At 48.1% G+C, this 57,671-nt stretch carries 52 protein-coding genes and 1 pseudogene; 19 read left to right on the top strand and 34 right to left on the bottom strand.

The genetic code is table 11. The features are described from left to right. Nucleotides 1-81: 81 nt before the first annotated feature. The 10 genes from Q4488_RS10640 to cobB form a co-directional block, all read right to left on the bottom strand. Nucleotides 82-828 carry a VacJ family lipoprotein gene (locus Q4488_RS10640; protein WP_303580445.1) on the bottom strand — a complete coding sequence of 249 codons (747 nt, stop codon included), beginning with the start codon at nt 826-828 and terminating at the stop codon, nt 82-84. Between the two features lie 207 nt (nt 829-1,035). Continuing rightward, nucleotides 1,036-2,010, bottom strand: a complete 975-nt coding sequence (locus Q4488_RS10635) for a porin (protein WP_303580444.1) — start codon at nt 2,008-2,010, stop codon at nt 1,036-1,038. 696 nt (nt 2,011-2,706) lie between these two features. Then, nucleotides 2,707-6,627: an ATP-dependent RNA helicase HrpA gene (gene hrpA / locus Q4488_RS10630; protein ID WP_303580443.1), complete on the bottom strand. Its 3,921-nt coding sequence runs from the start codon at nt 6,625-6,627 to the stop codon at nt 2,707-2,709. A gap of 32 nt (nt 6,628-6,659) precedes the next feature. Further along, complete coding sequence (locus Q4488_RS10625) at nt 6,660-7,454, bottom strand: class II glutamine amidotransferase (protein ID WP_303580442.1); 795 nt, start codon at nt 7,452-7,454, stop codon at nt 6,660-6,662. 3 nt (nt 7,455-7,457) lie between these two features. Beyond that, entirely contained in the window at nt 7,458-7,919 is a 462-nt protein-coding gene (locus Q4488_RS10620; protein WP_303580441.1) for a polymer-forming cytoskeletal protein, read from the bottom strand. Then, complete coding sequence (locus Q4488_RS10615; RefSeq protein WP_303580469.1) at nt 7,859-8,716, bottom strand: M23 family metallopeptidase; 858 nt, start codon at nt 8,714-8,716, stop codon at nt 7,859-7,861. The genes Q4488_RS10620 and Q4488_RS10615 overlap by 61 nt, the downstream gene beginning before the upstream one ends. Before the next feature lie 219 nt (nt 8,717-8,935). Then, the gene (locus tag Q4488_RS10610; protein WP_303580440.1) at nt 8,936-9,685 is read right to left on the bottom strand and encodes a TIGR00266 family protein; all 750 of its coding nucleotides are present in this window, start codon (nt 9,683-9,685) and stop codon (nt 8,936-8,938) included. 21 nt (nt 9,686-9,706) lie between these two features. Further along, nucleotides 9,707-10,648 carry an AEC family transporter gene (locus tag Q4488_RS10605; RefSeq protein WP_303580439.1) on the bottom strand — a complete coding sequence of 314 codons (942 nt, stop codon included), beginning with the start codon at nt 10,646-10,648 and terminating at the stop codon, nt 9,707-9,709. A 347-nt stretch (nt 10,649-10,995) separates the two neighbouring features. Continuing rightward, nucleotides 10,996-12,381 (bottom strand): nucleotide 5'-monophosphate nucleosidase PpnN, encoded by a 1,386-nt coding sequence (gene ppnN, locus Q4488_RS10600; protein WP_303580438.1) that lies wholly within the window; start codon nt 12,379-12,381, stop codon nt 10,996-10,998. A 180-nt stretch (nt 12,382-12,561) separates the two neighbouring features. Beyond that, nucleotides 12,562-13,281, bottom strand: coding sequence for a Sir2 family NAD+-dependent deacetylase (gene cobB, locus Q4488_RS10595; RefSeq protein ID WP_303580437.1), 720 nt, complete (start codon nt 13,279-13,281; stop codon nt 12,562-12,564). Between the two features lie 134 nt (nt 13,282-13,415). Here cobB and Q4488_RS10590 point away from each other — a divergent pair, with 134 nt between their 5' ends. The 3 genes from Q4488_RS10590 to Q4488_RS10580 all read left to right on the top strand — a co-directional run bounded on the left by Q4488_RS10590 (nt 13,416) and on the right by Q4488_RS10580 (nt 17,684). Then, the gene (locus Q4488_RS10590; protein WP_303580436.1) at nt 13,416-14,801 is read left to right on the top strand and encodes a PhoH family protein; all 1,386 of its coding nucleotides are present in this window, start codon (nt 13,416-13,418) and stop codon (nt 14,799-14,801) included. Between the two features lie 260 nt (nt 14,802-15,061). After that, nucleotides 15,062-15,331: a membrane protein insertion efficiency factor YidD gene (gene yidD / locus Q4488_RS10585; RefSeq protein WP_303580468.1), complete on the top strand. Its 270-nt coding sequence runs from the start codon at nt 15,062-15,064 to the stop codon at nt 15,329-15,331. A gap of 151 nt (nt 15,332-15,482) precedes the next feature. Next, nucleotides 15,483-17,684 carry a sodium:solute symporter family protein gene (locus Q4488_RS10580; RefSeq protein WP_303580435.1) on the top strand — a complete coding sequence of 734 codons (2,202 nt, stop codon included), beginning with the start codon at nt 15,483-15,485 and terminating at the stop codon, nt 17,682-17,684. Between the two features lie 261 nt (nt 17,685-17,945). Here Q4488_RS10580 and Q4488_RS10575 read toward each other — a convergent pair whose 3' ends face one another. Beyond that, a complete protein-coding gene (locus Q4488_RS10575) occupies nt 17,946-18,755 on the bottom strand; it encodes a mechanosensitive ion channel family protein (RefSeq protein WP_303580434.1) in 810 nt (269 codons plus the stop codon). Between the two features lie 313 nt (nt 18,756-19,068). On the opposite strand from Q4488_RS10575, the gene Q4488_RS10570 reads away from it, so the two are divergent. Next, entirely contained in the window at nt 19,069-20,814 is a 1,746-nt protein-coding gene (locus Q4488_RS10570) for a DEAD/DEAH box helicase (protein ID WP_303580467.1), read from the top strand. Between the two features lie 25 nt (nt 20,815-20,839). Here the strand turns inward: Q4488_RS10570 and Q4488_RS10565 are convergent, their stop codons facing one another. Continuing rightward, the gene (locus Q4488_RS10565) at nt 20,840-21,055 is read right to left on the bottom strand and encodes a type II toxin-antitoxin system prevent-host-death family antitoxin (protein ID WP_303580433.1); all 216 of its coding nucleotides are present in this window, start codon (nt 21,053-21,055) and stop codon (nt 20,840-20,842) included. A 92-nt stretch (nt 21,056-21,147) separates the two neighbouring features. On the opposite strand from Q4488_RS10565, the gene Q4488_RS10560 reads away from it, so the two are divergent. Beyond that, nucleotides 21,148-21,351 carry a type II toxin-antitoxin system YoeB family toxin gene (locus Q4488_RS10560; RefSeq protein ID WP_303580432.1) on the top strand — a complete coding sequence of 68 codons (204 nt, stop codon included), beginning with the start codon at nt 21,148-21,150 and terminating at the stop codon, nt 21,349-21,351. A gap of 394 nt (nt 21,352-21,745) precedes the next feature. On the opposite strand, the gene Q4488_RS10555 is transcribed toward Q4488_RS10560, so the two are convergent. The 12 genes from Q4488_RS10555 to Q4488_RS10500 form a co-directional block, all read right to left on the bottom strand. Then, the gene (locus tag Q4488_RS10555; RefSeq protein WP_303580431.1) at nt 21,746-22,147 is read right to left on the bottom strand and encodes an SMI1/KNR4 family protein; all 402 of its coding nucleotides are present in this window, start codon (nt 22,145-22,147) and stop codon (nt 21,746-21,748) included. A 53-nt stretch (nt 22,148-22,200) separates the two neighbouring features. Next, the gene (locus Q4488_RS10550) at nt 22,201-22,674 is read right to left on the bottom strand and encodes a peroxiredoxin (RefSeq protein WP_303580430.1); all 474 of its coding nucleotides are present in this window, start codon (nt 22,672-22,674) and stop codon (nt 22,201-22,203) included. A 258-nt stretch (nt 22,675-22,932) separates the two neighbouring features. Then, the gene (locus Q4488_RS10545) at nt 22,933-23,169 is read right to left on the bottom strand and encodes a hypothetical protein (protein WP_303580429.1); all 237 of its coding nucleotides are present in this window, start codon (nt 23,167-23,169) and stop codon (nt 22,933-22,935) included. A gap of 650 nt (nt 23,170-23,819) precedes the next feature. After that, nucleotides 23,820-24,866: a hydrogenase expression/formation protein HypE gene (hypE, locus tag Q4488_RS10540; RefSeq protein WP_303580428.1), complete on the bottom strand. Its 1,047-nt coding sequence runs from the start codon at nt 24,864-24,866 to the stop codon at nt 23,820-23,822. A gap of 117 nt (nt 24,867-24,983) precedes the next feature. Continuing rightward, nucleotides 24,984-26,129, bottom strand: a complete 1,146-nt coding sequence (gene hypD, locus Q4488_RS10535; protein WP_303580427.1) for a hydrogenase formation protein HypD — start codon at nt 26,127-26,129, stop codon at nt 24,984-24,986. An 8-nt stretch (nt 26,130-26,137) separates the two neighbouring features. Beyond that, nucleotides 26,138-26,380, bottom strand: coding sequence for a HypC/HybG/HupF family hydrogenase formation chaperone (locus Q4488_RS10530; protein ID WP_303580426.1), 243 nt, complete (start codon nt 26,378-26,380; stop codon nt 26,138-26,140). Next, on the bottom strand, nt 26,371-28,686 hold the full coding sequence (hypF, locus tag Q4488_RS10525) for a carbamoyltransferase HypF (protein WP_303580466.1): 2,316 nt from the start codon (nt 28,684-28,686) through the stop codon (nt 26,371-26,373). The genes Q4488_RS10530 and hypF overlap by 10 nt, the downstream gene beginning before the upstream one ends. A 428-nt stretch (nt 28,687-29,114) precedes the next feature. Beyond that, on the bottom strand, nt 29,115-29,441 hold the full coding sequence (locus Q4488_RS10520; protein ID WP_303580425.1) for an AzlD domain-containing protein: 327 nt from the start codon (nt 29,439-29,441) through the stop codon (nt 29,115-29,117). Further along, entirely contained in the window at nt 29,434-30,189 is a 756-nt protein-coding gene (locus tag Q4488_RS10515) for an AzlC family ABC transporter permease (RefSeq protein ID WP_303580424.1), read from the bottom strand. Before Q4488_RS10515 ends, Q4488_RS10520 begins: the two co-directional genes overlap by 8 nt. Continuing rightward, nucleotides 30,186-31,151: a bifunctional helix-turn-helix transcriptional regulator/GNAT family N-acetyltransferase gene (locus Q4488_RS10510; protein ID WP_303580423.1), complete on the bottom strand. Its 966-nt coding sequence runs from the start codon at nt 31,149-31,151 to the stop codon at nt 30,186-30,188. The genes Q4488_RS10515 and Q4488_RS10510 overlap by 4 nt, the downstream gene beginning before the upstream one ends. Nucleotides 31,152-31,322: 171 nt before the next feature. Continuing rightward, on the bottom strand, nt 31,323-31,445 hold the full coding sequence (locus Q4488_RS10505) for a hypothetical protein (protein ID WP_303580422.1): 123 nt from the start codon (nt 31,443-31,445) through the stop codon (nt 31,323-31,325). A gap of 453 nt (nt 31,446-31,898) precedes the next feature. Continuing rightward, nucleotides 31,899-32,135 (bottom strand): hypothetical protein, encoded by a 237-nt coding sequence (locus Q4488_RS10500; RefSeq protein ID WP_303580421.1) that lies wholly within the window; start codon nt 32,133-32,135, stop codon nt 31,899-31,901. Between the two features lie 78 nt (nt 32,136-32,213). Between Q4488_RS10500 and Q4488_RS10495 the strand changes: the two genes are divergently transcribed. Further along, nucleotides 32,214-33,188 (top strand): ChaN family lipoprotein, encoded by a 975-nt coding sequence (locus Q4488_RS10495; protein WP_303580420.1) that lies wholly within the window; start codon nt 32,214-32,216, stop codon nt 33,186-33,188. 3 nt (nt 33,189-33,191) lie between these two features. Here Q4488_RS10495 and Q4488_RS10490 read toward each other — a convergent pair whose 3' ends face one another. After that, the gene (locus tag Q4488_RS10490) at nt 33,192-33,473 is read right to left on the bottom strand and encodes a peptidylprolyl isomerase (protein WP_303580419.1); all 282 of its coding nucleotides are present in this window, start codon (nt 33,471-33,473) and stop codon (nt 33,192-33,194) included. A 131-nt stretch (nt 33,474-33,604) separates the two neighbouring features. Here Q4488_RS10490 and Q4488_RS10485 point away from each other — a divergent pair, with 131 nt between their 5' ends. Beyond that, nucleotides 33,605-34,507, top strand: coding sequence for a LysR family transcriptional regulator (locus Q4488_RS10485; RefSeq protein WP_303580418.1), 903 nt, complete (start codon nt 33,605-33,607; stop codon nt 34,505-34,507). A 136-nt stretch (nt 34,508-34,643) separates the two neighbouring features. Continuing rightward, nucleotides 34,644-35,240, top strand: a complete 597-nt coding sequence (locus Q4488_RS10480; RefSeq protein WP_303580417.1) for a LysE family translocator — start codon at nt 34,644-34,646, stop codon at nt 35,238-35,240. Between the two features lie 13 nt (nt 35,241-35,253). Here Q4488_RS10480 and Q4488_RS10475 read toward each other — a convergent pair whose 3' ends face one another. Further along, nucleotides 35,254-37,365: a NosR/NirI family protein gene (locus tag Q4488_RS10475; protein ID WP_303580416.1), complete on the bottom strand. Its 2,112-nt coding sequence runs from the start codon at nt 37,363-37,365 to the stop codon at nt 35,254-35,256. Nucleotides 37,366-37,467: 102 nt separating this feature from the next. Beyond that, complete coding sequence (locus Q4488_RS10470) at nt 37,468-38,382, bottom strand: LysR family transcriptional regulator (RefSeq protein ID WP_303580415.1); 915 nt, start codon at nt 38,380-38,382, stop codon at nt 37,468-37,470. Nucleotides 38,383-38,482: 100 nt separating this feature from the next. Here Q4488_RS10470 and Q4488_RS10465 point away from each other — a divergent pair, with 100 nt between their 5' ends. Genes Q4488_RS10465 through Q4488_RS10455 form a run of 3 tightly spaced genes read left to right on the top strand, consistent with a single transcriptional unit; the run spans nt 38,483 to nt 40,242 of the window. Next, nucleotides 38,483-39,058: a flavodoxin family protein gene (locus Q4488_RS10465; RefSeq protein ID WP_303580414.1), complete on the top strand. Its 576-nt coding sequence runs from the start codon at nt 38,483-38,485 to the stop codon at nt 39,056-39,058. 54 nt (nt 39,059-39,112) lie between these two features. Beyond that, a complete protein-coding gene (locus Q4488_RS10460; protein ID WP_303580413.1) occupies nt 39,113-39,679 on the top strand; it encodes a cytochrome b in 567 nt (188 codons plus the stop codon). Then, nucleotides 39,676-40,242 carry a YceI family protein gene (locus Q4488_RS10455; RefSeq protein WP_303580412.1) on the top strand — a complete coding sequence of 189 codons (567 nt, stop codon included), beginning with the start codon at nt 39,676-39,678 and terminating at the stop codon, nt 40,240-40,242. The genes Q4488_RS10460 and Q4488_RS10455 overlap by 4 nt, the downstream gene beginning before the upstream one ends. 63 nt (nt 40,243-40,305) lie before the next feature. On the opposite strand, the gene Q4488_RS10450 is transcribed toward Q4488_RS10455, so the two are convergent. Continuing rightward, nucleotides 40,306-40,701, bottom strand: coding sequence for an acyl-CoA thioesterase (locus tag Q4488_RS10450; RefSeq protein WP_303580411.1), 396 nt, complete (start codon nt 40,699-40,701; stop codon nt 40,306-40,308). A 19-nt stretch (nt 40,702-40,720) separates the two neighbouring features. Next, nucleotides 40,721-41,278, bottom strand: a complete 558-nt coding sequence (locus Q4488_RS10445) for a TIGR00730 family Rossman fold protein (RefSeq protein ID WP_303580410.1) — start codon at nt 41,276-41,278, stop codon at nt 40,721-40,723. Nucleotides 41,279-41,517: 239 nt separating this feature from the next. On the opposite strand from Q4488_RS10445, the gene Q4488_RS10440 reads away from it, so the two are divergent. Further along, a complete protein-coding gene (locus tag Q4488_RS10440; RefSeq protein WP_303580409.1) occupies nt 41,518-42,075 on the top strand; it encodes a DUF2058 domain-containing protein in 558 nt (185 codons plus the stop codon). A 624-nt stretch (nt 42,076-42,699) separates the two neighbouring features. After that, the gene (locus tag Q4488_RS10435; protein ID WP_126158165.1) at nt 42,700-42,906 is read left to right on the top strand and encodes a cold-shock protein; all 207 of its coding nucleotides are present in this window, start codon (nt 42,700-42,702) and stop codon (nt 42,904-42,906) included. 109 nt (nt 42,907-43,015) lie between these two features. On the opposite strand, the gene Q4488_RS10430 is transcribed toward Q4488_RS10435, so the two are convergent. Further along, nucleotides 43,016-43,630, bottom strand: a complete 615-nt coding sequence (locus Q4488_RS10430) for a DUF938 domain-containing protein (protein WP_303580408.1) — start codon at nt 43,628-43,630, stop codon at nt 43,016-43,018. A gap of 456 nt (nt 43,631-44,086) precedes the next feature. On the opposite strand from Q4488_RS10430, the gene Q4488_RS10425 reads away from it, so the two are divergent. Beyond that, nucleotides 44,087-44,302 (top strand): hypothetical protein, encoded by a 216-nt coding sequence (locus tag Q4488_RS10425; protein ID WP_303580407.1) that lies wholly within the window; start codon nt 44,087-44,089, stop codon nt 44,300-44,302. Nucleotides 44,303-45,390: 1,088 nt separating this feature from the next. Here Q4488_RS10425 and Q4488_RS10420 read toward each other — a convergent pair. Then, nucleotides 45,391-46,647: a multidrug effflux MFS transporter gene (locus tag Q4488_RS10420; RefSeq protein WP_303580406.1), complete on the bottom strand. Its 1,257-nt coding sequence runs from the start codon at nt 46,645-46,647 to the stop codon at nt 45,391-45,393. A gap of 492 nt (nt 46,648-47,139) precedes the next feature. Here Q4488_RS10420 and Q4488_RS10415 point away from each other — a divergent pair. From Q4488_RS10415 to Q4488_RS10400, 4 genes and pseudogenes are all read left to right on the top strand, one after another. Then, nucleotides 47,140-47,645: pseudogene (locus tag Q4488_RS10415) on the top strand (lactoylglutathione lyase family protein). Between the two features lie 106 nt (nt 47,646-47,751). Then, entirely contained in the window at nt 47,752-48,129 is a 378-nt protein-coding gene (gloA, locus tag Q4488_RS10410; protein ID WP_303580405.1) for a lactoylglutathione lyase, read from the top strand. An 11-nt stretch (nt 48,130-48,140) separates the two neighbouring features. Then, nucleotides 48,141-49,238 (top strand): alkene reductase, encoded by a 1,098-nt coding sequence (locus Q4488_RS10405; protein ID WP_303580404.1) that lies wholly within the window; start codon nt 48,141-48,143, stop codon nt 49,236-49,238. Between the two features lie 412 nt (nt 49,239-49,650). Then, nucleotides 49,651-50,847, top strand: coding sequence for a multidrug effflux MFS transporter (locus Q4488_RS10400; protein WP_303580403.1), 1,197 nt, complete (start codon nt 49,651-49,653; stop codon nt 50,845-50,847). 14 nt (nt 50,848-50,861) lie between these two features. Here Q4488_RS10400 and Q4488_RS10395 read toward each other — a convergent pair whose 3' ends face one another. After that, complete coding sequence (locus Q4488_RS10395) at nt 50,862-52,646, bottom strand: alpha/beta fold hydrolase (RefSeq protein ID WP_303580402.1); 1,785 nt, start codon at nt 52,644-52,646, stop codon at nt 50,862-50,864. A gap of 414 nt (nt 52,647-53,060) precedes the next feature. After that, nucleotides 53,061-54,572, bottom strand: coding sequence for an acetyl-CoA hydrolase/transferase family protein (locus tag Q4488_RS10390; protein WP_303580401.1), 1,512 nt, complete (start codon nt 54,570-54,572; stop codon nt 53,061-53,063). A 648-nt stretch (nt 54,573-55,220) separates the two neighbouring features. Here Q4488_RS10390 and Q4488_RS10385 point away from each other — a divergent pair. After that, complete coding sequence (locus Q4488_RS10385) at nt 55,221-56,030, top strand: SHOCT domain-containing protein (RefSeq protein ID WP_303580400.1); 810 nt, start codon at nt 55,221-55,223, stop codon at nt 56,028-56,030. 168 nt (nt 56,031-56,198) lie between these two features. On the opposite strand, the gene Q4488_RS10380 is transcribed toward Q4488_RS10385, so the two are convergent. Continuing rightward, nucleotides 56,199-56,990: a CLCA_X family protein gene (locus Q4488_RS10380; protein ID WP_303580399.1), complete on the bottom strand. Its 792-nt coding sequence runs from the start codon at nt 56,988-56,990 to the stop codon at nt 56,199-56,201. Between the last annotated feature and the right edge of the window lie 681 nt (nt 56,991-57,671).

Below are 57,671 nucleotides of genomic sequence, written 5' to 3'. Positions count from 1 at the left end.
CACCCAAGGGGCATGTGCACACCCTCTACAGTAGGAGCCTGCCTCTAGCGGCGATATAGACAAACATCGAGGTTGGTTTAATTAGAATTGATCATCATCGAAGCTGACAATCTGACCATCATTCACCAAGAACTCTCGACGTTGCAGGTAAGCATCACGCATGGCGGTATAACGATCGCCACTGAGCAGCTGCTCGGCGCCTAATAGCTTCATCCGCGTGTCGATAACCCGTAGCGTATATAGCTGATTCCGGGTCGGAATCGGGTCGATCTCGCCAACAGGATCAAGCATCGAATCGGGTATTAGGCCGATACCGTCACGCACATTTGAAGGCCCTAGAAACGGCAACACCAAATAAGGGCCGGTTTTTACCCCCCAATAACCTAGCGTCTGACCAAAGTCTTCATTATGCTCGGGCAAGCCCATCGGCGTTGCGACATCGATTAAGCCGACCAACCCCACCGTGGTATTAAAAACCACTCGACCTAAATCCTGCCCCGCAGCCTCACCCTTCAACTGCAACAGGTTATTCACTAGGCTGCCAACATCACCCAAATTACTGAAAAAATTGCCGATACCGGCTTCGAGTATATTGGGGGTAATCGCTTTATAGCCCCGAGCAACAGGTTTCAGCGCATAACGATCGAGGGCATCATTAAAGCCGAACATCGAACGGTTAAACCCCTCCCACGGATCAACGTCGGCATTAACATCATACTCGTCAAACGATGACTGAGATTCCACCGTTGACTGCGCAACAGCCGGCAATGACAGCGATAATAGCAGCGTGAAAGAAGCGGTAAACAAGTGACGTGTAACAACTGACATGGGCAGCATCCCTAACTGAAAGCGGTATATAAGCGCTATTGTGCATCAGGCCCCGTAAAAATGCGAACAGGAAATAACCCCCTTTAAATATGGGGATGATTTCCTCTACGCTATACAGTCGTCATAGACAACAGCAATAGACAAAAATCAGATAAACAAAAAGGGCCCCGAAGGGACCCTTTTCTTAAGCTTTATCTCGTTAAAAGATTAGAAGCTTACGTTATAACCGATAGCGAAGGTGTCTGTAGCTTCTCCAGCTGTTTCAGCATCGCTACTAGCTTCGATGTAGTTAGCAAATACGAATGCTTGCTTACCCAGCTTCTGCTGAACTTCAGCGATATAGCGCTTGCCTTGATCAGCACCAGCAACATCATCACGGAAATCAGTGTAAGAACCCAGCAGTGTAGTGTTACCCATAGTGTAAGAACCCGCCAGAACAACGATTGAGTCATCACCGGTACGGTTAACTTCGTCGTCTTCAACAGACAAACCTACGTAAACATCACCAGCACTGTAGCTTAGGCCCAAAGAGTTGATGTTTTCATCAACAGTACCTTTGTACTGCAATGTAGACAGAGCTACAGCGAAGTTGCCCATGTTGTATTGAGCAGCAAGGTGAGTCGCATCAACGTTATCGTCAGTATCCTGAGCATCAACACCATTACTGTTACGTGCTACGATTGCAGCCGCTGCTTGGAAACCACCAAAAGATGGAGTCACGTATGCAGCAGTGTTACCCTGACGTGCGCCAGTGCCATAGTTGTGAGTTGTTTCAGTGTTAGCAGCCGCCATGATATCGGTTTTAGCAACGGTCCACAGGTAAGCTGGGATCCACTGACGACCAACGGTTACAGTACCGAAATCACCGGTAGCACCAACATAAGCCAAACGACCTTTAGATTTTACAGCATCAGAATCATTTACATCTACATAAGTAGAATCTAAAGAACCGGTTTCAGTGCTAACGTAAGTTTCGAAGTGTGCGATGGCAGTCACACCAGAGTACAGTTCAGAAGTTGCCTTGATACCGATACGTGACGTGTTATCGCCGATATGCAGATCTGCACCATCAGCATCAGTAGCTTGAACACGCAAAGAGCCGTACAGAGTAGCATCAGCTTGAGCAACCATTGGAGCCGTCAGAGCACCGGCAACAGCCAGAGCGATCAGAGACTTTTTCATTAACATTTCCCCTTCAATATTTAACGTACTAGTAGTTAAACTTTTTGTCGAAACTTTAAGTTCAGCTTTTATAGTCAAACCTTTAAGTCGAACCTTTATTGTCAAACCTTTATTGTCAAACCTTTAAGTCGAACTTTTTAGCCTAACTTTAAGTCAAACTTTATAATTTCTTATCGCCTTGCGTCATCAACTACGCGCGGCTAACAAGAAAAATACTATAATTGAGAATTATTTCAATCAATTAAAGAAATAATTTCTGACATTATATGCGCTACAAAACTAATTTTACAGGTTAACCCGTCAATCAGCTATTAATATCGGCATTGATCAACGGAAGCACTGGCTTAATTCAACGAGATACTTAACGAGCGTTACTCACTCAGTTTGTCTCTTTTAATCAAGCCAGCGGTTAGGTTTATCTACTGTAGACTCCGCAATGGCGACAGCCAACAAAGCATAAATAAACTATCAGACCGACTCAACAGCACCACTTAAAAATAAATTGCACGTATTACAGCATAGCAATGCGGTATTCGCAATACTTTAGACCGAGTATTTTCGCAAGTATTTAAGGCATTTAGCTGCTTTTATTCAGTGATAACGACCTCTGATACCGATCCACTCGGCAGCCGTTATTAAAGCCCGCACTGCTAGACCATCAGCGAAGGTTGTCTCGCCCGTTTATGACTTAAAACGTTATCCCAGTTGTTGCCACAGCTGCTTTAAGCGCTTTTCAGACACCGTGGTGCGTGTGCCTAACTGCTGCGCAAATAATGAGATACGATACTCTTCGAGCATCCAACGATAATGTTCAAGCGCTTCATTATAACGTTTATGCTGACGATCGAGATCGGCTTGCGCATGATACTGCCGCGTAAATTGTTGTAGCTGCTCACTCAGCAACCGTTGTCGCGGTAGTTCGCGTTGATATTTTTCTAACCGCTGCACAATACCTTTGAGAAAACGCGGATAGGCTTGTAACTGCTCAGTCGGCACCGAAATCTGAAAATCTTTACACACCAAGGCATCCAACTGTTGACGCATATCATTCAGAATCGTGATCGCTTGCAAGTTAACCGACCCCGACAGCTGTTTTTGAATCGCATGAAACTGTGTGGCGATATCCGCTAGGCGTTCGGCTTGCTGCTCCGCCTGCTGACAAAACTCGCTACGATAACGATTGAGGCAATCATCAAACGCTTGCTGTGTGCGAATATCGTCAGTCTCCGTTAAAAACGTTGCCATCACCGCACTGAGTAAACACTGTTCGTGTAGCTGATGACGCGGCTGTACCTTGGCCAGCAAGATGGCACTTTGTTGAAACTTAGGTAAACGATTTTTCACAAACCGAACTTGCTCGCCTAATTGTAACAGTAGCAGACGCGCCAACCCCAAGCGCGTTTGATGGGCAGCCATGGCGCTATCATCAAATACTTTGAGTTCGACACTCTGCCCAGCATCCTGCAAACCGGGATACACCTCAAGTTCCAGCCCGCCGGCCTGCTTTAGGGTAATCGCTTTCGGTAGATCACCAAAATCCCACGTCGTGATACCCTTGCGACCCCAGCTTTCCGATGGTGCTTGAGTCAGCGCCTGTCGTGCCTGCGCGCCAAAATTCTGCTGTAAACGTTGCAGATCACGCCCCTCGGTGACCACTTTACCCTGTTCATTTTTTAGCCGAATATTCACTCGATAATGATCATCCAGCGTCACGGCATCGAAATCGTCTTGAGTGATTCTAACGCCGGTCATGCGTTTCAGATGTAACGCTAACGCTTCATTTAACGAGCCTTCGGCAAACACGGCCGCCTCGATAAAGGCATCGACATAATCGGGAATCGGCACAAAGTTTTTACGCAGTGCTTTTGGCAGCCCCTTCAATAACGCCACACACTTCTCTTTGAGCATCCCCGGCACCAGCCATTCTAGCCGTTCCGGCGCAAGCTGATTGAGTAACACCAGCGGTGCTTGCAACGTAACCCCATCATCCTTGGCACCGGGTTCGAAATGATAACTGAGCTTTAACTTCGCTCCGTTGAGCAGTAACTGTTCGGGATAACTCGTGCGCGTCACATGATCGGCGGAACGTTGCAGAATATCCTCTTCCTGCATAAAGAGTATGTTAGGGTGCTGCTGTTCGACCGTGTTACGCCAGCGTTCAAAGCCCGCGCCATTAACCACAGCCTCACCCTTATGCTGTTGTAAGCGCTGTGTATAAAACTCATCGAGGCTGTCTTCGTCCACCAGCAGATCGCGACGCCGCGTTTTCGCCTCAAGCCCTTCGATAGAGGTAAGTAAGTTGCGATTATGGCTAAAGAATTTTCCTTGCGTACTAAACTGCCCTTCAACCAAGGCGCTACGAATAAAGATCTTCTGACTCACCTCGGGATCGATTCGACCATAATGGACGCTACGCCCCGGCACAATAATCAGGCCATAGAGCGTCACTTGCTCTTGCGCCACCACTTGTGCTTTTTTCTTCTCCCAGTGGGGTTCTAAATAGCTACGTTTAACGAGATGGCCCGCGAGGGATTCAGCCCAGAGTGGATCAATTCGCGCGACCATGCGCGCATATAAGCGACTGGTTTCGACCAGTTCGGCAGCCATCACCCATTTAGGCGCTTTTTTATACAGCATCGAGCCGGGAAAAATAGTGAAGCGACGGTTACGTGCCCCAAGATACTCTTTATTTTCCTGCTTAAAGCCCATATTACCCAGCAAGCCGGTCAACAAGGATTGATGCAAGGCATCATAACCAGCCGGTTGAGCGTTCTCTTTATAATCGAGGTTGCGACAAATGAGATGCAATTGTCGATGCACATCGCGCCACTCACGCATGCGCATATAGGAGAGAAACTGTTTCTGACAATACTTTCTCAGTTGATTCTGACTGAGCGCTTGACGCTGCTCTTCATACAGCTTCCATAGATTGATGAGGGTAACGAAATCGGAGTCTTCATCGGCATATTCGCGATGCTTCTGATCCGCCGCCTGCTGCTTTTCCATCGGTCGTTCGCGGGGATCTTGCACACTCAGCGCACTGGCGATGACAATCATCTCACTGAGACAGTTATTCTTGGCCGCAGCTAATAACATTCGACCGATCTTAGGGTCGACCGGCAAGCGACTCAGTTGTCGCCCTAGCGGTGTCAGCTGACGCTTATCATTAACCGCACCCAGCTCTTGTAACAGATTGAAGCCGTCATTAATGTAACGGGAATCCGGTGGATCGATAAACGGAAACTGATCAATCGCGCCGAGCCGCAGGTTAAGCATCTGTAAAATAACGGCGGCAAGGTTAGTACGGCGGATTTCAGCATCGGTAAACTCAGGCCGAGCGTTAAAATCATCTTCGCCATAGAGACGAATACAGATCCCTTCGGCTACCCGACCGCAGCGTCCCTTACGTTGATTAGCACTGGCTTGCGATACCGGCTCTACCGGTAACCGCTGTACCTTAGAGCGATAGCTATAACGACTGATACGTGCCAAGCCTGGATCAATCACATAGCGAATACCCGGCACGGTGAGTGAGGTTTCGGCGACATTGGTCGATAACACAATACGTCGCCCTGCCCCACGCACCGATGAGAATATTTTATTCTGCTCGGCGACACTTAAGCGGGCATACAGCGGCATCACTTCGATATGCCTTAGACGCCCTTGCAGAGTTGCTTTACGCAGATACTCAGCGGCTTCGCGGATCTCTCGCTCACCACTGAGAAACACTAAGATATCCCCCGCACCAGTGATGCCTTTTTGACGTTCGAGCTGTATCAGCTCTTCCGTAGCACAGACAATCCCCTCGGGAATACTTTTTTCACTGTTATCATCCATCTCTTCGAGGGGACGATAATGTAGTTCAACCGGAAAGGTACGGCCTGACACTTCGATAACCGGCGCATCATTAAAGTGTTTCGAGAAACGCTCGAGGTCGATCGTCGCCGAGGTAATGATGACTTTAAGGTCGGGACGCTTCGGCAGAATACGGTGCAGATAGCCCAACAGAAAATCAATATTCAGGCTGCGCTCATGTGCCTCGTCGATGATCAACACTTCGTAACGTTCGAGATAACGATCGTTTTGCGTCTCGGCCAACAGAATGCCATCGGTCATCAGCTTAATCAGGGTATTATCCGCGACCTGTTCGGTGAAACGCACCTGATAACCCACCGTACTGCCTAACGCCGTGTGCAACTCTTCGGCGATACGGTTAGCCACGGTTCTGGCGGCCAAACGACGTGGCTGTGTATGACCGATGAGGCCGACACGACCTAAACCTAACTCTAAACAGATTTTAGGAATCTGCGTGGTTTTCCCCGAGCCGGTTTCACCTGCAATCACCACCACTTGATGGTCGGCAATCGCTTTAGCGATCTCTTCACGACGTCCACTCACCGGGAGATCAGGGTAGCTGATCGTTGGCTGATATTCACGTAGGGCAACACGCTGTTCAGAGCGCTGTACTGCGTTCTCAACTTCATCCTGCATTCGATCAGAGGGTTTATGTTCTTTGAGTCGTTTTTGCAGTAGCTGAATTTTTTTCCGAAGCGCAAAGCGATCGGCAATCAAACAGTTATCTAAGCGCGTATAGAGTTGCTTTATGGTAGCAGTCACAATGGGATTTTCAGTTTACAAAAGGTTTAAATTCAGGCGTGTCCAAAGCAACGGCTGAGCGGCTGTTGCACACCTTCGCGAAAGACGATCATCTCGCCCGTTTGCAGCTTGCGCCAGTGTTCGTTATCGGTCAGCGGTTCGGTGGTAATCACCGTGACGATATCGTTAGGGGTGGTTTCTTCACAGAAGTCGACCGTTAGCTCATCATCCATTAACCGTGCGCGACCAAAGGGCGCCCGACGCGTGATCCATGAAAGCTTAGTGGAACAATAAGCGAGCAAATATTCTGACTCGGTGAGTAACATATTAAACACCCCCAGCTCGCGCAATTGATCAGCACAACAATGAATAAATTCAATAACTTGAGAAAAGTCACTGGGCCGCTCGGGGAAACGTTGCCGTACTTGCCCGAGTAACCAGCAGAAGGCATATTCACTATCGGTGCTACCCACTGGATGATAAAAATCCAACGGCAGATCAAATAAGCGTTGATCTAGCTGACCGTTATGAGCAAACGTCCAGCTATAGCCCCACAATTCACGCGTAAAGGGGTGGGTATTTTCCAAACAGATACTGCCGACATTCGCTTGGCGAATATGGCTAATCACCGTTTTACTCTTGATGGGATGCTGCTTAATGAGTTGTGCGATCTCTGATTGACAGCTAGGCGCCGGATCATGAAAGACCCGCAACCCTTTACCTTCATAAAAAGCGATACCCCAACCATCTTTATGCGGACCGGTTTCACCCCCCCGCTGCATCAAGCCACTGAAGCTGAAACAGATATCGGTCGGCACATTGGCACTCATCCCCAACAATTCACACATGGTTTAGACGTTATCCTTAGTCGTATTGAGAGTCACTTTATCTGGCAGAGAATCGATCGCTTCAACACCCGATTCAACCCGTGGCACATGTTCCAACACACCGACCTCTTTCATGCGGCGTTCACCGATGAAATTGCCTTCCGGATGAATCGCCATCACTTTACTTATCACCGTTGCAACCACTTTGCCGCCGCGATCAATTTCGAGTTCATCACATATAATCTCGCCTTCGAGTAAACCGCACACGGTAATATGGTTCGCTTTAACCACGCCATTAACATGACCATTTTTACCGATGGAGATGTTATCCAGCGATGACACATTACCCTCAAATGTGCCATCGATATGCATGCGGCCGATGATACTCATATCACCGCTAAATTTATTGCCTTCAGCAATAATCGTTATTGCTGAGCCGTTTGCAGCACCTGATTTAGTGGGTACATTTTTCGTAAAGAAGCCCATTTTATACCTTTTACTTCTGAAAACAGTGAATCGAAATTACTTATATTCCACGCCATAAAGGGCTTCGGATCGATCGGTCGAAACAGGTGACGCACCTCATAATGTAGATGCGGACCGGTTGATCGACCGGTATTACCACTCAAGCCGATTAACTGCCCCTTGCTGACAAAGGTGCCGCTTTTAATTTTGACATCGCTGAGATGCGCATAATAAGTTTTGAACCCTAACGCATGCTGTAGAATTATCAGCTTACCAAAACCACTCGACTTATGCGTGCCCGCATATTCCACCGCGCCGTCAGCGGTCGCATAAACTGGAGTACCAATATTCGCTTTAAAATCAATACCGTTATGCTTGATCCTTTTCTTCAGGATCGGATGCATCCGCATACCATATGAATCATTGATACGTAGACCATCAATCGGCTCACCATTGGGTAACACGCTGAGAAAAAACAGCCGTTGATTGGTCATCACCGTCAGGGCATCGGCACGATTTGAGGTCATATCCTTGGAAGGCGGTAAGCCTAGCAGATCTTCAAGACCAAACAGGCTGGCATCCAAAGTTTCGTTGAGTTCACCGATACGCAGGTTTTCTGCCTGTAACTTATCCCGCTCGACTTTAAGTTCTTGTAGCGTTGATGACAGCTGATCGAGCTGACCTTTTTGCAGCTCTTGCGTGCCTAAGGTCATCTCATATTGGCTGGAGAGCGAATTAATCCCTTGTTCTAGATTATCCAGCTCATCCGATGTTTTCACTAACAACAGGTTAGAAATAAAAAAACTCAAAACAGACATCAACAAAAAAAGGATGAGCAGATACCGAGCCAATTGACCCAGCGTATACTGCCGGGATCCCTGCGCAGTTGTTAATGTTATCACCAGTTTTTTACGCAGCATGAAGGTAAAACCAAGAATCGCAATAATAAATATCGGTGAAATATACCTTTATTGGGGCCAAAAGTCATAAAAATGACATGAAAAAGCCATCACCCTATGCCCTTAAGCCCACCGCGTTTAATCCTCGCCTTTATCCTTACCGCCCATGGCCGGTGCGGCAGCAATAATTCGATCCGCTAAACGTGAAAACGGCAAGCTCTGCACCCAAACTGTTCCCGTGCCAGATAAGGTCGCTAACCATAAGCCCTCGCCACCGAGAAACATCGATTTCAAGCCTTTGACCATCTCGATGTCATAATCAATACCCTCGCTGAAACCCACTAAACAACCGGTATCGATGCGCAGCGTTTCATTATTCAGCTGCTTTTTAACCACGGTGCCGCCGGCCTGTATAAAGGCCATGCCATCGCCATCCAGCTTTTGCAGAATAAAGCCCTCCCCGCCAAAAAAACCCGCGCCCAGTTTACGCGAAAACGCCACTGACAATCGCGTACCGAGCGCCGCACAGAGAAAGGCATCTTTCTGACAATACAATCGCCCACCGGTTGCCGCCATATCCACGGGCACCACCATGCCGGGATAAGGTGCGGCAAACGCTACCTTACGTTTAGCGGCGCCTTGATTTGAGAAATGCGTCATAAACAATGACTCACCGGTCACCATTCGCTTACCGGCAGAGAAGAGTTTTGAGAACATGCCCTGTTCTGGATCGGCACCATCGCCCATTTTAGTTTCGAAACTAATATCTTGTTCCATGTAATTCATCGAACCGGCCTCGGCGATGACGGTCTCACCCGGATCGAGTTCAACTTCCAACATCGGCATCGAGTCACCGATAATTTCGTAATCTACTTTATGACATTGCATTGTATCGCTCCTGAATAGCCACTAATTGCCCCACTGTTGCATCAGCGGCAGTATTATCGCCAAAGTCACCACCGAGGCTAAGGTGGTCACCATAATCGTTGCCGAGGTGAGTGTCACTCGAGTGTTATATTGTTGTGCCAACACATACACCATGGCCCCCGTTGGCAAGGCGGCCAGTACCACCGCGCTGGCGGTCCAGAAAGGATCAAGCCCTAACAATAACGCCAAACCAAAGGTTATCAGTGGATGTAGTACTAATTTCACCACCGTCAGCCACAGTAACTCAACACTAGCGCCCCGAACCGATAGACCACTCAACGAGATACCCAATGCAAACAGTGCCACCGGTGCGGCAGACGGTGCCAACATCTGCATCGGCGCTAGAATCATGGTCGGCAGACTTATGCCACTGATGGATACCAGCATTCCTAACAGGGGCGCCATCATCACTGGGTTTTTAAGCAATGCCTGTACGAGCAGCTTTTTCAGCATTGCCTGCAACCCACCTTGACGGTTTTGCAGTTCTGATATCAAAGCAAGCACTAAAATAAACACGAGGCTACTCGCTAAGGTGGCGATAATCACGGGTAACGCGCCTCGTTCACCGAACATAAAGTAGAAGATCGGCACTCCCATATAAACGGTATTGGCCCAAGTAGAGTTCAAGGCGATAATGGTCCAATCGAGCGGCTCACTGAGACGCATTTGTCGCCAACTTAAAAAACCGATCATGATGGCGATCACCGAACCACCGAGATAAACGAGGATAAAATCCCATTGCAGCATCGCTTCAATATCGACCGCTGCCGTGGATGTAAACATCAGCGCAGGCACCGCAATGTAATAAACATAAAGATTTAGCGCGGAAGCACTCGATTCTTCTAATACGCCGCGACGGGCCGCTCCCCATCCCAGCAGCATCAAAATAAATACAGGTATGACTATATCAAACAGCAGTTGCATCGATGATTCTCAAATTCTCTTAAGGTTAATAATAGCGGCCATATTGTGGCCCCTATTGAGCCACTGACGCGACGCTTTCATACTTAGCGGCGGTAACGCTGATGATCGGTTATACGCTAACAACGCTTGATAACAATGCTTGATAACAATGCTTAATAACAACGTTGTATAACCGCGTTACAACGCTTAACCACTCGGCCAACGAGTGATCCTCGATGAATCGGTTATTCTGTTTCAGGATGCCCGCAGCAAGCCATTTATCGCGCTGATAGCGCATCGACAACAAACCATAAAAAAGCCTGCAACGCGTCGCTACAGGCTTTTTTCTCCATCGTCATGTCATCGCGTTAAATCGTTTGCGCTTCAACCAATCGATAGCAGGGACGATATTCTTCGTAATCAATTTTCATCCGTCGCTGCTGAACAAAAGAGGCCAACAGTCGATCTAGCTCGCTCACCAGTTCCGCTTCACCACTCAGTTCAAACGGACCAAACTCTTCAATTGCACGGATACCGGGGGCTTTAACATTACCCGCTACAATCCCCGATAACGCCTTGCGTAGCGTTGCTGCTAACAAATAATCCGGCTGATCTCGACTGAGATCCAGCGCTGACATGTTCTCATGGGTAGGTTCAAACGGCTGCTGCAACTCGGATGGAATATACAGTTGCCAGTTAAAATGAAACGATTCGCCGGTCGCTTTACGATACGCGGTGACTCGTTCAAGCCCCGCTTTCATCTTCACCGCGACATCATAAGGATCATCGACAATAATGTCATACAGCCCCGCGGCCCGATCACCCAAGGTGGCCCGAATAAACTTATCGACAGTCTCGAAATAAGCCTCACTGCCCGCAGGCCCAGTGAATATCAGCGGCAACGGACAAGCGCTATTACGTGTATGCAGCAGAATACCGAGCATATACAAAATCTCTTCGGCGGTACCGGCTCCCCCAGGAAAAACGATAATACCGTGACCAAGACGCACAAAGGCTTCTAGGCGCTTTTCAATGTCCGGCATGATAATCAATTCATTCACAATCGGATTTGGAGATTCGGCAGCAATGATACCCGGTTCAGAAATACCGACATAACGTGCATCGCTAATACGCTGTTTCGCATGCCCAATGGTGGCGCCTTTCATCGGCCCTTTCATCGCGCCTGGGCCACACCCCGTACAGACACTCATGCCACGCAACCCAAGTTCATAACCCACCTGCTTGGTGTAGATGTACTCGGTTCTATTGATCGAGTGTCCGCCCCAACAAACCACTAAATGCGGTTTGACATGGGGTTCAAGTGCTTTCGCGTGACGCAGAATGTGGAACACCATGTTAGTGATCTGACCACCTTCCTCTAAACCATCACAACATTGAGAGGCAAACTCATCACCCACATAAAGCAGATCGCGCAACACGGCAAATAGATGTTCTCGTATCCCCTGAATTATCTCTCCATCGACAAAGGCGCTGGCGGGCGCATTAATCAACTCTAACTGAACGCCGCGATGCTTCTGACTTACTTTAATATCAAAATCTTTATGTTTTTCGAGTACCTGCTTGGTACTATCCAACTCACTACCACAATTGAGTACAGCGAGGGCACACTGCCGGAACAGCGGATATAAACCCGCCTCATTGCGATCCTGCAGTTTTGCAACCTCATAAGGTGAAAGTGTATCGAGGCTATCCAATGGCGTAATATTGGCCGTTACAAATTGCTCTGTCATCATAGTCTTGCCCTCTAAATAAACACCCCAGCGCAGAAAGTATTTCCGGCTGTCGATAGGGCTTAACAAATCCCTTGATATCGCTGTCCGATATCTCTCCCTGCTCCGTCTAAAATATATAACTCAGATTACAATATAGTTAATAATCAAGTATAGCTCCAGTAACTTGTTGATAAGAAACAATTAACTATTGATCAAACTTTCAACAAAGCGAGGTACCTCGCGGCTAGCAGGGCCATAAATATGACGATCGAAGGCGGATTGAATCGTCGACGGCTCTAGGTTAATTTCGACAGTTTCAGCCCCCACACTGTTGGCTATTTCGACCAAACCGGCCGCCGGATAAACATGCCCCGAAGTGCCAATCGAGATAAACAGATCGCAACTTTCGAGGGCCTCATAGATCGCCTCCATCTGCATTGGTCGTTCACCAAACCAAACGATATTAGGTCTTAGCGTACCGCGTTGATCGCAGCAATCACAAGCATCATCGATAGTGACCACACCATGATGCGAGAACACCTGTGCAGACGCAGTACACCTTAGGCTTAACAATTCACCGTGCATATGAATCAGGTTTTGACTGCCCGCCCGCTCATGCAGATTATCTATATTTTGCGTCACCAACAGTAGCTCGGCGGATGGCTGTGCGGCTATCGACTGTTCCAATCGGGCAAGCGCCTGATGCGCTGCATTGGGCTGAATATCAGGCGACATCAGTTGCGCTCGGCGTTGATTATAAAACCGATGGACTTGCTGCGGATTTTGCGCAAATGCCTCTGGCGTTGCGACATCTTCAATCCGATGATCTTCCCATAATCCATCCGCCGCGCGAAAGGTTCTAATCCCCGATTCAGCCGATATGCCCGCCCCCGTGAGAATGACTATTTTCTGATACTGCACAGACCGACTCCATAAAATAATGCTAAATCATGGCTTTAATCCTACGCCAACTTCTGCTTAACTAACTAGGCAGACCGAATTTTTTTTAGCGGTAACTGCGCCAATATCTGAGTCGGCTCGAGAAGGAAACCCGTATGAGTGCTGATAAACTCTATATCCTCGATACCAATGTTTTATTGCATGATCCGAACTGCCTGTACGAATTTAAAGAGCAGGATGTCGCCATTCCAATGACCGTCCTGGAAGAACTCGATAACATAAAGGACCGTAAACAAAGCGTGGCACAGGAAGCGCGCCACGTAATTAGAGCCATCGATAATATCCTCAGTGCAGCCACCCCATCACAAATTCTCAAAGGTGTACAAATTCTTGTTCCCGGCACCGAAGATAACACCAAGCTGGGCAAACTCAGCATATTCCCCGATCATGAACTAACCACCCGTCAGGGCTTTCTCCCGGATAATACCAATAACGACAATCATATTATTAACTGTGCACTGCACCTACAGGGCAGTGATCCTCATCGTGAAATTGTGCTGGTCACCAAAGATATTAATATGCGTCTCAAGGCGCTCGGTGCAGGCTTACAAAAAGTTGAGGATTATCGTAAAGATCAGTTGGTATCTGATTTAGATTTGCTGCCCTCGGGACACTTTCATATTGAGGGTAACTTCTGGGAAAACGTCGATAAAGTTAAAAGCTATCAAGACGGCGCCAACACTTACCATAAAGTTAACCCCGATCTGCTACCCAACGCTTATCCCTGTCAGTATATCTACGACGATTCGAAAGATTTTGCCGCCCGTGTCGTTTCAGTCAATCACGAAGAAATCGTATTGTTAGATCTTGGCTACGATAAATTAATGCAGCAAGAATGCTGGGGTATTCACCCCATCAATATTTTTCAGGCATTCGCTATGCAATCGATACAAGATCCTGATATCGATCTGTGCTTACTCAATGGCGCGGCCGGTTCGGGTAAAACCCTGATTGCGCTAGCCTGTGCACTCGAGATGGTGATAGAACAGGGGCGCTTTAATAAAATTATCGTAACCCGCTCAACCCCACCAGTAGCGGAAGATATCGGTTTTCTACCCGGTACTGAAGAGGAGAAAATGACTCCTTGGCTAAGCTCTATCCACGATAATCTAGAAGCGATGCATGAAGGGGATGAACGCCCTCAAAGCAGCGTTAAATATGCGATTGAGAAGGCTAACATTCAGTTCAAATCACTCAACTTTTTGCGAGGTCGTAGCATTCAAAACGCGGTGGTTCTCATTGATGAAGCGCAAAACCTGACACCACAACAGCTCAAAACCATCCTAACCCGCTGCGGTAAGGACAGTAAAATGATCTGCTTAGGTAATCTAGCGCAGATTGATTCCAACTATCTAACCGCCTTAACCTCCGGTTTGACCTATGTTGTCGAACGATTCAAAGGCTTTGAAGGCGCCTCATCGGTACATTTAGAGGGTATTTTCCGCTCTAGATTGGCCGAATACGCCGAAGAACACCTCTAACTCAAACGCCGTATTATTCTTCACAAGCCGTTACCTTGTAACGGCTTGTCTGACTATTACGTCAGCTCAACATTCATGCATTCACTCGAAACACGTGTCTGAGGACAATTTTTTCGAGACTATTTAGTTCGTGATTATTTGTTCAAGACTACTGACCCGAGACTCAATTGCCCGAGACTATTTGCTAAAACGCTGAGGCAGTGTTACCTCTATGCGAGTTTTACTTGTATCCCGAGGGTTCGCGGCGCTACACTGCGATGATGATTTTACGCCGCTACTTTATCTTTCTCATTCGAGCCTATCAATATCTGGTCAGCCCATTTCTCGGACCAAATTGTCGGTTCTATCCTACCTGTTCGGCCTATACGGTTGAAGCAATTGAAACCCATGGTATTTTTAAAGGTTGCTGGCTAGGCCTCAAGCGCATAGGAAAGTGTCATCCGGGTCATCCCGGTGGCTATGATCCCGTGCCACCGGCATGCTGCAGCGTCAAACCACCGCCCGATGATCACGCGTCTGGAGCACCATAGCGTCAACGCCGTGATCTTTGCATTGACCTTATCTGAGCAACTTATCTGCATTGAGCTTATTTTCATTGACCTTAGCCGCGAAGCCAGCTATAGCTTAACTATCTGATTTATAAATACTGTTTTAAAATATTTATGCATATAAAGGATATAGATGTTTAGCTCACTGACCGTTATTCTCATTGTCACTTTATATATGGCGGTACTGTTCGCGATCGCCCAGATGGTAGAGCGACGTATTAGTCATCGAGGCGAAGGCTTTAAAGGCCCTTGGATCTATGCCCTTTCGCTGGCGGTTTACCATACTTCTTGGACCTTTTATGGCAGTGTCGGCTTTGCCGCCAGTGCTGGGTTGCAATATCTCGGCGTCTATCTCGGTGCCATGCTCGGGATTGCCTGCTGGTGGATCATTCTAAAACGGATGGTGCATGCAAAAGAGACCTTTCATATCACCAGTATCGCCGACTTCATTTCAACCCGATATAACCGTTCTGAAGCGATTGCCGCGTTAGTCACCGTGATGGCGCTGTTCGGCATTCTTCCCTATATCGCCTTACAATTAAAAGCGCTGACCGGCTCATTTCAATTAATCACAGAACAACAGAGTTCGGCGGTGAACGGGGATATATCCGGTCTACTGATCACCCTCTTCATGATTGCATTCACGATTATGTTCGGTATGCGTAGGCTCGACCCAACAGAACGTCATCAAGGCATGATGACCGCCCTAGCGGTCGAATGCCTCGTTAAGCTAGTCGCCTTTATCGCGGTCGGCTGTTTTGTCAGTTTCAGCCTATTTAATGGCTTCGATGATATTACCGAACAGCTATTCGAGCAGGGATTCGAACGTGTCATTCAGGTAAGCGGCACCGCAGATTCTGGCGTGATGTGGCTAACGCTGATTGTTCTTAGCTTTGCCGCTATTCAAAATTTACCACGGATGTTTCATGTGGCCGTCGTGGAAAATGCCGATATCAAACATATCAAAACAGCGATCTGGGTGTTGCCGCTGTATATGATTTTGATCAACCTATTTGTCGTCCCTATTGCCGCAGGGGGTCTACTCATGGGCTTACCAGAAGCCTCGGCTGACTTTTATGTTTTGCTGCTGCCACAGCTAGCGAATAATAATATTTTGACGATGTTAGCCTTTATTGGTGGTTTTTCGGCCGCTACCGGTATGATCATCATTACCACCATGACACTCTCGACCATGGCAGCTAACCATCTGCTGGTGCCAATCATCGAAAGAGTCGCCATATGTCGATGTATTAAGCCCTATTTGTTACAGCTACGCTGGTTATTGGCAGGAGTAATTCTCTTAAGCAGTTATGGGTTTTCGATAGAGTTCAGTGATGCTTATATCCTCGTCGCCATCGGGTTGATCTCGTTTGTCGCCGTATTACAATTTTCACCCGCCCTTCTCGGCGGTCTTTTCTGGCGCCGAGGCAACAGCGCAGGTGCATTTGCAGGCTTATTAGCGGGTTTTTTAATGTGGGTTTATACCTTACTCATTCCGGCTTTTATCGAACACGGCTGGCTAGATAGTCGTATTCTGCAAGAAGGTCTACTGGGATTGTCAGTGTTACGTCCCGAAGCGCTATTTGGCCTCGAACATCTCGGCTCTATTCCGCACAGTGTGGTTTGGACGCTGCTGGTCAATATCAGCTTTTATATTCTGGGCTCTCTCCTCTATTCGCCACATAAAGTTGAGCGTAGCCTATCGACTGAATTTCTCAGTGCAATGCATCCGGTCCCTTTCCGACAAGCCCGTCCGACCGGCTTAGACCGCTATATACCCCTCAGTGATAAACTCAATGAAGCGCAAACCTTACTAGAGGGCTATTTAAGCAGTGAAAAAGCCAAAGCCGCGCTGACTCAAATGACAGAAGATCTACAAGTCAGTCGAAAAAGTCATATTGCCATAATTGAATTGCTCGAATTTCACCGTATGCTAGAACACACCCTTGCTGGCTCTATTGGCTCTGCCAGTGCCCATAAAGCGGTGGAAAGCAATATTCGCTATAATGAGCGGGAATCGGCGGATCTTAAAGCGCTATACAAACACCTCGTGACCGAACTCAATCAACACCCCGAAGATGCACAACAGACACATGCAACCGGGATGCAAAACTACGGTTTGATCAACAGCTTGCAAAACAAAGTGAAAAAATACGAACACATTATCGGGCTACAAGATAAGCGAATAGCCGGCCTCACGAGCAAACTTGAAGCCCGTGATAAGGACATCTTTCGTTATCGTTTGGAAACACAGAAAGTGCGTCTGGAAAACGAAACGCTAAAACGAGAGGTCGATGTGGCTCTGAATATTGATCCACCCAGCGATACGACCTAGATACAATCTAGAGACAACCTAGCAAGCCTAAGGAAGGTGCGAATAAGTCAATGACGCCTCTGGCTTACAGAGAAGCTGGAGATCAAGGCAACCGTTACAGGCATACTGGTTGTACGTCGAAAAATGTTAACGCTGAGATCCTGCTTCTCTGAAAGCCTCGAAGGGAGGACATAACGGGATTATTCGCACCTTCCCTAACCACTAAAAAAAACAGCCGCATAAGCGACTGTTTTGTGTGAGTTATCGAGACGACTAAACGAGTTAATCGTTCTCGTGCTTGTACTGATGCACATCCATTTGTGGGAAAGGAATAGAGATACCTTCCTCATCAAAGCGTAACTTAACGCTTTCGGTTGTATCAAACTTAACGCCCCAGAAATCACCCGATTTAACCCAAGGACGCACAACAAAGTTGACACTACTATCGGCTAATTCAGATACCGCGATCACCGGTGCAGGTTCTTTCAAGACACGTTCATCACTGGTTACGATTTCTTCGAGAAGCGCTTTGGCTTTCTTCAAATCATCGCCATAACCGATACCAAACACCATATCGACACGACGCGTATCACGCGCAGAGTAGTTGGTAATAACACCGCTATAGATATTACCGTTAGGCACGATCACTTCTTTGTTGTCTCCCGTGCGCATAATGGTATTGAAGATACTAATATGTTCTACAACACCCGCAACACTCGCCGCTTCAACAAAGTCGCCCTCTTTAAATGGACGGAAGATAATCAGCATCACACCCGCCGCAAAATTTTGCAACGAACCTTGTAAAGCCAGACCAACGGCCAAACCGGCAGCACCGACCAAGGCAATCATTGAGGTTGTATCAACCCCTAACTGATCTAATGAGGCAACCACTACCACCAGCAATAATAAAACATTGGCAATCGCGGTAATAAAGTTAACCAGAATATCTTCCATTTTCCCCTTACGGAGAATTTTACCCAACAGAGATACTAAGAACTTCGCAACCATCCGACCAAGAATAAAGATAGCCGCAGCCATCGCTATATTGATCACCCAAGGGATGACGTATACATCGACAAAAGATAGATCCATTTCCATTTCCTCTTCTTAAAATAAGCAGTGCTATCAGAACATGTATTTCACAATAGACGCATAAAGCCAATCTACTCAATACAACGCTGAGCGGCCTATGTTATACAGTTAAAATATCTCATAGTCTGTATAAAAAAGCTCGTTTAAAGCCATTATTAACACGCTACAATAGTCGCATGACTCACTCCCTTAACATAGCCACACATGGTACGGTATCGCTCGATGATTATCCTGTCATGACCGCTTTAACTTACTTGCCAGCAAGCCCGTTTCAATCGCGCCTTTTGGCTGCATTGACAATCAGAGCGATATGATGCCTAGCCAATTTCAACTGCGTGACTATCAACGTGATGCCGTAGAGGCAACCCTAAACCACTTTCGTAAAACGGATGATTCAGCCGTCATCGTGTTACCCACCGGTGCGGGTAAAAGCTTGGTGATTGCTGAACTCGCGCGCTTAGCTCGCCGTAAAATTCTAGTGCTGGCCCATGTCAAAGAGTTGGTGGAACAGAATCACCAAAAATATTTGAGTTATGGCCTGCAGGGCGGCCTCTATTCTGCTGGTCTTAAGCAAAAGCAGGAACATTTTCAAGTCACCTTTGCCAGTGTTCAATCAGTGGTACGTAACCTACAAGCGTTTGCCTGCGAGCATTCGCTGGTGATCATCGATGAGTGTCATCGCGTTAGCGATGCTGAAAACAGTCAGTATCAACAGATATTCACTCAACTCAGAACCTTCAATCCGCAACTCAAACTCCTCGGTTTAACCGCGACGCCCTACCGCATGGGGATGGGATGGATCTATCGCTACCACTATCGCGGCTTCTGTCGCAGCAGTGAAGCACGGCCTTTCGAACACTGCATCTACGAACTCCCCCTGCAATACATGATTAAACGCGGCTTTCTCACACCACCACAGATGGTGGATGCGCCGATTGCACAGTATGATTTCTCGGCCCTCAATGCCAATCGATTCGGCGGCTATGCGGAAGCAGAGGTGAATCAATTATTAGTCAGTCATCCCCGCGTCACGCAAGCTATTTGCCAACAGATCGAAAGCCTCGCCGCTGAACGTCAAGGGGTGATGGTGTTTGCGGCAACGGTACGTCATGCCGAAGAGGTCTGTCGCTACCTGCCTCTAAACGAAACAGCCCTGATTACCGGCGCCACTGACAATGCCGAACGCGATCAGCGCATTAATCAGTTTAAGCAGAAACAGCTAAAATACCTCGTTAACGTCGCCGTACTCACCACCGGGTTTGATGCGCCTCATGTCGACTTCATCGCCATTCTCAGGCCCACGCAATCAGTCTCGCTGTTCCAACAGATTGTCGGTCGAGGGCTACGGCTCGCCGAGGGTAAAGAGAACTGCCTGATAATGGATTACGCCGGTAACGGCTTTAATTTATTTGCCCCCGAAGTCGGTCGGGCCAAGCCAGACAGTAGCAGCGTACCGGTGCAAGTGTTCTGCCCTGCGTGCGAGTTCGCTAATATTTTCTGGGGTAAAACCGATGACGACGGTCATATCATCGAACATTTTGGTCGTCGCTGTCAGGGCACACTGACAAAGGCAAATGGCAGCCTGAGCCAATGCGATTATCGCTTTCGCTTTAAAGAGTGCCCGCAATGCAACGCTGAAAATGATATTGCCGCTCGCCACTGTCACCAATGTGGTCATGCCATTATTGATCCCGATGATCAGCTTAAAGCCGCCCTTAAACTCAAAGATGCTCGCGTGATTCGCTGCGCCGGTATCTCCCTGACCGATGCCAAGGGAAAATTAAAGATCATCTATCACGATGAGCAGGGAGAAGAGCTGAGTGAATGGTTTGATCTACAAAACCCTGGGCAGCGTAAACGTTTTAACGATCTGTTTGGCCGCCGTTTTGATCAAAGCTTAACCCCGCGACAGTTTAGTTCGACCGATGAAATACTCGCCGTTGCGTCGCGATTTAGCGCACCGGATTTTGTCGTCGCCCGCAAAGCCGGGCAATTTTGGCGCGTCCAAGAGCGCATTTTTGATTATCAAGGGAATTACCGTAAAGCCAATCAACTCTAAGCTGTACGTAAAGCTTTGCGACAGCCTAAGATGTTCGACCTTCACGGATCGCCTGCTCGCCTTTCGCGATACCTTCTAAGCTTTTCATCCGATCGACCATTAACTCGTAATCAGCTACGTCAAGCCAATAGGCTGATGGCTGACCCTGCTCAGTTATAAGAATAGGTTCTTTTGACTCATGCCGCTCAGCAAGCAGCTTCATTGCTTGTCGCTGTAGCGTCGTGACGACTTCGGTGCTCATAGTAATACCTTAGATCAAAATGTATCACGATAATATTACTCCGCTTCAGGTAAAACTAACGCCGTAATTACCTGCCGAAACGTAGTTGGTTTGTGCTACATAAAGCACAAACAAAGCGATGCAGTGGAGGGCATAGAGATGACCCAGACAAAAGCATGGGTAAACCTGAACAGTTAAGGCATAACCTCTCTGACTTTTGGTCAAAGCGGATTTCTCAGAAAGACCGATTAATTTATAATTTTGACGATAACTCAATGTATATTTTTGCAATCGGCGGTCACTACGAAGATTATTGATTCACTGGAATCCTAACGCTTATTGCCAAGTGTGTTATACGATGCGTGCGATATGAGGAACTCGATAATTTTTATTCCGCTGTTGTGGCTAAGGAAGGTGCGAATAAGTCAATTACGCCTCTGGCTTTCGCGTATCTGGCCATTCTAATGTCCGCAGAGAACATAACGGACTTATTCGCACCTTCCCTCAAGCTCGACCAACGATAATGACCGAGTAACTCAACCATACCTGCCCGAGCCGGATTCAACTCAATGTACCTCATTACCGTCAGGATGCAGTAAAGGGCTTTGCCCCCTTTAACTAAAATATAAATACCCTGACACACCTGACACAATAACAGTCTAAAAAAAACGGCTCACCGAGCCGTTTTCAAAGATCTTGCCAATGCTAAGCTTAACTCACTAACCAGACTTCTCTCGCCCATTCCCAAACGGTGGTCCATTCCTCAATCTCACCACTTTCTGGCGTCCAGTAAACCACGGCCCCCTCAATGGTTACGGCGTAGAAACCACCGTCATGAGCGCAGATTGGCGTGTGTTCACGGGATAAACCAATCGACCAAGCGTAAGCAGCCACTTCCGGCAGATGCGTATGGGAGGATGGATCGGCCACCGTCACCGGTTCAATAGAGCCACAGATAACATCACTGACCGTCAATAAAAACTCTTTGAAATCCGGATAAAGCGGCACACAGATCTCTTCTTCTGCGGCGACGACATCATCGAAATCCGGTAGATCCAAAGGGGTCACAACGTCAATATTCGCGTCGCGCAGTGCATCAATTACATCTTGCATATCGTCCCCATAAACCTCTTAACCATTCTTGCTGAAAAACTATCCGAACCGTTTTAAAGCAGCTCAAGTATCGCTTCGGCGCTACTGACTTCAAATGTTTTAGGCTCCTCAACATTGAGGGCCGTCACAACGCCATCTTCGATAATCATCGCATAACGACGCGAGCGCACGCCACCAAAGGAACCGCTATCCATTTCCAGTCCTAGCGCCTTGGTTAACTCAGCGCCGCCATCAGCGACCATGGTGATCTGTTCCGCATTTTGCGATTCAGCCCAGGCTTTCATCACAAACGCATCGTTCACAGAAAGGCAGGCGATAAGATCAACGCCTTTACTGAGAATCTCATCCGCTTTGACAATGTAACCCGGCAGATGTGAGGCAGAACACGTAGGCGTAAAAGCCCCCGGTAATGCAAACAACACCACTTTCTTACCCGCCAAAAGCTGCTCAGTACTCACCGCCGCCGTTTCACCCGCGAAGATAGTGCTAACACTGATAGCCGGAATTTTATCGCCTACTTGAATCATAACTATTACCTATTGAGCTGTTATTAAGTGCTAAGTAACACCGATACTGCATAAAAGCAGATCATCCAGTATTTCATGCGATAAAGAAAGCATAAACAGAGCGAAACAGCGCGCTATTGGCAACCTCTCGAACGATTGCGACAAAACCAACAAATTTATCACCTAGCCATCCGCTCAACCGGCTCTCGGCGATGAAAGCTATCGCCGAACGGAGCTCGCCGGCTAATGAAATAGATCACCTCCGGCGATCGAACAATATTAAGGTTGAGTCGCTTGTTCCAGCCTCGCCGCTCTATTTGCCGCCTCTTGCTGAACGTAACGATTGATATCATCGGCAAACGGTTTAAGCTCACTCGGATGCGTCGGTATTGTCGGTATATCCGAGGTTAATTCGGTTGATTCGACCGGCTTCTGCGGTATTTTCTGCGGCGCCATCTGCTGCATGCTCAGTAAGCCAACCACCAATACCACAATCATCAATATGATCAGTCTCATAACCCCTCCTATGGTCGTGAAACAACCCTATGTCTCTACAACAATCTCTCTACAACAATGTCTTTACCAATAATGTATCTATCAACAATATACCGATAATACTGCATCTTTTAACCATAGCAGAAGACGCCTTTAACGAGACCGTCAACGCAGCATCACGGTGCTTAACGATTTCCCCCATACCCTCATATCCTAGCCCCTCATCATCCTCAGCCCCCATATCAGCCAAAACACTGAGACTTTTCAGGGGAGCGGCAGGCAAGGCTTAGCGAGCGACGCGTAGGGTTCTTACACGAGCGAGCGTCAACGCAGCATCACGGTACTTAACGATTTCCCCCATACCCTCATATCCTAGCCCCTCATCATCCTCACCCCCATATCAGCCAAAACACTGAGGCTTTTCAGGGGAGCAGCAGGCAAGGCTTAGCGAGCGACGTGTAGGGTTCTTACACAAGTGAGCGTCAACGCAGCATCACAGTACTTAACGATTTCCCCCATACCCTCATATCCTAGCCCCTCATCATTCTCACCCCCATATCAGCCAAAACACTGAGGCTTTTCAGGGGAGCGGCAGGCAAGGCTTAGCGAGCGACGTGTAGGCTTCTTACACGAGCGAGCGTAAACGCAGCATGGCGTTTCTCTGGAAAGCCTCAGCAAATACGAGGCAGTGGTTCGGCCGCCACCCAATCCACCATACGCCTGCCACCAAACACCGTTTCCATCTGCACAAATTTAAGGGGATCGGCGGTCACCTCTCCGATAATCGCGGCCTCTTGGCCTTGTGGATGTTGTCGCATGATAGCAAGCAATTGTGCGGCCTTGTCCGCAGGACAGAAGGCCACCAGCTTGCCTTCGTTGGCAACATAAAGAGGATCGAGCCCCAGAAATTCACAGGCAGCACTCACCTGTGGCTTGATCGGAATAGTCGCTTCTTTAATCGAGATACCTACCTGACTGCTTTGCGCGATTTCATTTAGAGTGGCGGCCAACCCTCCCCGCGTGGGGTCTCGCATACAGTTGATTTCGGGCACCTCGGTGACCATTGCGGCGACTAGCTCATGCAGCGCTTGGCTATCGGATTCGATCGTGGTTTCAAAGCTTAGCCCTTCACGCAGGGACATGATGGCCACTCCATGATCGCCTAGGCTACCCGATAGGAGAATTTTATCTCCGGGTTGCACTCGGTTAGCCGACAGGTTTAACCCCTGTGGCACCACGCCGATACCGGTGGTGTTGATAAAGCAGCCATCGCCTTTGCCCCGCTCCACCACTTTGGTATCTCCGGTGACAATGGCAACACCGGCGGCTTCTGCCGCTTGCGCCATGGCAATGACAATACGTTGTAAATCTGCCAGTGGAAATCCCTCTTCTAAGATAAAGCCAGCGGAGAGAAATTTCGGCACGGCTCCCGACATCGCCACATCATTCACGGTGCCATGCACCGACAGAGCACCAATGTCGCCTCCGGGGAAAAATAGCGGCGAGATGACATGACTATCGGTGGCCATCACCACCTGCCCCGCTGGCAGCGTAAAGCACGCTTGATCATTCATCTGAGCTAACCACGGATTAGAAAAAGCCGCTAAGAATAGTTCATCAATCAACTGCGCCATCGCTTTGCCTCCTCCCCCGTGAGCCATCTCGACTCGGCCATGCTGCAGATCTAATGCATGACTATATTCGCTTGGTTTGGTCATAATAGGTAAACCCTTTATTGCTAGGCGGCCGATGCTCTAACCTCGATACAGGATTAGATTAGCGCTTATTAATAGCGCTTATGATTAGTGCTTATTAATAGCGCTTATGATTAGTGCTTATTCGACACTCGTTGTTTCGATGAGCGATACCTGATGACGGCCATAACTATAATAAGCCGCACACGCCCCTTCACTGGATACCATACAGGGGCCTAGTGGGTTTTCAGGGGTACAGGCTTCACCGAAAAGTGTGCAATCGCGCGGCGATTTCACGCCGTGTAGAATCGCGCCACACTCACACGCGGCATTTTCAGCCGAGCTGCGATATTCAACAGAAAAGCGGATCTGCGCATCAAATTGGGAAAAAGCTGATCGGATTTTCAGCGCACTGTGCGGCACCCAACCCAAACCACGCCATTCAAACGTATCGCATACCTCAAAGACCTCATCAACCACCCGTATTGCGCGTTCATTGCCTTGCCGAGTGACGGCGCGTGAAAACTCATTCTCAACCTCCGCGCGACCGTCGTTCAACTGTCGTATCAGCATCAGAATCGACTGCAGGAGATCCAATGGCTCAAAGCCAGCAATCACAATCGGCTTATTGTAATCCCTAGCAAAGCGTTCATAGGGTTGACTCCCAATCACCGTGCTGACATGGGCTGGGCCGACAAAACCATCGATCGATAAGCCTAATTCGTCCGCATCTGGTGAATCAAGGATACTGCTGATCGCCGCAGGCGTGAGCACATGATTACAAAACACCGTGAAGTTTGTCAGCCCCAATTGTTGCGCTTGACGAATGACTAACGCAGTGGGAGGCGTGGTGGTTTCGAAGCCAATCGCAAAGAACACTACTTCTCGCTCGGGGTTATCCTGCGCCAACGCTAAGGCATCCATACAGGAATACACCATGCGTACATCGGCTCCCTCAGCCCGAGCCTTTAGCAAACTGCGTTTACGTGAACCGGGCACCCGCATCATATCGCCGTAAGAACAGAGAATAACATCATGCCTCAGCGCCAACTCGATGGCGATATCTAAGCGACTGATCGGCAGGACACAAACCGGACACCCCGGGCCATGAATCATCTTGACATTATCCGGCAGCAAATCAGGAATGCCATAACGAAAAATCGCGTGAGTATGCCCGCCACAGAATTCCATCAGATGATAGTCTCGCGTAGGGCGCGCTTCCTGACGAATCCGTGCGGCAATCTCTCGGGCTAATGTGCCATCGCGATACTCTGCAACATATTTCATGACGCCACCTATTGATTATCACGCATGGCGGCATCCAACTCGCCCAGTTCGGCAAACAACGCGAGGGTTTTAGCCGCCTCTTCTGGATCGATTTTATTCAATGCATAACCGACATGCAGGATCACATAATCCCCTACCGTCAGGTCGGCAATCAGCGCAACATTGATCGCTTTACGCACACCACCGATATCCGCCATGGCGGTATCCGCATCGATAATCTCAACCACCTGTACGGGTATTGCTAAACACATTGGAATAACCCCTTTGCCACTCGTTGTTCATTATTATTTGAATTCGCCAATAGCTGCGCAATCTGCGCTTGCCCCAGACTGATACCCGCATCATTGCAAGGCAGTAATTTAGCACTATAGACCGTTAAACCCGCCTGCTGTAGCTGTTCGGTCAAACCCTGTCGTAATAACTGATTAAGAAAGCAACCTCCCGCCAACACCACCGGCAGCCGAGTCTCAGGCTGATGCCGTATCATCCAATGTGTTAAGCCATCAATCAACTGTCGGTGAAATAGCGCCGCGCCCCAGCCCGCATCCTGCGCATCGGCTAATGTAGCTAACAAGCGCAGCAATAGTGGCTCACCGGCAGCCGTAAAATCGATCAGCGGTGGCAGCTCTGGCCACGGATGGTTTTGTAAATAACGGTAAGCGCGGGCTTCGAGCTGCATCGCCGCATCGGCTTCAAAGCTGTTGTCATGACAGATACCCAACAATGAGGCGACTGCATCAAATAATCGACCGGCGCTGCTGGTTAGTGGGCAGTTAAACTGTCGCTGCAACATCTGTGTGACCGTAACGGCCGCAGGCTGATGAAAACGCTGCGTGATCTCCTCGGTGCGTTGCAGTTGATACAAAACAGCCGCAGCCGAACGCCACGGCTCACTTGCAGCCCGATCACCACCAGGTAAGTGTTGCTCGGGGAGGTGACCTAAACGGGTGTATTGATGGCCATCGATGCGCAGCAACTCGCCGCCCCACAACTGATGATCGACGCCCAAGCCAAAGCCATCAAGAGCCAACCCCAGCACCGGTTCGCATACCCGATGTTCGGCCATCACTGCGGCAAGATGAGCATGATGATGCTGCACCGTGAATAATGGAATACCTTGCTGCTGCGCGTATTGCCGAGCAAAACGGCTACTGTAAAAATCAGGATGCAGATCACACACCACTTGCTGCGGTGTTATCTCGAGCAGTTGCATTAAGTGCTGAGCTAACGTCGCTAACGCCTGACAACAATCGGGATTATCGAGATCACCAATATACTGAGATACATAGGCTCGATCGCCTTGCGTGATACAGAGGGTATTTTTGAAGAATGCGCCTACGGCGAGAGTCGATGGGCCGCTTTGCGGTAAACGTATCACTTGCGGTGCCAGCCCTCGCCCGCGACGAATCAGCGGCATATCATCGCTCAAGCCATGCACCACAGAATCATCACAGCGAGTATGAATATTCCGGTTATGCAGCACAAAGCCATCAGCGATGCCCTGTAATTCAACCATTGCCTGCTGATTATCGGTGATCAACGGATTGCCTCGGCGATTAGCGCTCGTCATGATCAACAGTGGAGGCTGCGCCTGTGTTAACCACGCTTGCCCTTGCGGTTCAGCGCATAAACGATGCAATAACAAATAGTGTATCGGCGTATGCGGTAACATCACTCCGCACCAGGCTAATCCCGGCGCGATGCCCGCTGACAACTTAGAGGTCGCGGGACAGAGTACAATCGGCGCATCCTGAGCCTGCAAGCGCTGCTCGCGTGCCTCATTCAACTGCACAATAGCAGCCAGCGATGGTGGGTTTAACCCTAGCACCGCAAACGGCTTGACCGGCCGACTCTTGCGTTGCCGGAGACGTTCGATAGCGGCGGGATTACGAGCATCACACAACAGATGAAATCCACCGATGCCTTTCACCGCCACAATCAAGCCTTGCTCAATCAAGCGTGCCGCCGCACTTAGCGGATCATCCGCTTGCAACTGACCCGAGGCATCGGCAAAGCTCAATTGCGGCCCACACTGCGCACACGCATTCGGTTGCGCATGAAAACGGCGATCATTGGGGCTGCAATATTCCGCTTCACAAGCGTCACAGAGGCGAAAATCGGCCATGGTGGTCGATTGTCGATCATAGGGTAGCGCGCGAATAATGCTGTAACGAGGCCCGCAATGGGTACAGTTAATAAAGGGGTAGTGATAACGTCGATTGGTTATATCAAACAGTTCATGCAGACAATCACGGCAAACGGCCGCATCGGGGGTTGCCCCTACCGTTAAGACCCCTTGCTGTGTCTGAGAAATGGAAAAATCGGTATACCCCTGCGGCGTTACAGCCTCACTCTTCAGTTGTTCTATCAGCGCCATCGGCGGTGCTTCAAGCGCGAGTAAGCGTTGAAACTGCATCAACTGACGGGCCTCACCCTCAAGCCAAATATCCACGCCGTAGGCCGAGTTAGCCACCGTGCCTGCCAACTCAAGTCGGCGAGCAAGGTTATACACAAAGGGACGAAAACCGACCCCTTGCACCTGCCCACTGACACGAATATTGCTGGCTGTAATTGTGATAATCCACCCCTGCTGTCATCCTGATAACGCTAACGATCAACTTACCGGTGTAAGTCATTATAGTGAATATAACCTATGCACCGCTGTCACGGGGAGGATGACTATAGAATTATGACGACGTTAGCGCCATCCGCTATGACGTTTTTCTCAAGCCTCACGTCTCACTTGTCTGAGTTTAATCGCGCCATGTGGGGCATTCATTCAATAGAAGCCTTTCAGTCACACGCTTTCAACAACCGTCTCAAGAGGGCTATCTTAAGAGCAGTCTTAAGAGCAGTCTTAAGAGCAGCCTTAAGAGCAGCCTTAAGGGTAGTCTCAAGATCACTATTTTAAGGGCCGCCCAAGGACAGTCTCAACGGCTCTCTCTTAAGGGGCGTCTCAATGGCTGTGTTAAAAGCAATCGTGCCTTACCATCCCAAACCAAAGCCAAAGCGTAACAACATAAAACAGAGCATCCCCAGCACAATGGTCGTGAGTAGGTCTTTGCGCCAAACAGCCACCCCCGCAGCGAAACCACCCGCGAGTAGCCAAGGATTATCAATGCTTAACCACAGCTCGTCACGAGGCAATAACACCGCGGGCACGATAATGGCGGTTAATACTGCCGGTGGCACAAAGCTCAACCCTGTGATCAACCAAGGCGGAAAGCGCACTTTACCCGCCACGGCAAACAACACATAGCGCACACTAAACGTGACCATAAACATACCGCCAATCAACAACACTTCAGTCATGGTTAGCCTCCGCGGCGGTGCTGCGTTTCTGTAACAGGTGAAATGATAAACCGGTTGCAATACCACACAAGGCCGCCACGATTAACCCCAGCTTATGAGGCATCCCCAACGTTGCCATCGCGATCACCCCAGAGACAATCACCGCGCCCCACATCGGTCTGCTTTTCAGATAGGGCACCACCATACCGATAAAAGTGACCGACATGGCAAAATCTAATCCCCAGTCGGTCATATCGGGAAAGAGTTCGCCTAAGGCAATCCCCAACCCAGTACACAACACCCAGTTGGAGTACATCGCTAACCAAGAGCCGAGATAAAACCAGTGTGCATAATCGGTATTTTGCTGCAACAGAAAGCGGTTACTCACGGCGGCGAAGGTTTCATCGGTTAAACCAAACGCAATCATTAACCGCCATCGATGTGGCAGGTGTGCCACCTTGGGCACTAAATTGGCGGCATAAAGAATATGCCGTAAATTAACCACAAAGGTCGTCGCAATGATGACGGGCACCGCAGCCCCCGCCGCCATCAAGCCAAGTGCGATAAATTGAGCGGAGCCGGCAAAGACAATCACCGACATCGCCAGCGCACCCCAGGCCGATAAGCCACTCGGGCCCGCCAGCGTGCCGAAAATAATCCCAAACGGGATAGCCCCCACAATCAACGGCAGGGTTGCCTTAGCGCCCGCCAACATCTCTCGTCGTTTGATTAAACGCAGCTCATGACTAACCGCCGCACTGCTATTCATAAGCTCAGCCTCATATAGAGATCGGCCCTATCATAATACGATGCGCCATGTGGATGAGGCATGACCCGAAAGCCTAAATGTCGATACAACTGTAATGCCCTTTCAAGCTTACTCGAGGTTTCTAAAAATACCTCTAGCGCCCCTAACTCGCGGGCTTTGTCCAGAGCCGTCAACAATAGTCGACGGCCTACGCCCACGGTCTGCCAAGCTTCATCGACGCCCATTTTTGCAATTTCATATTGCCCATCGTCATGCCGTGCCAGCGCAACACAGCCAATGATGCGGTTATCTGCTTGATGACGGGCAAACCAGATATAGCCGCCTCGGGCAAGATAATAACCTTCCGGATTATCCAATGCCTGACGATCCCGTTGCGTTAATTCACCTTCGAAATAGCGCTCTAACCACGTCAAATTAAGCGCTTTAAATGCTTCACGAAAACGCTCATCCCAACCCTGAATCACCACCTGTTCGCTGTCGTGACGCCGTGCAAGTTGCTGTAACACCGGGGTATAAAATCCCTGATCGGTCAGTCGCTGCTCAAACTCCGATAGAGAGGCCAGTAGGGGATACTGTTGCGCCGCCATCAAACGATCAAGATGATCCTCAATCGCTTGCCACAGCGGCGTGATCTGCTCCCGTAGCGCTTCACTTTGCGTGGTTAATGCCAATAATTGACGCCGCTCATCTTCTGGATCTGCGGTTTTACTGAGCCAGCCCTCTTGTTGCATTTTACCGGCTATTTTGCTGATTGCCGGATGACTCACGCCCAGCTTTTCTGCTGCTTGTGTGACCGTCATTGCACCCTGTTGCTGTAACAGATTAAGCAGCGGAAAAAAGCTGGGATTCAGATCGATTCCTTGACTCTGATAGAGCTGGATAACATCCTGCACTAGCCTATCGGATAATCGCTTTAAGCGACTACCCAGCGATAGACTGCCAAAACTTTTCATGTAATCCATCTCACCTCACCCCTTCATGTGCGACATTGACAGTCAATAAAATAAGTTACGTAACTTGTTACGTAATATTACAATAAAAAAGGAGAATCCGGAAATTCTCCTCAACAACTGAATACACTCATCGACTGAAATCGATACCTTCTCGACTCAGCAAAATTCGCCTTGAGTCGATCAAAATAGCAACATAATAACCTGTACCAACATCGGTGAGATACCCACCACAAGACCGGCGACTACCATTAAGACGGTGGCTGTAATACCGAACATTTCAACATTTTGCTCTTGATGTTCCATGAGTCAATCTCCCGATTCAATTTTGTCTTACGTTGCTTAGTATTAAGCACAAACAAAGCCAATAAAATTAAACTTATATATTTCAATTATTTAATTATTAAAGATGATCGAAAGCCAATGTCATCCCACTCGACTTCGTCATGAGTGACAAGTCATTTTGACATTTTTGACAAGCCGCTATCTTGAGTGTCAGCACATCACCGATCTGCAAGCAGGTCAGTCATCACGATGAAGTCTCAGGCTTTTTGACGGCGAGTCAGGGCGATGAAAATATAGCAACGCGGCTTAAATCAGTGAGTGATTAGAGGGAAACAAGAAGTGAAGTATGCGGCATCGACTAACAGGGGTATAGCTACCTACTCTGATGAATAAGCAGCTATCAAATCAGCAGAAGCTAGCCAGCAACCGGCCGACCGTTAGCCGTAACGGCCATCAAAGCTTAAATCTACAGGCTCAAATGTGATGTTCTGCTATAAAATCATGCAATGAATCATAACTCCAATCACTGCCATCGGGGTGTTTATGGTCATGTTCATTAAGCTTTTCCATCATCTGCTTAACATTCTCACCCTTTTTACGTAGCCCCTGAACGAAATGTACCGCCTCTTCAACGCGTTGTTGAAGTTCAGCATCAACGCCGCTATCTGACTCACCTTTTTTACGAATGCTCACTTTAATATTTGATTTCATGCTATGTTTCTCCTTCACACTGTGCTTTTTTTCTAACGTTACCCCAGCACTAAGCAACTGAAAAGGGGACAGATCAAAATGTATCTAAAACAATGCATTAAAAACCCGATAATAACGCTTTTACTGATCAGTGCGGCTCTGTTAAGCAGCGCTTGTGGTTATCGGCAGCCGTCGGCCGAGGCTATGCAGCAATCCACCGTCACGGAGAGTCATCCACTCAACGGTAAAATCATAGCCGTTGCCACGGGGCTGCCGCTCAGTTATACCGAGTTACTGGGCCAATTAAAATCCCATCGTTTTATCTTGTTGGGCGAAAAGCATGATAACCCAGAGCATCACCTGCGCGAACTGCAACTCCTCAAGGATTTACAAAACGGTAGCGATACTCGCGTAGTACTCGAAATGCTGGATGATATACAGGCTAACAACATCAATCAGCTAACAGAAAACAGCAGCGACGAGGAGATTAAAACAACGCTCAACTGGCATGATCGCAGCTGGCCTTGGCAAGATTATGGTCCACTGATTAACGCCGCACTGAAAGATCACAATCAACTCAAGGCGGGTAATGTGAGTCAACCGATGATGCTGCAGATCTACCAAAATAAAGTGCCACCGCAAGTTCGATTATCAACCGTATCCGCGATACCGGCAACGATTAAGGCGACGATTCAACAACAGGTGTATGACAGTCATTGTCAGATGATCCCGCTAGATCAGATGGGACCGATGACTCAGATTCAACTCAGCCGAGATGCCAGTATGGCCTATGCATTAGAACATGAGCTTGGCGAAAATAGCCAAGCGATACTGATCGCTGGGGCATTTCATGTGCGTAAAGACAGCGGCGTACCCTTGCATCTACAACACCGAACCGCAGCCGCCAGCCTGTCTATTTTACTGGCAGAAACCGATACTGACTTAATCACGATTGAGGACGCGATAGCCCCCTATCTGGAGATGGCTGATTACATCTGGTTTACCAGCCAAGTAGCCGAGCAAGACTACTGTGCATCACTACAACAGCAGTCTCATCAGCAAAACGATAACTAGGTATTAGTCTTCGCGGCTGGTTACTTCTAACAGATGATAACCAAACTGAGTTTTAACTGGCCCCTGCACTTCACCCACAGGTGCCGAGAAAACGACCTTATCAAACTCGGGTACCATTTGCCCTGGACCAAAGCTACCTAGCTCGCCACCCTGTGCGCCTGATGGGCAGCTAGAGTGTTGCTTTGCAAGCTCAGCGAATTCAGTACCCGCTTCAATTTTTGCTTTAAGCTCTGCACACTGAGCTTCATTACTAACCAAAATATGTCGGGCCGATGCACGTGCCATAAAAAAATTCCTATCACTATATTAATTGTGCCGACAGGATGGCTTTTTTTATCAGTCTCTGCAACCCCAATGAGCCGCTACAACATCAGAAAGAAGATTGACGTTATAACAATGGCTGATATGCTTAACCGATGGAACTATCACGTATTAATCTTAATCTACTCATCTCGCTGTATTATCTGCTGCAACTCAAAAGCGTCACCGCGGCGGCCAACGCACAACACATAACGCAACCGGCGATGAGCCGCAATCTTAGCCAATTAAGAACGATATTTAACGATAAATTAATGGTGCGGGTGGGCAATACTATGCACCTAACCCCTCGAGGCGAGCAACTCTGGACGCAACTGCCCGATGCCCTCAATCAGCTTGAAAGTTTATTGATTCCTAGCCAATTTGAACCGGCCGGTTATCATGGCGAATTTAATATTGCCACCACCGACTTTATCACCCATGACCTGATGCCTCCGCTATTAGCAACATTACAACAGGACGCGCCGGGCATTAGCCTACATTTTCATCTGTGGCACCCTGGGATGATGGATGCATTACGTCAAGGACGTATTGATCTGGCCGCCTGTATTTTGGACACCGTACCCGATGATATCTACGGGAAACAACTCGGTAGCGATAGCTATAGCTGCTTAATCAATCGTCATCATCCTCTGATGGATCAGCCCATAACACTGAATGACTATAGCACTGCCGATCATATCGGTATCAGTGCTGGCGGCGATAAAATCAGAGCGGTGGATGAGGCACTCAGTCAGCTCAACCGTCAGCGACAGATGAAACTCACCGTGCCGTTTATTCACTCGGCGATGGCCATCACTCAGCAGGCCAATTACATCCTCACACTGCCCACGCATATCGCCAATCGACTCGGCCCAGAATACGATTTAATCACTCGACCACTGCCACCACAGATTAACATACCCAATAGCCAATACTATCTAATCTGGCATCAACGGCTGCAAGGAGATCCCGCACACCGCTACCTGCGCGAACGATTGTTCAGCAGCCTCAGCACTTAACCCGCCTAAAGAAAGAGAACGATAGAGCGCAGTCAAGGTCATAACAAAAACTGATAACCTACATCCATAATCGGCATTCGCCGTCACTCTTATCGAAGCATACAATCGCTGCCTTCACTAAGGGATGATCGATATCATGACTGAATGGTTAATTTTTGCCGGCATCATGCTGCTAGGTGCGATGCTTCCAGGCGCTAACACGGCAATTATTTTACGCAACACATTACAAGGCTCACTCAGCACCGGCTTTATCACGGCACTGGGATTAGCAACTGCACTGGCGATTCATGTGTTGCTATCCGTGATCGGGCTGGCCGCCCTGATTGAACAGACGCCGTTGCTATACAGCGCTATTCGCTGGCTAGGCAGCGCCTATTTGATCTATCTGGGTATCGTATATCTAGCCACCCGCGCCACGGATAAGGCTGCAGACGATCACGCTAGCAATCGTCACCCATTTATCGCGGGGATGATGGTGAGCCTGTTCAACCCTAAAATCTTAATTATGTTTGTCGCGATCTTTAGTCACGTTGTGGCGGAAGTCTCTAGCCTCTGGCTACAGCTACTTTACTGTGTCACACCGATGTTAGTGGAATTCTCTTGGCTCAGCATACTTATTCTGCTTCTCACCCGACCCGCCGTGCAGGCAACCCTGAAACGGGTGCAGACAGCGATCGAGCGAGTCATCGGCGGCGGCTTAATACTGCTAGGGATAAAACTGGGACTTAGCTAAGGAAGGTGAGGCACTAAACCTGCTGCACCACAATGCGGTTATCGGCCGTGGCTTTTTTCCGCCGTTTAGCTTGCGATAACTCAATAGCGCATTGATCCTCATTATTAAGAATCACAATGCACTCCATGCACTGTACGCATTCATTATAATCGATACTGCCATCTCGATTGATTGAATCGATTTCGCAGCGTACTCGGCATAACTGACAGGGGCTGCCGCATTCTGTGCGACGATGCAGCCAACGAAACAGGCTAAATTTACCCAATACCGCCAGCCCCGCCCCCAATGGGCAAAGGTAACGGCAAAAGAACTTATGAATCACCATCCCCACGCCCAGCAATAACAATGCATACACCACGAACGGCCAGCTGCGTACAAACACCAGTGTCACCGCGGTTTTAAAAGGCTCAAGCTCCGCGAGACGCTCAGCCAGTGAAACCGAATAAAAGGCACTCGCGACTAACGCCACTAACAGTAGATACTTCAGTTTTTGCAACCGCTGATGCAGCTTAGCGGGGATCTTCACCTGCTTAAGCTTTAACCAACCACCCAGTTTAGAGGCCATTTCCTGCAACACCCCGAACGGACAGAGCCAGCCACAGAAGACCCCCCGTCCCCAGAGAAACAGGGAAATAAACACATAGGTCCATAAGACAAACAACACCGGATCGAGCAAAAACACCTCGATATCAAAGCCTTTTATCAGTTGCAGCAGCAAGGTATAAATATTCACCACCGAGAGCTGCCCTTGCGCATAAAAACCGATAAAGAATAGCGTCAACAACATCACGCTCCAACGTACGCGATGCAACAAACGTCGCTGCGATGATAACCGATGCTGCCAAATAAACGCCGCGCTCACCACCAGCAAAATGAGTACTAGCCCGCTAATCTGTAGCCAACGATCCAGCCATAACCGCTGCCATAAGGGTAACGGTTTAACATCAGTAACCGCCTGTATATCAAACAGCTCGGCGGGGAGTTGATAACTATCGCTCAACTCGCCCTGATCACGAATCAGGTGATTACGGGCTAAATCTAAGTTCAGTGTCAGCGTCATCGGTTGCGACGGATCGAAACCAGATTGCGCCTTGATTCTGAAGACCCCCTGCTGCATTAAGGGTGGCGCATCCGCAGGTAATTGAGGCGCACTATTATCAAAAAAGTCTAGCCCACGAATATCCACCGGCAGGCCATTTTGCGACATGCCTAAGCGACTAGGTACGGTACCGCGGCGAAATGCTGGTTCGAGAAAGCCATAGTCGCCTGTCGCCACCACTAATAACGCATGTTCTCCCGGACGTAACGCCTGTTTAAGGCGCGCATAATCTTGCTCGCCCAACAGGTTTTTACCGGTCACTGGGGTGTTTAGGTAAGCATAAAAATACTCGCCAAGGGGCGCTGATTGCTCCAATGCGTGCTGTAGCTCGGCATCGGCATAATCCTGTAGGTCGAGCGGAAACTGTGTTTGCATGTCCGCTTGTGAGACGGTCCAACGGCGTACCAAGCCACTCTCCAGCAACGCTTGCCAATCATAAGGCTGATACACATCCTCCCGCACCCTCACCGAGGGTGGCCGAGTAAACCCCTCCAGATAAGCACGCGCCACCTGCAGCGCCGCCGATAGCACCGTATCATTCATCACCAAGACCGATACCGTGGCCTTGGTCACGCCATCAATATACACCGTGCTAGAGCCGGCTTGTTCTTGGCCACTGTGACGACTATCGACAATCACCCGCTTATCAACCGTAATACCTTCATATTGATTGAGAAACTCAATCATGGGGCGCTCACCCAAGCCATGCAGGAAGATCGGCTCGTGATGATTCAGCACCTTCAACTTCACCAATTGGCCCGCTGCATCTAAGCCGATCAATAGGTTAATACGTTCGCCGGAAAACCCAGGAAGGTCGGTTAAATCATTGGTTTCAAAAACATACCCGAGCAGTTGATCGAGCTGATAAACCGGTATCACATGTGGGTTTTGCAGCGCCCCCCCCACTCGGGTTAACTTTGGAAACAGCGCCTGAATATCCGCCTCGGCAATCTCGGCAGACGCGACGACACTCCATAGCATCCAATACAGGAAGGCGATCATTCTTAACAGCGGGATAAACGACATAAACAGACTCCGGCGGATAAGCATTAATAATCCAACCCTAGAGACCTCTCAGCCATCATACTTTGCGAGCAGTTAACTGCTACTTTGGTTTATTATCCCCACCTATGACAGCACTTGCAGCACCCGCTGACGCACCCAACAACACATAGGATCGTGATGATAGCGCTCATGCCAATAAAGGAAGAAGTTAATCGCAGACGTTGTCAGTTCAACAGGCACCGGCTTCAAGACGATATTACGCCCCTTAGCGACCCGTTGGGCGACAATCTCGGGCAGAATAAAGAGAAGGTCAGACGTGTCACAAAAATCCGCCGCCGTCATAAAGTTAGATAAGCGTAAGGCCAAATGCCGCTGATGTCCCAACTCAGCTAGTCGCTCATCGATATGCCCAGGTCCCTTGCCGGTCATCGACACTAACCCATGACTGGCCGACAGATAACGCTCGAGGGTTAACTCGCCGTCAGCTAGGGGGTTATCCGCCGACATCATACAGACAATGCCCGACTGCGCGATCAGCAGCCGCCGATACTGCCCTTCACCTACGACGGGCTGCATCCCTGTCAAACTGAAATGCACTTCACCACTATCGAGTAGTTCAAAGTGGTTACGAGGCTCCGTTCTCACCTCAAGGCGCATCTGTGGCGCTTCAACACGTAGCACTTTTAACAAGGGAGCGACGAAACAGGCAACCTCGAGATCCAAACCATACACCCGCACTACATCCATTGCGCTGCTAGGATCAAACTGAGGCTCGGCAATCAACTGCTCAACCCCACTGGTTAAGCGTTGTAACCGCGGCAGAATATCCCTCCCCCGAGCACTCAGATCAAACCCCTGTGATGTTCTGACTAACAGCGGATCATCAAAGGTTATTCTAAGACGCTGCAAAGCACGGCTGACCGCCGGCTGACTCATACTCAACTGTTCAGACGCTCGGGTAACATGTCGAGCCTCCAGCAACGCCTGTAAAACCACTAACAAGTTCAAATCAATCGATCTTAAATTCACTTCACGCATAACAATAATCACAATAATGCATTAGATGAATTCATTATGACCGAATAAAGTAGGACTCACCATCGCAAACAGCCGATGATTGAATTAAAAGGAGCACAACATGTCAGATCAGGTAAAAGTCGCCATCGCTTATCACAGCGGATACGGACACACGGAAGTATTGGCTCAAGCCGTTGCAGCAGGGGTAGAAAATGCAGGCGCTGTTGCTATTACGCTTTCGGTTGCAGATTTAGACGCCATCAACTGGGATACATTGGCCGATACCGACGCCATTATTTTCGGCTCACCGACCTACATGGGATCGGTTAGCGGCCCCTTTAAATGCTTTATGGATGCCACCTCAAAGGTTTGGTATGCGCAAGGCTGGAAGGACAAACTCGCCGCCGGTTTCACTAACTCGGCGAGTCTCAGTGGCGACAAATTAAATAGCCTGATTCAGCTCTCCGTTTTTGCCGCACAACACAGTATGCTGTGGGTCAGCTTGGGCGTGGTTAATGGCAATAATAACAGCAAAGGCGACCCGCAAAGCCTTAACCGAGTCGGCGGCTATCTCGGCTCTATGGCCACCAGCAATGCTGATGAAGGCCCCGAGTTAGCGCCACCTCAATGCGATAGAGATACCGCTCAAGCACTCGGTGCTCGTGTTGCAAACGCGGCTAAACGCTGGAAACAGTAAACAACATTATACCGCCAGCGGTCATACCAGCGCTGGCCTTTAGAGACTCAACAGATGGCATTACCGATAAAAGATAATCCTCACACTTTTGGCATACCCAGCATACTGATACATTGGCTCATCGCCCTCGGTATTATCGGTATGTATCCGCTGGGTCTATATATCGATACGCTGACCTACTATGACCCAGAGTATCAAACGGTGCCTGCATGGCATAAAAGTATCGGTATGATCTTGCTCGCACTGCTCGCGCTGCGAATGGTATGGCGCAGCATGAATCGCGCCCCCACACCGCTACCCCAACCTAGGGGGCTTCAATTAGCGACCAAAGCGGTTCATCTGCTGCTCTATCTATTGCCGCTGATCACGCTAATATCTGGCTATATGATCTCTACCGCCGATGGTCGCCCCATCAGCGTGTTCAACTGGTTTGACGTACCCGCGCTGTCCGCGGTCATCGATAACCAAGAGGATCTCGCCGGCGAGGTACATTATTGGGTCGCGACCCTCATGATTGGCCTAGCGGGATTACACGCATTAGCGGCACTGAAACATCATTTTATTAATAAAGATCAAACCCTCATCCGCATGACAAGCCTATATAAGGAGCCTCATTCATGAACCTGAAAACGATTATCGCTGGCACTATTCTAGCCAGTAGCATTACCTCTGCTCAAGCCGCTGACTATGTCATCGATACTGGACACGCTTTTATCAACTTTCGTATTCAGCACTTGGGCTACAGCTGGCTCGAAGGCCGGTTCAATGAGTTTAGTGGTCAGTTTAGTTATGATGCGGAGCAACCAGAAGCGTCGAAAATTGCCGTGACTATCAAAACACCGAGTATCGACTCTAACCATGCAGAACGCGACAAGCATCTACGAGGCGATGACTTTTTAGCGGTTAAAGCGTTTCCAGAGGCTAAATTTGTCAGCAGCTCATTTACACCGGCCAGCGATGGCAGTGCAGTACTGAGTGGCAACCTGACACTGCACGGCGTCACTAAAACGATTGATATTCAGGTATCGAAAGTCGGCGAAGGTAAAGATCCATGGGGTGGCTACCGCGCCGGTTTCAGTGGCACGGCGCAATTGAATCTGAAAGACTTTGATATTAACTATAACTTAGGGCCTGCCTCAGAAAGCGTCTATCTCGACCTCAACATTGAAGGCGTGCGTCAATAACACCGCACTCATCACCACTTGCCAAGCGCTTCAGCCCGATAACGGCTAAGCGCTTTGTTGTATTCACTCGATGGGTTTTTCAGCCTTATTCACGGGACGTGGACGGCCCTCAGCATCGATCGCGACAAAGGTAAAGCGTCCCTCGGTCACCTTATCGACTTGCTCACTATGATGTCGCTGCACCCATGTTTCCACCAACACCACTAACGATGTGTTACCTTGCCGCACTAAACGACAATAGCAACTGACATCATCACCAATATAAACGGGCTTATGGAAGGTCATTGCATCGACAGCGACCGTGACCACTCGCCCTTTAATCTCTTGCGCGGCAAACACACCACTCGCAAGGTCCATCTGTGACATGATCCAGCCACCAAAAATATCACCATCGGGGTTGGCATCCGCCGGCATCGCAATCGTTCTTAATGATGGCTTACCTGTTGGCATCTGTGACATTATATCTCCGTTAATTTATTCATACTGGGCGTGACTCAACACGTCCCGCTAAGCGAGTTAACAGGCTCTCAGCCTGCCCATCAACCATCAAAAAATCACGATACTCACCGCGAATAAAAGCCTCCTGTGAGGCATGTTCAATAAACGCCAACAGATGATCATAATAGCCGGCAACATTGAGCAAACCAAAAGGCTTATGATGAATACCGATCTGACGCCAGGCCCACACCTCAAATAGCTCTTCCAACGTGCCGGTGCCTCCGGGTAGCGCAATAAACGCATCAGCAAGCTCCATCATCACCGCCTTACGTTGATGCATATCTTCCACAACATGCAATTCACTCAGCCCCACATGTACTTGTTCACGATCCACTAACACCTGCGGCATCACACCACAGACATGGCCTCCCGCATCGAGCACACCATCGGCGACACTGCCCATCAGCCCAACACTTGAGCCGCCATACACTAACGCTATCTGCTGTTGCGCCATCTGCTGACCGAGTTGACGCGCCTCTGCTTGATAAGGCCCATCGACCCTACCCGATGATGCACCGCAGTAAACCGCTATTTTCATGTTACTCATCGCATCCATGTTGGTGAAGGATTATCGCCTGTTACAACGCCTACCGTTGACTCTATTCAACAACAGTCTGCCCCGAGATTAAAGCGAAAAAGCCGCTAAGCCATCAACCGATATCAGCCAAACGATAGAATTCGAGCGGAATCCTACCTAATCACCCCCATAATATGGAGCTAACCCGCAATGTTCGCTATAGTTCGCAACCAGTATGCGACTGAAGCAGGATAAACATCATGGCAGGATCTCTACAAGATCAGCTTCTTAAAGCGGGTCTGGCAAATAAACAGCAGGCAAATAAAGCCAAAGCTGAAAAACGTAAAAAAACGAAACAAGCAAAAGCGGTTAAGAAAGGCGAAGTGTTTAAAGATCCAGAACAGCTGGCACGAGAACAAGCCATCGCTAAGGCCAAAGAAGACAAGCTTGAACGCGACCGCGCGTTAAACCGGCAACGGGAAGATGAACTCACGCGTCGCTCAATCGATGCCTCATGTCTACAGATGATGCAACAGAACATCATTGATATGCCCGACGACGGCGATGTTGAATATAACTTCGTTGATGGCACGACCATCAAAAAACTCTATGTCAGCAAAACCTTACAGGAACAGTTAGCCAAAGGTAATCTGGCGATCGCGTCTAATAAAGGCCGTTATTTACTGATTCCGGCGGGTGTTGCTGAGAAAATCAGTGAACGGCGTCCCGAACTTATCATCAGCCGTCAACAGGTGGAAGAGATCGATCCCGATGATCCTTATGCCGACTACCAGATCCCTGATGATCTCATGTGGTAAGTCATAAAATCGCGCTATCTTTATCGCCCTTATTGCTATCAATGAGGGCAACTTTAGACCACTTTCCCTCTCCACGACTCCCCCCTAACAGACGTCGCCAGCGCAAATGTAAGTGATGCATGGAACGATGTCATTAGCTTACATTGCCTCATCACCCTCTGGTTTAGCCCGAGCGATGAGTCACCTCTGTGTTTCATGACTTCCTGCACGCACCCCAGTGTCTAACAAGCCACTGAGACACGAAATAACCCCACGCTAGATCACATCAGGGCTAGCGTCTGAGAATTTTTGAAGTGTAACCGGCGCGTCAAAAATGCTTGATAAAATGATTAAAAGCATAACCGAGATATTGTAAAATAGTAAAAAAATTAAAATAAATCCTTTTATTTCAACAATTTAAAAAAATAAATCCTTTTAAAAATAACGCTTTTACTCTTTCCACAAATATCTTAGAATTAAATTAGCTTGAAAGTACGGCCTGTTTTTTATGCACCAAAGAGCCCATCAGTTTAACCTGTGAGTCCCTTCGTCATAAATGTAGTTCCTGCATTCTTAGCTTAACCCGTATACAGAGCTTTCTGTGTACAATTATCTTAAAAAAAAACTATTGTAGGGAATACAATCATGTCTACATCTACTGGTACCGTTAAATGGTTCAATGCCGATAAAGGCTACGGTTTCATCGAACAAGATAACGGCCCCGACGTATTCGTTCACTTCCGCGCGATTAACTCCGATGGGTTTAAAACGCTGAACGAAGGACAACAAGTATCTTTCGAAGTGACTGATGGTCAAAAAGGTCCACAGGCTGAAAACGTTACACTGCTGTAATTGTTGACTGCCCGGCTGTGACCTCCGGGTTGCAGCCTACTTCCCCATTGATGCGCCTGAAAGCATCAAGCGCTCAAGCCTCAATACCGTTAGACTCCTCGTATTCCCATCAGATTTTTTGCCACACCAGTAACTGATTATTCGCTGGCATCGCTATATCATGCAACAACGATAAACCCGCTGCTAACGCTAACGCATTCACCGCTTCAAAATCACGAAGGCCACTGAGTGGATTACGCACTTTAAGCCAAGCATCAAATTCAGCATTACTGGTACTGGTAAATTCTTGAGCATAGCGAAATGGACCATAGACAATGACTCGACCTTGAGGCCGTAACACTTTTTCAAGCTGACTAAAGAGTGAAACCACCTCGCTCCAAGCGATAATATGTAACGTGTTAGCAGTATAAATAAGGTCAACCGGCATCACGCTATCAGCCCAATGAGCATGCTGCAGGTTGAGCAACCGCGCTTGATCGATATTATGTCGTTCATGGGTATCTAAGTTAGCCTGAAGCAAGGGTAATTGCTGAGCAATATCACTCGGTTGCCACTGCAGCCCTGGCCACTGCTCGGTGAAATAAACCGCATGCTGACCTGTACCACTACCAACCTCTAATACCGTTTCATTACCACGTAATAACGTCATCAGAGCCTGTGAGATTGGCTCACGATTACGTGCAGATGCCGGAGAAAACCCCGCAAAATGATTTTTATCAGTCACTATCATCCTATCCTTCCCCTTTTGTAGCGGCATTAACCGCCAATATTCACTCAGGCATCACTTAAAAAGATCAACTAAAAAGATCGGCTAAAAAGACCGACTGTTATCGCTAGTCATTATTTGATAACCCTAACCCTTGGGCATACGTTAACGGCAAAGCTGTTGAATTTAAAGGTGATTAATTACCCCTTTATGCTACAACCAATATCATCGATGAAACGCATCCGTGCCCAGCGAGATCAGACCCTGCGAATGAAAAATCAGTAAGATACAAATGATGAATTTTACTCATCTATTATCTGAAAATTGATCAGCTATCATTTGTTCTACTAAAGTATAGAATACGCGCATTATTTGAGGTGACACCTCTTAAACAGTTTCAATTCAGGTTCGACAGCGGGTCGAAGCGCTGAACATGGTTCGAGCCTGAATTAATTTTATAACTACCGGTGAAACATGATTGCATCTAGCCAATATCGCGATATCTATACACAAGCGGCGGATCTACGTGCTGAAGTTCAAGCAGAACTGGTACTGAGCGCATTCGCCCTGTTTAAATCTTCAGTGAAAACGACAACACCATCGTTTGGCCCTCTCTTACGTAGAGCCAATGCGAAGATGAAAATGGAATCACTGGATAAGCCCGTATTCGTTCACTCAGCGGCGGCTTAACCCCTTCTCTCTACAGAGCTTGCCGCGTTATCAAGCAGGCTCTTTTTTACAGGCTATATAGCCTGTTTTTTTTGCCTTAAATTTGGCTTTTTCACCCATTTTGAGCCATTAGTGCAAAAATCAGCCTAAAACGCCCATCAACACCATCCTCGATGATCCATCAACTTCCTCTTTCATAAGCTCAACAGCATCAAGAACATCGATAAAAGGCGTAACACCGCAAGCAACAAAGCAGGCCTACGTCTAAGATAAGAAAAACGCCTATTAACTGAGACATCCAGAGGCGTAATTGACTTATTCGCACCTTCCTTAGCATAGTTCAACGCTGTGCAGAGCCTGTACCCAATAAGAGACACTCTAACCCATTGATAGATAAAGCCTTTATTATTTAAAGCGTCATGAGTCTCTATATAGCGACAGATTTATAGAAAACACCGGAGTAAAAAGCCGATTTAAAATAGAAAAAATTCATAACTAACTGATTAATAATGATTTATTAAATTTAGGCACTAAATTTGTAATTAAAAGATTATTGCTGCGGTTGATGCATCCTGAGAAGTGACGCCTCCCCCCCCCATTGAGCCTGACACTCAGGGTGTTTCAACTAAAGTAATGCCCCTCTTCCCTCTACCTTCCACCCGCCGCACGGCCACTCTTATTGATCTCGTTTAAAGTTGATAGAGCTCACCGTTAGTAAAACTTAAAGATGATATCGCTTAAAGTAGCAACGGACCTAGACGTCAGCCCTTAACGACAGCCCTTAACGACAGTCCTTAACGACTGCTTTTAACAACAGCTTTAACGGCTCTTCTTAGCCCTTGCCCATTAACATAGCCCATCACTTGTGATTATCCCTTAGCTGACCTCATACTGTCGCCCTATTCGCTCTGCCAGTATCAAGGGCTAACTAATCACACCATAGCAGGAGCGCTACTCACCAGTATCGTTGTCATACGATTAAGCTTTTAGCGCAAATAAGCGACGGATCAGCGCTCGCCATTGGCGTTGAGCGACGATCAGATGTACGGGATACAAAAACACCGAGGATGGCGACATACTCGGTGTTTATAACGAATCATATGAGAATATTAGACAGACTCAGCTTCGCTAAACGTCTCATCCTCTTGCGGTCCATCTTCAATTCTTCCCCGCTCAGCCCAATACATAATACCGAGCGCTATGGTGCCAAAAAGCGCGAAGCCCGTGGTCATCGGTATCAAGGTGTTATCGTACATCTGCCCAATCAGCGTACCTATCAGCATCGACATAATGGAAGAAACCGAGCCAATCACAGCGGAGGCAATACCCGCAACATGTCCCATAGGTTCCATTGCTAAGGCGTTAACATTGCCAAACAAAAAGCCAAAGCAGAAGAAAAACGTGCCCGCATAACAGAGGAACATCCACAAGGTGATCGTCACCAAAGCATGCAAACTCAAAAAAAGAATCGACGCTAACACCACCGTAAAAATGGCACGAAACGCAATATGCTTGGCGCCATGCTGTTCCACGATGCGCGCGTTAATCAGAGAAGAGAAACCCAGCAACAGCGCTAGCGCACCAAAATAAACAGAGAACAGGTTAGCGGTATTAAATTGCACTTGAAATATTTGCTGTGCCGAATTCAAATAACCGATAAAGCTACCGAAAAACAACCCCATACAGACGGTATAACTCGCCGTTATGCGATTGCTCAGCACCTCTTTAAAGCCTTCGCTGAAGCCTGTTCGCGTAAAAGGAATCCGATGTTGTTTGGCGAGCGTCTCCTTTAAGCGGAATAATATCCAGAGGATTAAAATAGCCGCATAAACCAAATACAACTCGAAAATACCCCGCCAGTCGGCCAAAAACATAATCACCTGCCCAAGCGTCGGCGCAATCGCGGGTACCAGCACAAAGATCATCATCACCAAGGACATAATACGTGCCATTTGTGAACCATGATACAAATCACGGACTAAGGAGATCGCAGAAATATAGGGGCCTGCGACTCCCAAACCTTGAATAAAACGACCTAGCATCATGATCTCTAAACTATTGGCTTGATAGCAAATGAGCGTACCAACTAGATAGATACTAAAGCCTCCAAACAGTATCGGCTTACGCCCTAAGGCATCGGATAATGGACCACAAATCAGTTGACCGATGGCCATGCCTAAAAACAATAGACTAATCAGCCATTGCGATTGATTCGCCGTCGTGGCCCCTAATGCATTGCCAATAACACCCAAGGCCGGTAATAACGCATCAATTGAAATAGCTACAATCGACATCAATAAGGCGACGAGGACCGTAAACTCTTTCGATGACATACCCGGTGTCACGCGGTTTTGCTGCTTTTTCATAAAAGATCCATATAAAGGCTTAAAGATGATGACGCGCATCGATAAAGCAGCGATAACCCGCTAAAGCGATTATCACAGCAGGCACGATCCATACTGACAACCTGACTGACGCTCAATCAAAGCATTGATATGTAGATAAACTATCCGATGTTGATAGCCAAGAGGTTTTAAGGGGCGATTATATTCACCGCCTCATCGTTACACTAGCCTTTCTTGCAAAGCTAAGCAGGGATTGTGTCAATACGATGCCTTCCCTGTTGAGCAACGCTATTGATTGCCTCAAGGCGATATAGTTCATCGTTCGGCCATGCTTTGAGTCAATCACCGAGGGCTGCATTTGTTAATGAGCCTTTCTCACCGAGTACACTCAAAAAATCATAACAAAATATTATCAAATTAATAACAAACCATAATTTCAAAAACAAATAACAAAGACCTATATTAGCTCAATCGAAGGCTATCACCCTGCCTAGTCACCACATCGAGGTTATTATGTCAGCACTCAAGCAAATGCCATATCCACGCACCTACTCCCATATTGGTATCTCGGTACCCGATCTTGAAGCGGCGGTTAAGTTTTACACCGAAGTACTCGGCGGGTACATCATTATGGTGCCATCGGAAGTGATTGAAGATGACTCTGCCATCGGCGAAATGTGTACCGATGTGTTCGGCGCAGGCTGGGATAGCTTCCGCATTGCTCACTTATCGACAGGTGATCGTATCGGTGTTGAACTGTTTGAATTTAAACATCAAGAAAACCCAGAAGATAAAAAACAGGCACCTTCCACCTCTGCGTACAAGACCCCAATGTCGAAGAACTGGCCGAAAAAATTGTAGCCGCCGGTGGTAAAAAACGTATGAAAGCACCGCGTTACTACTATCCAGGTGAAAAGCCTTACCGCATGATCTATATGGAAGATCCCTTTGGCAACATCGTTGAAATCTATAGCCACAGCTACGAGCTACACTATGCCAGCGGCGCTTATAACGGCTAATAGCGAAAACAGGTTTGCAGCATTAATAATGCGCTGCTCATGGCCAACATCAGCAGTCTTACACGGGTAAGGCTGTCACAGGATTTTAGATGAATTTTTACATACCATGCTCAGAGTCTCAGATCTTGAGCAGTCTATCGATTTTTATACTCAAGTACTGGGCATGAGTGTTTTAGAGCGAACGGAAAACACTCAGTATCGCTATACCTTAGTATTTGTCGGTTACCCTCAAGCCGATGGCAGCCCTCATAACAATGCGATAGAACTCACCTATAACTGGGATACCCATCAATATGATCTAGGCAACGGCTTCGGCCATATTGCCCTCGGTGTCGACGATATTAACGCCACCTGTGGACGCATCAAAGCACTCGAGGGCAATATCACCCGTGAACCGGGCCCCGTTAAAGGTGGCACCACACAGATAGCCTTTATAACCGATCTCGATGGCTATCAAATTGAACTTATCGAAACACAGCATTAGCGGATACTCAGATGACAGAGACACTATTTCAACCCATAAAACTGGGTAACTTAACACTTAAAAATCGTATCGTGATGCCGCCGATGACACGTTCTCGCGCCACACAACCAGGCAATATCGCCAATCATCTGATGGCTGACTATTACGCACAACGTGCATCAGCGGGATTAATCATCAGTGAAGGCACGCAGATATCGGCTCTCGGTCAAGGTTATGCTTGGACGCCGGGTATCTACTCGGCGGCACAGATTGCCGGCTGGAAAACAGTGACTTCCGCAGTACACGCTAAAGGCGGTGTGATGTTTGCGCAACTTTGGCATGTCGGGCGAGTGACGCATCTCGATAATACCGGTGGCGAAACGCCTATCTCCTCATCAGCCTTAAAAGCTGAAAATGTAAAAGTATTTATCGATAATGGTCAGCAAGCGCCAGGCTTTGTCGATGTCGTCATGCCTCGTGAAATGACTCAAGCCGATATCAAGGCGGTGATTGAAGAGTACCGTCAAGCGGCCTTAAATGCCCTAGACGCGGGTTTCGATGGCATCGAGTTACATGCTGCCAATGGCTATCTGATCAATCAATTTATTGATTCTGAAGCCAATAATCGTATCGATGAGTACGGTGGAAGTATCGCAAACCGTTTACGCTTCCTTGATGAGGTTGTCACCGCTTTAATTGAGGCCATCGGCGCTGCACGGGTAGGCGTGCGACTAGCACCACTGACATCGCTGAATGGCACGGTGGATGCGACACCCGTGGAAACCTATACCGCAGCAGCGGCATTGTTGGCTCGCCACAAGATAGCCTACTTACATATCGCTGAAGTCGATTGGGACGATGCCCCAGAGACACCGCTCTCCTTTAAGCAAGCGCTACGTAATGCTTTTCATGGGGTACTTATTTTTGCAGGCCGTTATGATGGCGAGAAAGCCGTGCAGACGCTTAATGATGGATTAGCGGATATGATCGGCTTTGGTCGGCCATTTGTTGCCAACCCAGATCTGCCCAAACGAATACAGCATCACTATCCCTTGGCCGATCACGATCCGGATACCTTATTTGGCGGTGGAGAAAAAGGCCTCACGGATTATCCAGAATATAAGCCATAAGTCAGCGAGTTGATAGACGTTTACAGGTAAGTGTTCTGTTCAGCCCCGCCTCTCACATGATCTGAGTCGCGGGACTATGCGTTGCGCTCAGTTTGACTCACTGAGCGGCGATTGCTGGCGGTTTGAATCGCGCTGAATCGGTGCTAGTGCATACCGCTTACAGACGTTATCCCGCTAGGTTACCTGCTAGGTTGCCTGCAAATGCTAGGCAGCCTAATCAGCTATATTTTTCCTTATTAGATCTCCATTTTATCGTCATAATCTTGCTATACTCGTTCTCCTTTATCTATGGAAGGTGCGAATAAGTCCGTTATATTCTCTGCGGACATTAGAATGGCCAGATACGCGAAAGCCAGAGGCGTAATTGACTTATTCGCACCTTCCCTATCTAATCACCTGCAATGAGAGCTTCATGAAAGAGAGCATACGCCCCATCCCCGGACTCATACTCATGCTCGCCGGTCTGACAGCCATGGCTCCTTTTGCAACCGATGCCTACCTACCGGCTATCCCCTCGATGGCAACAGCACTGGATACATCCGTGCATAATGTCGAATTATCGATCAGCCTATTCTTAGGGGGGTTCAGCATTGGGCAATTAATCGGTGGCCCTTTTTCTGATCACTATGGTCGCCGCTGCGCCATTTTTGTCGGCCTGATACTCTTTTGTAGCGCCTCATTAGCGATCATCTTTACACCCTCAATCGAATGGCTATGGCTATTTAGAGTGCTTCAAGCAATTGGTGGCGGTATGACGGTTGTCAACCCGGCGGCGGTAATCCGAGATGTCAGCAGTGGCATCGACAGCGCCCGTAATATGTCCCGTATGGGCCTCATTATGATGTTTGCGCCGTTAATGGCGCCGGTCATTGGAATGTTAATTTTAAAATTGGATGGCTGGCGTTCTATTTTTATTTTCTTATTAAGCTATGCGCTGATGATGCTGATCACTATCTTTTTCAGACTACCTGAAACCCGCATCAAGCAACCAGAAAAAACTCACTTTCTCAAACGCTATTGGATGGTATTAAAGCACAGGCAAGCCCTCGGCTTTATTTTTTCAGCCGCCTTTACCTTTGGCGGTATGTTTGCCTTTATCACCGGCTCCCCCTCCGTTTACATGGAATACTTCGGTGCGTCAGAAGCATTATTTCCGCTACTGTTTGGTGCCAATATCATCACCATGGTGGTCATGAACCGACTCAACATGAGGCTGTTAACGCGCTTCTCACCTCATACCTTACTCAGTGTGGGGCAAGCGATTCAGTTCTTAATCGGCGCATTATTATTCAGTTATATTTGGCTCAGTAGTTCGCCATCACTGTATCCAACCGTGCTAATGGTCATGCTGTTTGTCGGTATGCAGGGGCTGCTGATGCCAAACTGTATGGCCAGCACGGTCGAGTTTTTCCCAACCAATAGCGCAACCGCCATAGCCTTACTCGGCGCTTTAGGCTTTGCAACGGGCGCGCTAAGCGGCTCGTTAGTCGGGCTTTTAGGCGATGGTACGCCCCTGCCCATGGCTATGATTATGTTTGGCTGCGCAACAACCGGGCCTACGCTGCGATTTTTACTCTACCAAAAGAAACCTAAAGCAGTGGCTTGTTAAATAACACTATAGGGCTAAGCAGATTCATAAAATTGCAGCGCATGATCCAAGTATTCCGCCAATAACTTGCGACTGACAACGAAGATATGGCCAATATTTTTTTCAATGGTTCGGTTTAGACCGTCAGTAGTTTCGCTCTGACCATCCGAACCAACACCCCATGTTTCGCTGGCGATACATGATCCGGCGGGTGAGATAGGGTCGCGTAACCCTCGATAATCCATGATCCGCACACCGGCACGGGTAAGCGCATGCATATCAACCGGTTGACCATCCAACGCCGGAACAGTGGAAGATAGACAGTACTCGCCTCGCCAAATTTGATTATTGATAAAGATTTTTTCAATCCACTCTTGATGCGCTTTCGATGGAAAACGCGTGCCATGATTTAACCAATTGAGAAATGGCGCGGCATCTTCAATCGCGCCCTCGAAAGAGGCTCGATCATAAAAACCATGACTCACTGTGTAGCGAACACCGGGCTGAATCTTATGCATACCAGCTTCAATCAGCTGTGGCGGGATATTAACGCCATCAAACATCTGATTGAGTAGATCCTTATCGTAACTGTCTCGAATAAGCGCCCGCATCGGCCCATGACCGCTGTTAGCATCATCAAACAATATCGGGGTGGCCATCAGTACTAACTTAGTAATATCCATCGTCAGCCCTTGAGCCTGACGCTCTTCTGCCCGGCGAGCAAGATAAGTCAGAAACAAGGTACCGCCCATACAATAGCCCATCGCATGGATCTGCTGTTCAGGATGATACTGTTTGATTAAATCCAAATAGCGATCGTGAATTGTTTTGCCTAAGAAATCGAGACCTTTACCAGAATCTTGATCACCCGCCTGACTATAGTCGACCAAATAAACATGATGGCCACTCTTCTGTAGCCCCTCAATAACCGATTTTCCTGGGGCTAAATCAAAAATTTCAGCACGATTGATTAATGGACTACTGAGATAAATAATCGGTTTGTGATCCGCTGCCGGCTGCTGGCAGGGGTAAAAACGTAATTGTACACCATGTAACAGGGAATCTTGCACCACCGTAAAATCGCAGCAACCTAATTTAGCATCAGCCGAGTGCTCGCTAAAATATACGAGATCAAACGCCTGTTGCTGATAGAGCTTCTCTAGGCGTAGCTGACATTTAGCCCGATATTCTTCAAAGCTATCGAGTGGTTGATTGTTCGCATATTGACGATAGGGTTGCGGATCGATCGCCGGCGTGTCGGTAATCAAAATCAGTAAACTAATCAGTAGCTCTTTTTGTGCCGTTAAACGTGTCAAACCGAGGCTATTATACTGATACTCAAGCGCCGCCATTTTGAACAAACAGCTATAAAATTGCTGACTTTGCTGCGGATCAGTAAAGATATTAGCCGCCCGCGTGGGAGAGAAATGGGCACCTTCAAAGCACTGATCGCAGAGTTCTGAGGTTAACTTGGCATACTGGGCTTCGATATCCAGATTCTGTTGTTTAAACAGATCGGGATCGTTGTTCTTTAATACCGCTTGCTGAGCTTTTTCCCGAATAGGCTTGAAGAGAAAGCTTTGCAGCCATTGCTGAGTCATATCAACATTGAGTGACGGTATCGAACCATTGGGTAACACGCTGTTTAACTTGGTTAACTCACGCGAATACTGCTGCATCGCCGCTAGCCATTGGCCTGCCAAATCACTCTTCCACTCGACAGAGGTATCGAGTCTGAAGCTATTATTAACGCCCGACAACTGACTTAACGTGAGTAACTGCTTGGTGGTGGGGGTGGAAGATGGGGATATCCATTCCATGGTGAAGGCTACCTCTTAGAATTAGCATAGATCCATAGTGGATCAAACAGGCCTTTGATATCAAGTCTCAGAAAGCCAATCGTTCGAGTGTTAATACGTCACACATTGACAATTCGAGTTAGACAGCAAAAATATAGCTCAAACTCGCGACAATAGACACAATCAATCTCGGGGTTAAATAACGACTCAATACTGATCGGAAAGCTATCAGCACGGATATCACGTCGGTTGCAGACATTGACGGCAACCCATCCGCCTGCTTAGCGCACCATCCTCACGATGCGTGATAAGACTGATGCCTTATGAGACGGGTGCGTTATAAGATGGATACTTCATTAATTCGCGTAGGCAGAAGATCAAATAAAGAGGGCCCCAAATAGGAGCCCTCAGCAATAACGTTAAGTGAATGAAGCGTTACATTTCACCCTTCGTTTCAAAATTCTCATGCCAGCTTAGCGCTTCACTGAGAATATGTGGCGTATGCATGCCTCGCTTACTCGCACACGCACGCTCGTAATAATCTCTTAGACGATCGCGATACATAGGATGCGCGCACTTTTCGATAACCACTTCAGCTCGCTGACGCGGCGACAAACCTCTTAAATCGGCTAAGCCTTGCTCGGTGACGATTACTTTCACATCATGCTCTGTATGATCGACATGAGACGCCATCGGAACGATCGCAGAGATAGCGCCATTCTTAGCCGTTGAAGGCGTCATAAAGATAGATAAAGAACCATTACGCGCAAAATCACCCGAACCACCGATACCGTTCATAATACGCGAGCCCATAATATGGGTTGAGTTCACATTGCCGTAGATATCAGCCTCGATCAGACCGTTCATGGCGATGATACCTAAGCGTCTAACGATTTCAGGATGATTACTAATATCCTGCTGACGTAGAATGATTTTTTCACGATAAAAATCGATATTTTCATTCAGCTCAGCCAACGCCACTGGGCTTAACGAGAAAGCGGTTGCTGATGCCACCGACAACGTACCCGACTTAAGCATATGCAACATACCGTCTTGTATTACTTCGGTATACGCGCTCAAGTTTTTATAACCGCCCCGCTCCAGCCCGCTTAAAACCGCGTTGGGAATGTTGCCAACACCGGATTGCAGCGGCAATAGCTCTTTCGGTAACCGTCCAGCTTTAATTTCGTGAGCAAAGAAATCGAGAATATGTTCCGCTATTTGCGTCGAGACCTCATCTGGAGGCGTAAACGCACTGTTACGGTCTGGCGCCGATGTTTCGACAACCGCGACAATTTTCTCTAAGGGGATAGATAGATACTGTTCACCAATACGATCCGCCGGCGTGTTAATCATAATCGGTTTACGGTTAGGCGGCAGAGCAGTACCGTAATAAATATCATGCATCCCTTCTAGCTTGATGCTTTGCTGATCATTCACTTCTAAAATGACCTTATCCGCTTGTTCTACCCAAGTCTTATTGTTGCCCACCGATGATGATGGCACGATGCGGCCATCGGCATGAATCGCAGCCACCTCAATCACAGCGACATCCAGTTTGCCGAGAAAGCCAGACCACGCATACTGCGACACTTCGGATAAGTGCATATCAACATAATCCATCACACCTTGATTGATTTGTTGACGACAAATAGGATCCGATTGATACGGTAGACGCATACTGATGCCATCGACCTCAGCAAGTACGCCATCTAACTCTGGTGCAGTCGATGCCCCTGTCCACAGGTTAATTCTAAATTTCTGACCTAAATCTTGTAATGCTTTGGCTTTTTTAACCAGTGCCCCAGGGATAGACTTAGGATAACCCGCCCCCGTAAAACCACTCATCCCGACCGTATCGCGGTCTTGTAAGAAGGCAACAGCCTCATCGGCGGACATTATTTTTTTGCGCAAAATTGGACATTCAACACGCGACTGAGAAAACATGCATACTCCAAATAAAACTTTCTTTGAATAATAAATCGGGGCTTGAAGCACATTAAATAGGTAATAATCAAACGCACTACAGCCGAACGAAGAGGGCCTAACATAAGTTGCGGTGTACTTTACCTCAGCGAGAATAAGTCGAAATACGACCTAGGTTGTATATACCCTAAGAAAAATAGGCGAATTGTCGCGATCAATAATAAAATCAAGGCGCTAGCAACACGCAAAAAAATAGACAAACACTCTAAAAAATCTTTCGCGATCAATAGCCTTTATATCAACAGTGACGGCGAAAAAGGATGGCGCATCGTTTAGATGATTGACCCAGCCTTGTTGCTAATGGTTTGATCATCATTAGCAACCTTCACGCAACCCTAACGTGACAACGTTAAATCGATTGATGGTAGCGCGCCATTTAAAATGGCCGCACAGCGTCAAAGTTATAAAAACCTCGGCATATATGCGATAAAACAGCTAAAAATCGCCTATATCGATAACTCAGGCGATAGAAATGTCAATATCCGCCCACTTACCCCTATCTGTCACATTTTATTATTCTGCATTATGTTAGACTGAAGCTTCTACGGAACCTGCCAACAACACCATGCTGAACAGCTCTCCGTTTATTCACTGATAAAAGAGCCAATTATGCAAAACTTAACAGCCGACGGGCAACAACTCGTCAACAATCTGAGTCAAAAATACAACCTTAGCTACGATGCCGTTGTGCATATGCTAATCGCCGTCAATAACGGTTCTGGCAGTATGGCGCAATTTAATTGCCCAGAATTGGGCGGTAGCGGTCAATGGATGCGTGGCGGCATGATCATGGTTGGCGATATGTTCAATAACGGCCTGAAAAACACCGTAGATAATCTGTGCAACGAGCTAGCCAACGGTCTAGCGAATCTACAAATCTTTGTGCCTATTCCACAAGGCACACCCGGCAGTAATCAATGGTGGCCCGTCGATTTAGGCCAACCGTTTAGTAGTGGGGCACAAAATAATATTCGTTACGCCGTGTTTCCAAACCGTTTAGCCGTTGAACTCAATGGTCAAGTAACGGTTTATAACACTCTAGACAACCATATTAGCGGTGTTAGCCAACAGCAAGGCGGCGATACCTCGCTAACCTTTAGTAGCCAATACGGTACCATTGCCGTCAATAGTCTACCCATTGTCTCTGGCCCCGGCATGGCCCCCGCACCACAAAATAACTTTGCCGAGCCGGCGCAGAACAATAACGCGCCGCTTAACGATGCGCCGATCAATAACGCCCCCATCGACAACCCGCCGCAGGTCAGCAACACTCAATCGAGTAACACACCGGTTCCGAGTAATACCTCGATCGATGAGACCCTGCAGATCATCGAAAAGTTAGCAAAACTAAAAGATGCGGGTGCTATCTCTGAAAGCGAATACAACGCGAAAAAAACAGAGTTACTGAGTCGCATCTAGCCAGTCATTTTACGACCTAATGACAACTCACCACTGAAAATAGCTATCCCTCCCCCTAAAACATAGGCGGTGAGGGTTTTCAGCTGCGCCACACCACCACGCTAATATCACGTTAACCCTCATTGTCTCTGCCTCCTTAACTAGCCCAATAATGAGCCCATTAATTCCTTAACGCGATTGCCGATGCATTTCACTCTTTAAGGCGGCGCCCAAACGATTAAAGTAACGCTGAAAAGCCAAATTGATACGTTCGCGTTGCTCACCTCGCGGATACAACCCCTGCTCGGCTTCGGCAGTCATTTTAGTCCCCGAGACCAAGAAACTATTCGTAATAGCGGCATCCTGCACAAACGCCTCAAACGCTCTCGCACATAACTCCTCAGCCTGACTGAAATATACTTGATTCATCGTCCGATCGACCCGCACGGATGCTTCAAACAACGGGCTTGGGGATTCACCATCCTCAGCTAACATAATCTGCTTGAAACACGCGTACAGATCATCATTCAACGGGTGAACCACCGGCGTCGCCTCGGCTAACCACGCTTTTGAGGCAAACATGCCTGCCGGCGCATCCGTAAATGCCGTCCCGCCGAGATAATGATCGAGTGCATGAAACCACTCATGTGCAATACTGCCCGGGCCTGCATTTTTAGCCAATGAAAAGCAGCGCATCGACGGTTGATAATGAGCCGCAACTCCTGGACGGCCACCAATACCATATTGTAACGATAAGCTGCCACGTAATGAGATCAACGGCTCGGGGCATTGCAAAATCGTCATTAGATCAACCAAGGCATCATAAAATAACCCCGCCGCGCGATTTTGTTCCGCTTGCGTCACCCAGCGACCAATGCCAATAAATCTAAAATCAAACCGCTTCCTGACATCGACAAAGCTAACAGGATGACCTTGCCGTTCATCCGGCCCATAACGATAAAATTCACGCGATAAAGCCATAACGACTCAAACACCTCAAAGACAATCACTCAACACCACAGGCATACAGCGCCTGCTAAGCGTTTTAATAATATAAAACCCGATTGTACTCTTCTAATAAGCAATCAACATCGTTGAACATCGCCACCGGTGCGGTATTTTTGTAGGAGGCGTGCCCCACGCCGATATGTTTGTTGGGTGCTTCAATCGCAACGAGTACCCAGAGGGCATGCGAGCCGCACCAACGGGTTAATCACATCAACATCGTTGAACATCGCCATCATTGCGATATTTTTGTAGGAGGCGTGCCCCACGCCGATGTGTTTGATGAGTGCTTCAATCGCAACGAGTACCCAGAAGGCATGCGAATCGCACCAGCGGGTTAATCACATCAACATCGTTGAACATCGCCACCGGTGCGGTATTTTTGTAGGAGGCGTGCCCCACGCCGATGTGTTTGATGGGTGCTTCAATCGCGACGAGTACCCATAGGGCATGCGAGCCGCACCAACGGGTTAATCACATCAACATCGTTGAACATAGCCACCGGTGCGGTATTTTTGTAGGAGGCGTGCCCCACGCCGATGTGTTTGATGGGGGCTTCAATCGCGACGAGTACCCAGAGGGCATGCGAATCGCACCAGCGGGTTAATCACATCAACATCGTTGAACATCGCCACCGGTGCGGTATTTTTGTAGGAG

It is taken from the genome of Amphritea sp. 1_MG-2023, assembly GCF_030547545.1.
Taxonomy (GTDB): Bacteria; Pseudomonadota; Gammaproteobacteria; order Pseudomonadales; family Balneatricaceae; genus Amphritea.
This window is presented reverse-complemented; position numbering and strand designations above follow the sequence as displayed.

Excerpts from the sequence above, each read along its gene's own strand:
- Q4488_RS10570 (WP_303580467.1), top strand. The coding sequence starts at position 19,069 with ATGCCTAGCCAATTTCAACTGCGTGACTATCAACGTGATGCCGTAGAG.
- Q4488_RS10590 (WP_303580436.1), top strand. The coding sequence starts at position 13,416 with ATGAGTGCTGATAAACTCTATATCCTCGATACCAATGTTTTATTGCAT.
- Q4488_RS10470 (WP_303580415.1), bottom strand. The coding sequence starts at position 38,382 with ATGCGTGAAGTGAATTTAAGATCGATTGATTTGAACTTGTTAGTGGTT.
- Q4488_RS10565 (WP_303580433.1), bottom strand. The coding sequence starts at position 21,055 with ATGAGCACCGAAGTCGTCACGACGCTACAGCGACAAGCAATGAAGCTG.
- Q4488_RS10490 (WP_303580419.1), bottom strand. The coding sequence starts at position 33,473 with ATGGCACGTGCATCGGCCCGACATATTTTGGTTAGTAATGAAGCTCAG.
- Q4488_RS10400 (WP_303580403.1), top strand. The coding sequence starts at position 49,651 with ATGAAAGAGAGCATACGCCCCATCCCCGGACTCATACTCATGCTCGCC.
- Q4488_RS10495 (WP_303580420.1), top strand. The coding sequence starts at position 32,214 with ATGTATCTAAAACAATGCATTAAAAACCCGATAATAACGCTTTTACTG.
- Q4488_RS10505 (WP_303580422.1), bottom strand. The coding sequence starts at position 31,445 with ATGGAACATCAAGAGCAAAATGTTGAAATGTTCGGTATTACAGCCACC.
- Q4488_RS10450 (WP_303580411.1), bottom strand. The coding sequence starts at position 40,701 with ATGTCACAGATGCCAACAGGTAAGCCATCATTAAGAACGATTGCGATG.
- Q4488_RS10440 (WP_303580409.1), top strand. The coding sequence starts at position 41,518 with ATGGCAGGATCTCTACAAGATCAGCTTCTTAAAGCGGGTCTGGCAAAT.
- Q4488_RS10635 (WP_303580444.1), bottom strand. The coding sequence starts at position 2,010 with ATGAAAAAGTCTCTGATCGCTCTGGCTGTTGCCGGTGCTCTGACGGCT.
- Q4488_RS10480 (WP_303580417.1), top strand. The coding sequence starts at position 34,644 with ATGACTGAATGGTTAATTTTTGCCGGCATCATGCTGCTAGGTGCGATG.
- Q4488_RS10605 (WP_303580439.1), bottom strand. The coding sequence starts at position 10,648 with ATGCAACTGCTGTTTGATATAGTCATACCTGTATTTATTTTGATGCTG.
- yidD (WP_303580468.1), top strand. The coding sequence starts at position 15,062 with ATGATTTTACGCCGCTACTTTATCTTTCTCATTCGAGCCTATCAATAT.
- Q4488_RS10455 (WP_303580412.1), top strand. The coding sequence starts at position 39,676 with ATGAACCTGAAAACGATTATCGCTGGCACTATTCTAGCCAGTAGCATT.
- Q4488_RS10380 (WP_303580399.1), bottom strand. The coding sequence starts at position 56,990 with ATGGCTTTATCGCGTGAATTTTATCGTTATGGGCCGGATGAACGGCAA.
- Q4488_RS10445 (WP_303580410.1), bottom strand. The coding sequence starts at position 41,278 with ATGAAAATAGCGGTTTACTGCGGTGCATCATCGGGTAGGGTCGATGGG.
- Q4488_RS10640 (WP_303580445.1), bottom strand. The coding sequence starts at position 828 with ATGTCAGTTGTTACACGTCACTTGTTTACCGCTTCTTTCACGCTGCTA.
- Q4488_RS10385 (WP_303580400.1), top strand. The coding sequence starts at position 55,221 with ATGCAAAACTTAACAGCCGACGGGCAACAACTCGTCAACAATCTGAGT.
- Q4488_RS10390 (WP_303580401.1), bottom strand. The coding sequence starts at position 54,572 with ATGTTTTCTCAGTCGCGTGTTGAATGTCCAATTTTGCGCAAAAAAATA.
- Q4488_RS10545 (WP_303580429.1), bottom strand. The coding sequence starts at position 23,169 with ATGAGACTGATCATATTGATGATTGTGGTATTGGTGGTTGGCTTACTG.
- Q4488_RS10510 (WP_303580423.1), bottom strand. The coding sequence starts at position 31,151 with ATGGATTACATGAAAAGTTTTGGCAGTCTATCGCTGGGTAGTCGCTTA.
- Q4488_RS10520 (WP_303580425.1), bottom strand. The coding sequence starts at position 29,441 with ATGACTGAAGTGTTGTTGATTGGCGGTATGTTTATGGTCACGTTTAGT.
- Q4488_RS10620 (WP_303580441.1), bottom strand. The coding sequence starts at position 7,919 with ATGGGCTTCTTTACGAAAAATGTACCCACTAAATCAGGTGCTGCAAAC.
- Q4488_RS10405 (WP_303580404.1), top strand. The coding sequence starts at position 48,141 with ATGACAGAGACACTATTTCAACCCATAAAACTGGGTAACTTAACACTT.
- Q4488_RS10515 (WP_303580424.1), bottom strand. The coding sequence starts at position 30,189 with ATGAATAGCAGTGCGGCGGTTAGTCATGAGCTGCGTTTAATCAAACGA.
- Q4488_RS10615 (WP_303580469.1), bottom strand. The coding sequence starts at position 8,716 with ATGTCTGTTTTGAGTTTTTTTATTTCTAACCTGTTGTTAGTGAAAACA.
- hypE (WP_303580428.1), bottom strand. The coding sequence starts at position 24,866 with ATGACCAAACCAAGCGAATATAGTCATGCATTAGATCTGCAGCATGGC.
- hypD (WP_303580427.1), bottom strand. The coding sequence starts at position 26,129 with ATGAAATATGTTGCAGAGTATCGCGATGGCACATTAGCCCGAGAGATT.
- Q4488_RS10500 (WP_303580421.1), bottom strand. The coding sequence starts at position 32,135 with ATGAAATCAAATATTAAAGTGAGCATTCGTAAAAAAGGTGAGTCAGAT.
- Q4488_RS10425 (WP_303580407.1), top strand. The coding sequence starts at position 44,087 with ATGATTGCATCTAGCCAATATCGCGATATCTATACACAAGCGGCGGAT.
- Q4488_RS10420 (WP_303580406.1), bottom strand. The coding sequence starts at position 46,647 with ATGAAAAAGCAGCAAAACCGCGTGACACCGGGTATGTCATCGAAAGAG.
- ppnN (WP_303580438.1), bottom strand. The coding sequence starts at position 12,381 with ATGATGACAGAGCAATTTGTAACGGCCAATATTACGCCATTGGATAGC.
- Q4488_RS10460 (WP_303580413.1), top strand. The coding sequence starts at position 39,113 with ATGGCATTACCGATAAAAGATAATCCTCACACTTTTGGCATACCCAGC.
- Q4488_RS10530 (WP_303580426.1), bottom strand. The coding sequence starts at position 26,380 with ATGTGTTTAGCAATACCCGTACAGGTGGTTGAGATTATCGATGCGGAT.
- Q4488_RS10485 (WP_303580418.1), top strand. The coding sequence starts at position 33,605 with ATGGAACTATCACGTATTAATCTTAATCTACTCATCTCGCTGTATTAT.
- Q4488_RS10435 (WP_126158165.1), top strand. The coding sequence starts at position 42,700 with ATGTCTACATCTACTGGTACCGTTAAATGGTTCAATGCCGATAAAGGC.
- Q4488_RS10395 (WP_303580402.1), bottom strand. The coding sequence starts at position 52,646 with ATGGAATGGATATCCCCATCTTCCACCCCCACCACCAAGCAGTTACTC.
- gloA (WP_303580405.1), top strand. The coding sequence starts at position 47,752 with ATGCTCAGAGTCTCAGATCTTGAGCAGTCTATCGATTTTTATACTCAA.
- Q4488_RS10555 (WP_303580431.1), bottom strand. The coding sequence starts at position 22,147 with ATGCAAGATGTAATTGATGCACTGCGCGACGCGAATATTGACGTTGTG.
- Q4488_RS10575 (WP_303580434.1), bottom strand. The coding sequence starts at position 18,755 with ATGGATCTATCTTTTGTCGATGTATACGTCATCCCTTGGGTGATCAAT.
- Q4488_RS10465 (WP_303580414.1), top strand. The coding sequence starts at position 38,483 with ATGTCAGATCAGGTAAAAGTCGCCATCGCTTATCACAGCGGATACGGA.
- Q4488_RS10475 (WP_303580416.1), bottom strand. The coding sequence starts at position 37,365 with ATGTCGTTTATCCCGCTGTTAAGAATGATCGCCTTCCTGTATTGGATG.
- Q4488_RS10550 (WP_303580430.1), bottom strand. The coding sequence starts at position 22,674 with ATGATTCAAGTAGGCGATAAAATTCCGGCTATCAGTGTTAGCACTATC.
- Q4488_RS10625 (WP_303580442.1), bottom strand. The coding sequence starts at position 7,454 with ATGTGTGAATTGTTGGGGATGAGTGCCAATGTGCCGACCGATATCTGT.
- Q4488_RS10580 (WP_303580435.1), top strand. The coding sequence starts at position 15,483 with ATGTTTAGCTCACTGACCGTTATTCTCATTGTCACTTTATATATGGCG.
- Q4488_RS10610 (WP_303580440.1), bottom strand. The coding sequence starts at position 9,685 with ATGCAATGTCATAAAGTAGATTACGAAATTATCGGTGACTCGATGCCG.